At 45.0% G+C, this 57,500-nt stretch carries 59 protein-coding genes, 2 tRNA genes and 3 rRNA genes (2 of these 64 cut by a window edge); 60 read left to right on the forward strand and 4 right to left on the reverse strand.

The annotated features are described in order from the left end of the window. The 16 genes from LG330_RS00200 to rsmI all read left to right on the forward strand — a co-directional run. Positions 1 to 310 (forward strand): 23S ribosomal RNA (locus tag LG330_RS00200); it begins 2,617 nt to the left of the window's first position. 185 nt (positions 311 to 495) lie between these two features. Continuing rightward, a 5S ribosomal RNA gene (gene rrf / locus LG330_RS00205) occupies positions 496 to 611 on the forward strand. A 465-nt stretch (positions 612 to 1,076) separates the two neighbouring features. Continuing rightward, the gene (locus LG330_RS00210) at positions 1,077 to 1,823 is read left to right on the forward strand and encodes a DUF2087 domain-containing protein (protein ID WP_404406588.1); all 747 of its coding nucleotides are present in this window, start codon (positions 1,077 to 1,079) and stop codon (positions 1,821 to 1,823) included. Between the two features lie 37 nt (positions 1,824 to 1,860). Beyond that, entirely contained in the window at positions 1,861 to 2,022 is a 162-nt protein-coding gene (locus tag LG330_RS00215) for a hypothetical protein (RefSeq protein WP_404406590.1), read from the forward strand. A gap of 27 nt (positions 2,023 to 2,049) precedes the next feature. Then, the gene (locus LG330_RS00220; RefSeq protein WP_404406592.1) at positions 2,050 to 2,220 is read left to right on the forward strand and encodes a hypothetical protein; all 171 of its coding nucleotides are present in this window, start codon (positions 2,050 to 2,052) and stop codon (positions 2,218 to 2,220) included. Between the two features lie 120 nt (positions 2,221 to 2,340). Further along, on the forward strand, positions 2,341 to 2,490 hold the full coding sequence (locus tag LG330_RS00225; protein ID WP_162182126.1) for a sigma factor G inhibitor Gin: 150 nt from the start codon (positions 2,341 to 2,343) through the stop codon (positions 2,488 to 2,490). A gap of 109 nt (positions 2,491 to 2,599) precedes the next feature. Further along, a complete protein-coding gene (locus LG330_RS00230) occupies positions 2,600 to 4,003 on the forward strand; it encodes an aminotransferase class I/II-fold pyridoxal phosphate-dependent enzyme (protein WP_404406594.1) in 1,404 nt (467 codons plus the stop codon). After that, a complete protein-coding gene (gene tmk / locus LG330_RS00235; protein WP_404406596.1) occupies positions 3,996 to 4,628 on the forward strand; it encodes a dTMP kinase in 633 nt (210 codons plus the stop codon). Before LG330_RS00230 ends, tmk begins: the two co-directional genes overlap by 8 nt. An 84-nt stretch (positions 4,629 to 4,712) precedes the next feature. Continuing rightward, complete coding sequence (locus tag LG330_RS00240; RefSeq protein ID WP_039806128.1) at positions 4,713 to 5,042, forward strand: cyclic-di-AMP receptor; 330 nt, start codon at positions 4,713 to 4,715, stop codon at positions 5,040 to 5,042. Positions 5,043 to 5,059: 17 nt separating this feature from the next. Next, positions 5,060 to 5,500: a YaaR family protein gene (locus LG330_RS00245; protein ID WP_404406598.1), complete on the forward strand. Its 441-nt coding sequence runs from the start codon at positions 5,060 to 5,062 to the stop codon at positions 5,498 to 5,500. Positions 5,501 to 5,514: 14 nt separating this feature from the next. Beyond that, entirely contained in the window at positions 5,515 to 6,519 is a 1,005-nt protein-coding gene (holB, locus tag LG330_RS00250) for a DNA polymerase III subunit delta' (protein WP_404406600.1), read from the forward strand. Next, positions 6,512 to 7,339, forward strand: a complete 828-nt coding sequence (locus tag LG330_RS00255; RefSeq protein WP_404406602.1) for a stage 0 sporulation family protein — start codon at positions 6,512 to 6,514, stop codon at positions 7,337 to 7,339. The genes holB and LG330_RS00255 overlap by 8 nt, the downstream gene beginning before the upstream one ends. 13 nt (positions 7,340 to 7,352) lie before the next feature. Next, complete coding sequence (gene yabA, locus LG330_RS00260; protein WP_404406604.1) at positions 7,353 to 7,712, forward strand: DNA replication initiation control protein YabA; 360 nt, start codon at positions 7,353 to 7,355, stop codon at positions 7,710 to 7,712. Positions 7,713 to 8,031: 319 nt separating this feature from the next. Beyond that, positions 8,032 to 8,775, forward strand: coding sequence for a tRNA1(Val) (adenine(37)-N6)-methyltransferase (locus tag LG330_RS00265; protein ID WP_404406606.1), 744 nt, complete (start codon positions 8,032 to 8,034; stop codon positions 8,773 to 8,775). Beyond that, a complete protein-coding gene (locus LG330_RS00270; protein ID WP_404406608.1) occupies positions 8,759 to 9,058 on the forward strand; it encodes a GIY-YIG nuclease family protein in 300 nt (99 codons plus the stop codon). Before LG330_RS00265 ends, LG330_RS00270 begins: the two co-directional genes overlap by 17 nt. Beyond that, positions 9,024 to 9,905, forward strand: a complete 882-nt coding sequence (gene rsmI, locus LG330_RS00275; protein ID WP_404406610.1) for a 16S rRNA (cytidine(1402)-2'-O)-methyltransferase — start codon at positions 9,024 to 9,026, stop codon at positions 9,903 to 9,905. Before LG330_RS00270 ends, rsmI begins: the two co-directional genes overlap by 35 nt. 303 nt (positions 9,906 to 10,208) lie before the next feature. Here rsmI and LG330_RS00280 read toward each other — a convergent pair whose 3' ends face one another. Beyond that, entirely contained in the window at positions 10,209 to 10,490 is a 282-nt protein-coding gene (locus LG330_RS00280; RefSeq protein ID WP_039806138.1) for an AbrB/MazE/SpoVT family DNA-binding domain-containing protein, read from the reverse strand. 427 nt (positions 10,491 to 10,917) lie between these two features. Between LG330_RS00280 and metG the strand changes: the two genes are divergently transcribed. The 28 genes from metG (at position 10,918) to LG330_RS00420 (ending at position 37,965) form a co-directional block, all read left to right on the forward strand. Further along, positions 10,918 to 12,897 (forward strand): methionine--tRNA ligase, encoded by a 1,980-nt coding sequence (gene metG / locus LG330_RS00285; protein WP_404406612.1) that lies wholly within the window; start codon positions 10,918 to 10,920, stop codon positions 12,895 to 12,897. 612 nt (positions 12,898 to 13,509) lie between these two features. Beyond that, positions 13,510 to 14,277, forward strand: coding sequence for a TatD family hydrolase (locus LG330_RS00290; RefSeq protein ID WP_404406614.1), 768 nt, complete (start codon positions 13,510 to 13,512; stop codon positions 14,275 to 14,277). 216 nt (positions 14,278 to 14,493) lie between these two features. Further along, complete coding sequence (locus tag LG330_RS00295) at positions 14,494 to 15,777, forward strand: ubiquitin-like domain-containing protein (protein WP_404406616.1); 1,284 nt, start codon at positions 14,494 to 14,496, stop codon at positions 15,775 to 15,777. A 101-nt stretch (positions 15,778 to 15,878) separates the two neighbouring features. Beyond that, a complete protein-coding gene (gene rnmV / locus LG330_RS00300) occupies positions 15,879 to 16,439 on the forward strand; it encodes a ribonuclease M5 (protein ID WP_404406618.1) in 561 nt (186 codons plus the stop codon). Beyond that, on the forward strand, positions 16,432 to 17,310 hold the full coding sequence (gene rsmA / locus LG330_RS00305; protein WP_404406620.1) for a 16S rRNA (adenine(1518)-N(6)/adenine(1519)-N(6))-dimethyltransferase RsmA: 879 nt from the start codon (positions 16,432 to 16,434) through the stop codon (positions 17,308 to 17,310). Before rnmV ends, rsmA begins: the two co-directional genes overlap by 8 nt. Positions 17,311 to 17,409: 99 nt before the next feature. Beyond that, positions 17,410 to 18,270, forward strand: coding sequence for a sporulation peptidase YabG (yabG, locus tag LG330_RS00310; RefSeq protein ID WP_407936087.1), 861 nt, complete (start codon positions 17,410 to 17,412; stop codon positions 18,268 to 18,270). Positions 18,271 to 18,385: 115 nt separating this feature from the next. After that, a complete protein-coding gene (veg, locus tag LG330_RS00315) occupies positions 18,386 to 18,649 on the forward strand; it encodes a biofilm formation stimulator Veg (RefSeq protein ID WP_041120769.1) in 264 nt (87 codons plus the stop codon). A 443-nt stretch (positions 18,650 to 19,092) separates the two neighbouring features. Next, the gene (locus LG330_RS00320) at positions 19,093 to 19,278 is read left to right on the forward strand and encodes a small, acid-soluble spore protein, alpha/beta type (protein WP_404406625.1); all 186 of its coding nucleotides are present in this window, start codon (positions 19,093 to 19,095) and stop codon (positions 19,276 to 19,278) included. Positions 19,279 to 19,752: 474 nt separating this feature from the next. Further along, positions 19,753 to 20,619 (forward strand): 4-(cytidine 5'-diphospho)-2-C-methyl-D-erythritol kinase, encoded by an 867-nt coding sequence (gene ispE, locus LG330_RS00325; protein WP_404406627.1) that lies wholly within the window; start codon positions 19,753 to 19,755, stop codon positions 20,617 to 20,619. A 59-nt stretch (positions 20,620 to 20,678) separates the two neighbouring features. Then, entirely contained in the window at positions 20,679 to 21,521 is an 843-nt protein-coding gene (gene purR, locus LG330_RS00330; RefSeq protein ID WP_404406629.1) for a pur operon repressor, read from the forward strand. A gap of 203 nt (positions 21,522 to 21,724) precedes the next feature. Beyond that, complete coding sequence (locus LG330_RS00335) at positions 21,725 to 22,099, forward strand: RidA family protein (protein ID WP_404406631.1); 375 nt, start codon at positions 21,725 to 21,727, stop codon at positions 22,097 to 22,099. Between the two features lie 164 nt (positions 22,100 to 22,263). Beyond that, a complete protein-coding gene (gene spoVG / locus LG330_RS00340) occupies positions 22,264 to 22,557 on the forward strand; it encodes a septation regulator SpoVG (RefSeq protein ID WP_404406633.1) in 294 nt (97 codons plus the stop codon). 222 nt (positions 22,558 to 22,779) lie between these two features. Beyond that, positions 22,780 to 24,153 carry a bifunctional UDP-N-acetylglucosamine diphosphorylase/glucosamine-1-phosphate N-acetyltransferase GlmU gene (gene glmU, locus LG330_RS00345; RefSeq protein WP_404406635.1) on the forward strand — a complete coding sequence of 458 codons (1,374 nt, stop codon included), beginning with the start codon at positions 22,780 to 22,782 and terminating at the stop codon, positions 24,151 to 24,153. 12 nt (positions 24,154 to 24,165) lie between these two features. Next, entirely contained in the window at positions 24,166 to 25,125 is a 960-nt protein-coding gene (locus tag LG330_RS00350) for a ribose-phosphate diphosphokinase (RefSeq protein ID WP_404406637.1), read from the forward strand. Positions 25,126 to 25,620: 495 nt separating this feature from the next. Then, entirely contained in the window at positions 25,621 to 26,286 is a 666-nt protein-coding gene (locus tag LG330_RS00355) for a 50S ribosomal protein L25/general stress protein Ctc (protein WP_404406639.1), read from the forward strand. A gap of 130 nt (positions 26,287 to 26,416) precedes the next feature. Next, positions 26,417 to 26,980 (forward strand): aminoacyl-tRNA hydrolase, encoded by a 564-nt coding sequence (gene pth / locus LG330_RS00360; RefSeq protein WP_404406641.1) that lies wholly within the window; start codon positions 26,417 to 26,419, stop codon positions 26,978 to 26,980. 67 nt (positions 26,981 to 27,047) lie between these two features. After that, positions 27,048 to 27,275: an anti-sigma-F factor Fin family protein gene (locus LG330_RS00365; protein WP_041120779.1), complete on the forward strand. Its 228-nt coding sequence runs from the start codon at positions 27,048 to 27,050 to the stop codon at positions 27,273 to 27,275. Positions 27,276 to 27,332: 57 nt separating this feature from the next. After that, positions 27,333 to 30,878, forward strand: a complete 3,546-nt coding sequence (gene mfd / locus LG330_RS00370) for a transcription-repair coupling factor (RefSeq protein WP_404406644.1) — start codon at positions 27,333 to 27,335, stop codon at positions 30,876 to 30,878. A gap of 99 nt (positions 30,879 to 30,977) precedes the next feature. Continuing rightward, positions 30,978 to 31,514, forward strand: a complete 537-nt coding sequence (gene spoVT, locus LG330_RS00375; protein ID WP_404406646.1) for a stage V sporulation protein T — start codon at positions 30,978 to 30,980, stop codon at positions 31,512 to 31,514. Positions 31,515 to 31,881: 367 nt separating this feature from the next. Beyond that, the gene (locus LG330_RS00380) at positions 31,882 to 33,453 is read left to right on the forward strand and encodes an oligosaccharide flippase family protein (RefSeq protein WP_404406648.1); all 1,572 of its coding nucleotides are present in this window, start codon (positions 31,882 to 31,884) and stop codon (positions 33,451 to 33,453) included. After that, the gene (mazG, locus tag LG330_RS00385) at positions 33,450 to 34,907 is read left to right on the forward strand and encodes a nucleoside triphosphate pyrophosphohydrolase (RefSeq protein ID WP_404406650.1); all 1,458 of its coding nucleotides are present in this window, start codon (positions 33,450 to 33,452) and stop codon (positions 34,905 to 34,907) included. Before LG330_RS00380 ends, mazG begins: the two co-directional genes overlap by 4 nt. A gap of 14 nt (positions 34,908 to 34,921) precedes the next feature. After that, a complete protein-coding gene (locus LG330_RS00390; protein WP_404406652.1) occupies positions 34,922 to 35,182 on the forward strand; it encodes an RNA-binding S4 domain-containing protein in 261 nt (86 codons plus the stop codon). Positions 35,183 to 35,240: 58 nt separating this feature from the next. Beyond that, complete coding sequence (gene yabP / locus LG330_RS00395) at positions 35,241 to 35,522, forward strand: sporulation protein YabP (protein WP_404406654.1); 282 nt, start codon at positions 35,241 to 35,243, stop codon at positions 35,520 to 35,522. After that, complete coding sequence (yabQ, locus tag LG330_RS00400; protein WP_404406656.1) at positions 35,519 to 36,019, forward strand: spore cortex biosynthesis protein YabQ; 501 nt, start codon at positions 35,519 to 35,521, stop codon at positions 36,017 to 36,019. Before yabP ends, yabQ begins: the two co-directional genes overlap by 4 nt. 55 nt (positions 36,020 to 36,074) lie before the next feature. Continuing rightward, positions 36,075 to 36,476, forward strand: coding sequence for a septum formation initiator family protein (locus tag LG330_RS00405; RefSeq protein ID WP_404406658.1), 402 nt, complete (start codon positions 36,075 to 36,077; stop codon positions 36,474 to 36,476). A 121-nt stretch (positions 36,477 to 36,597) separates the two neighbouring features. Then, positions 36,598 to 37,041 (forward strand): S1 domain-containing RNA-binding protein, encoded by a 444-nt coding sequence (locus LG330_RS00410; protein WP_404406660.1) that lies wholly within the window; start codon positions 36,598 to 36,600, stop codon positions 37,039 to 37,041. A 221-nt stretch (positions 37,042 to 37,262) separates the two neighbouring features. Continuing rightward, a complete protein-coding gene (locus tag LG330_RS00415) occupies positions 37,263 to 37,712 on the forward strand; it encodes a DinB family protein (protein WP_404406662.1) in 450 nt (149 codons plus the stop codon). Positions 37,713 to 37,731: 19 nt separating this feature from the next. Then, positions 37,732 to 37,965 carry a hypothetical protein gene (locus LG330_RS00420; RefSeq protein WP_404406664.1) on the forward strand — a complete coding sequence of 78 codons (234 nt, stop codon included), beginning with the start codon at positions 37,732 to 37,734 and terminating at the stop codon, positions 37,963 to 37,965. 375 nt (positions 37,966 to 38,340) lie between these two features. Here LG330_RS00420 and LG330_RS00425 read toward each other — a convergent pair. Both LG330_RS00425 and LG330_RS00430 read right to left on the reverse strand, forming a co-directional pair. Beyond that, positions 38,341 to 38,412, reverse strand: a tRNA-Glu gene (locus tag LG330_RS00425). A 5-nt stretch (positions 38,413 to 38,417) separates the two neighbouring features. Then, positions 38,418 to 38,494 (reverse strand) — tRNA-Met (locus LG330_RS00430). 192 nt (positions 38,495 to 38,686) lie between these two features. Between LG330_RS00430 and spoIIE the strand changes: the two genes are divergently transcribed. From spoIIE to cysK, 8 genes are all read left to right on the forward strand, one after another. After that, entirely contained in the window at positions 38,687 to 41,095 is a 2,409-nt protein-coding gene (spoIIE, locus tag LG330_RS00435) for a stage II sporulation protein E (protein WP_404406666.1), read from the forward strand. A gap of 66 nt (positions 41,096 to 41,161) precedes the next feature. Further along, complete coding sequence (tilS, locus tag LG330_RS00440; RefSeq protein WP_404406668.1) at positions 41,162 to 42,526, forward strand: tRNA lysidine(34) synthetase TilS; 1,365 nt, start codon at positions 41,162 to 41,164, stop codon at positions 42,524 to 42,526. Between the two features lie 23 nt (positions 42,527 to 42,549). Further along, complete coding sequence (gene hpt, locus LG330_RS00445; protein ID WP_404406670.1) at positions 42,550 to 43,098, forward strand: hypoxanthine phosphoribosyltransferase; 549 nt, start codon at positions 42,550 to 42,552, stop codon at positions 43,096 to 43,098. Between the two features lie 109 nt (positions 43,099 to 43,207). After that, positions 43,208 to 45,229, forward strand: a complete 2,022-nt coding sequence (gene ftsH, locus LG330_RS00450) for an ATP-dependent zinc metalloprotease FtsH (protein WP_404406672.1) — start codon at positions 43,208 to 43,210, stop codon at positions 45,227 to 45,229. Positions 45,230 to 45,858: 629 nt separating this feature from the next. Further along, positions 45,859 to 46,626 (forward strand): type III pantothenate kinase, encoded by a 768-nt coding sequence (locus LG330_RS00455; protein ID WP_404406674.1) that lies wholly within the window; start codon positions 45,859 to 45,861, stop codon positions 46,624 to 46,626. Between the two features lie 15 nt (positions 46,627 to 46,641). Beyond that, positions 46,642 to 47,520 (forward strand): Hsp33 family molecular chaperone HslO, encoded by an 879-nt coding sequence (hslO, locus tag LG330_RS00460; RefSeq protein ID WP_404406676.1) that lies wholly within the window; start codon positions 46,642 to 46,644, stop codon positions 47,518 to 47,520. A gap of 3 nt (positions 47,521 to 47,523) precedes the next feature. Next, entirely contained in the window at positions 47,524 to 48,432 is a 909-nt protein-coding gene (locus LG330_RS00465) for a peptidyl-prolyl cis-trans isomerase (RefSeq protein WP_404406678.1), read from the forward strand. Between the two features lie 86 nt (positions 48,433 to 48,518). After that, complete coding sequence (gene cysK, locus LG330_RS00470; protein WP_404406680.1) at positions 48,519 to 49,442, forward strand: cysteine synthase A; 924 nt, start codon at positions 48,519 to 48,521, stop codon at positions 49,440 to 49,442. A 258-nt stretch (positions 49,443 to 49,700) separates the two neighbouring features. Here cysK and murB read toward each other — a convergent pair whose 3' ends face one another. After that, positions 49,701 to 50,561 (reverse strand): UDP-N-acetylmuramate dehydrogenase, encoded by an 861-nt coding sequence (gene murB / locus LG330_RS00475; RefSeq protein ID WP_404406682.1) that lies wholly within the window; start codon positions 50,559 to 50,561, stop codon positions 49,701 to 49,703. A gap of 308 nt (positions 50,562 to 50,869) precedes the next feature. Here murB and LG330_RS00480 point away from each other — a divergent pair, with 308 nt between their 5' ends. The 8 genes from LG330_RS00480 to LG330_RS00515 form a co-directional block, all read left to right on the forward strand. Next, on the forward strand, positions 50,870 to 52,276 hold the full coding sequence (locus LG330_RS00480) for an anthranilate synthase component I family protein (protein ID WP_404406684.1): 1,407 nt from the start codon (positions 50,870 to 50,872) through the stop codon (positions 52,274 to 52,276). Next, a complete protein-coding gene (pabA, locus tag LG330_RS00485; RefSeq protein WP_404406686.1) occupies positions 52,273 to 52,863 on the forward strand; it encodes an aminodeoxychorismate/anthranilate synthase component II in 591 nt (196 codons plus the stop codon). The genes LG330_RS00480 and pabA overlap by 4 nt, the downstream gene beginning before the upstream one ends. Next, on the forward strand, positions 52,860 to 53,702 hold the full coding sequence (pabC, locus tag LG330_RS00490) for an aminodeoxychorismate lyase (RefSeq protein WP_404406688.1): 843 nt from the start codon (positions 52,860 to 52,862) through the stop codon (positions 53,700 to 53,702). The genes pabA and pabC overlap by 4 nt, the downstream gene beginning before the upstream one ends. Before the next feature lie 10 nt (positions 53,703 to 53,712). Further along, on the forward strand, positions 53,713 to 54,525 hold the full coding sequence (gene folP / locus LG330_RS00495) for a dihydropteroate synthase (protein WP_404406690.1): 813 nt from the start codon (positions 53,713 to 53,715) through the stop codon (positions 54,523 to 54,525). Position 54,526: 1 nt separating this feature from the next. Continuing rightward, positions 54,527 to 54,889: a dihydroneopterin aldolase gene (gene folB / locus LG330_RS00500; RefSeq protein ID WP_404406692.1), complete on the forward strand. Its 363-nt coding sequence runs from the start codon at positions 54,527 to 54,529 to the stop codon at positions 54,887 to 54,889. Further along, a complete protein-coding gene (gene folK, locus LG330_RS00505; protein WP_404406694.1) occupies positions 54,890 to 55,411 on the forward strand; it encodes a 2-amino-4-hydroxy-6-hydroxymethyldihydropteridine diphosphokinase in 522 nt (173 codons plus the stop codon). Between the two features lie 172 nt (positions 55,412 to 55,583). Next, entirely contained in the window at positions 55,584 to 57,071 is a 1,488-nt protein-coding gene (gene lysS, locus LG330_RS00510) for a lysine--tRNA ligase (RefSeq protein WP_404406696.1), read from the forward strand. Between the two features lie 366 nt (positions 57,072 to 57,437). After that, positions 57,438 to 57,500, forward strand: a 16S ribosomal RNA gene (locus LG330_RS00515); it runs 1,490 nt beyond the window's last position.

Below are 57,500 nucleotides of genomic sequence, written 5' to 3' on the forward strand. Positions count from 1 at the left end.
GAACGTCGTGAGACAGTTCGGTCCCTATCCGTCGTGGGCGCAGGAAATTTGAGAGGAGCTGTCCTTAGTACGAGAGGACCGGGATGGACGCACCGCTGGTGTACCAGTTGTCATGCCAATGGCATCGCTGGGTAGCTATGTGCGGACGGGATAAGTGCTGAAAGCATCTAAGCATGAAGCCCCCCTCAAGATGAGATTTCCCACACGCAAGTGGTAAGATCCCTGAAAGATGATCAGGTAGATAGGTTCGAGGTGGAAGCATGGTGACATGTGCAGCTGACGAATACTAATCGATCGAGGACTTAACCAATATAAGAAAGTGGAAGCGACTGGTCAGCTTTGAGAGCTGGTGGAAGCCTGAATGGGTGAGACGTCAGTCTCAGACAGGCAGGGTGAAGCAGCCGAAAAGCTAGGAGCTGAAACTGGACTAGGTTGATTCTCGGAATCCCTTACTTTGATGAACGTATCCAGTTTTGAAGGCGCGAGCCTTTATAGTCTAGTGATGACAGCGAAGAGGTCACACCCGTTCCCATGCCGAACACGGAAGTTAAGCTCTTCAGCGCCGATGGTAGTTGGGGGTTTCCCCCTGTGAGAGTAGGACGTCGCTAGGCAAACTGAGTCTTCCCCTGAGTGGGAGGGCTTTTTTTTTTATGTTTAAGGACAGAATCCCAAGGGCATGAAGGGCAAAGTGACGGAGACCTAAAGGCATTGAGGGCTGAAAGACAGAATCCAAAGGCATCAAGGGCAAAAGTCTGGAATCCTAATGTCATCAAGCGGTTGTGAATCCTTCAACCTGAGAGTCATTCCTTCAATCAAAAAATTGATACCTTCAATACCCCATTTGATTCCCTCAATCCAGAAATTATTTCTTCACCAGCCTGAAGTCTATCCTGTATTCCTTCATTCCTTCACTTAATTTCAATACAAACTTCATCACTTCCTTAAAGTATGAACGTAATTCCATCATCTTTCGCTACTATACTCAGCAGCTCATAAAACAAACAAAATGAAATAATGTTTGATTTATTATAAACATTAATATAATATGTTTACTAATTGATAAACTTTTAAAGGAAGTGTTTGTTTTGAGTGAGTTATTTTGGGAGGCTTCTGTTGAGGAGCTGGCGCTTGGGGTGAAGCAGGATGAGGGTGCTTATTGCTGTTTGGTTTGTGGTGAGCGCTTTGAAGAGGGTGAGATTTTTAAGGTTGCCGATCGGTTATTTGAAGCTTACCGGGCTGCGGAGCTTCACGTCCAGGCGGAGCATGAGTCGATGTTTGTGTATTTGATGAATATGGATAAGAAGTATACGGGTTTATCGGATCATCAGAAAGAGTTATTGTCGTATTTTAAGCAGGGGGTGTCTGATAGGGAAGCGGCGAAGCAGATTGGCGGTAGTCCTTCAACAATCCGGAATCACCGGTTTAAGTTTAAGGAAAAGGAAAAGCAGGCGCGTGTGTTTTTGGCGCTGATGCAGCTGTTGAAAGAGGAGAAGGGACCTGAGAGTCTCGTTCAGATACATAGGGGGGCGACGATGGTGGATGAGCGTTATGCGATTACGGCTGAAGAGCAGGAGAAGGTATTGAAGACATATTTTAAAGAGGACGGGACATTAAGTCAGTTTCCAAGTAAGGAAAAAAAGAAGATTGTGGTACTCCAGTATTTATCGAAAAAGTTTAATACGGGGCAGCAATATACGGAACGGGAAGTAAATGAAGTAATTAAGAAGGTATATGCTGATTTTGTCACGATTCGCCGTTATTTTATTGAATATGGGTTCATGGATCGGAATCAGGACGGCTCAGCTTATTGGATAAAATCGTAAAAAGCGGGTATAGTGAAGGTACAGGAGGTGTCTGTTGATGCTATACGTTATTGGCATTGTGGCCGGATTGATTGGGTTCGGTTTACTTGTTGATCGGAAGAAAAGCTCGCGGAAATACCTTGAACAGTATCGTAGTGGCGGGGAAGAAGCGCCTCAGCAGTATCAAATGGATAACGACCGGAAGACGACTAGTTTTTGACTTTAAATAAGCAGGGAGGAGAAAAGAATGTGGTGGATGATCATTCTTTTGATTCTAACTGTTATTGTGTTGGTCGGTGTGATATCAGATCGAAACCGTAAAAGAAAAGGGCTGGTTGTGTATAGTGATGTGAGAGAGCCTGAGGAAGCGCCTTCTGAACCGAAGCTTGAGGATGAACGGCGGTCAACGAGGCTCTGAGAAGTTTGTTGAGGAATTTCCTTCACGTTTAGGGATAAAAAGAATAGGATAGAGAGATTACTTTTTATCCGCAGTGTCTATACTGAGTGGTATGACATGCTGCGAAGTGGAGGAAAGTACATGAGACATTGCCGTGCGTGTGGAAGACGATACAACCGGGCGATCCGCCTGTCTTCAAAATTTATTTGCGTTTGGTGTGAACAGTCACTGATACAGCTGAAGCCTGAGGATCATGGATATGACAGGTGGATTCATCTTTTAAAAGAATAAGTATTGTCTGAAAGCCTGCCTTAGATGCGGGCTTTTTTGTATGCAATCAGCACGGCTTTAAAATAAATCATGATACAATAAAGAAATGATTTTACTAAAGGAGAACGTTATGAATCAGAATGAGAGACCACTTGTTGAGGCACTGCAAAAGCATATGAACCAGAAGCCTGTGTCCTTTCATGTGCCGGGTCATAAGAATGGCATGATTGGTGAGGTTGCGGGTCATTTTGGCGGGTGGGATCAGACAGAGATTTCAGGGCTTGATGATCTGCATGCGCCGGAGGGACCGATTGCAAAATCACAGGATTTATTGGCTCAGCATGCCGAGGCTTTAAAAAGCTATTTCCTTGTCAATGGTTCGACAACTGGGAACCTTGCTATGGTGATGAGTATATGTGAACCGGGGAGTCATTTGCTGGTTGCAGGAAATGCGCATAAATCGGTGATTCACGCATGTCGTCTGGCGCGGGTGAAACCGGTGTTTTTAACGTCTGAGGTCCATCCGGATTCTATAACACCGTCAGGCATTTCGCTTGATTTTCTAAAAGAGGCTATCAATCAATTTCCAGATGCTAAAGCTGTTTTACTGACGTACCCATCTTATTACGGTCATACCGGGCAGATGGAAGCAGTCATTGGGTTTGCCAAAAAGTCAGGACTTACCGTACTTGTTGATGAAGCACACGGGGCTCATTTTTCACTGCCGGGCTTTCCTGTTTCGTCACTTCAAATGGGGGCTGATGTTGTCGTGCAGTCCGCTCATAAAACGCTGCCGGCGCTGACGATGGGTTCATTTTTACATATCGGAAAAGACTTCGAACATAATCACAGAATTGAACAGCTGCTCGGAATGCTTCAGTCCAGCAGTCCATCCTACCCGATTATGGCATCGCTTGATGACGCGCGGTATTATGCCGCAACCTATTCGAGTGAAGATACAGCCTTTTTTAAAAGCAAGCGTATTGAATTAGTGAGCCGGCTTCGAAATATACAGCGTCTGACGGTCATTGAGCCGGAAGATCCGCTGAAGCTGATTGTCAGAATGGATGGCTTGAGCGGATATGATTTACAGGTTGCATGTGAAGAATGCGGGATCTATGCAGAACTTGCAGACCCGCTGCAGGTATTATGGACGCTGCCGCTTTTGAAAAAAGGGAATCAGGTGCAGTGGGATCATGTAGTTAAGTCACTCAATGAGATTGCCAAAACAGCTGCGTGGACAGATATTCCCAAGCCTGCACATGTCAAAAAAGCGATTACGACATTAGTTGTACATGATGCAGATGGTCTTCCTTATTCAGTGCTGCCCATTGAAAAAGGTGCAGGAAGGATTGCTGCTGAGACGATTACACCGTATCCACCGGGAATACCACTTGTGATTACAGGTGAACGGCTGACCGCTGAAAAATGTCATGAGCTGAACCGTCTTATGAAAATGAATATGCGTTTTCAGGGCGGATCACATCTAATAGAAGGAAAAATGAAGGTTGTGCAGGAGGATCTAAATGAATAAAGGTTTATTTATTACGTTAGAAGGACCAGAAGGAGCAGGAAAAACGACGGCTTCTGTTGAAATAAAGAAAGAGCTTGAATCGCTTGGCTATGATGTCTTACTGACGCGTGAGCCTGGCGGAATTAAAATTGCAGAGAAGATCAGAGAAGTGATTCTTGATCCATCCCATATTGAAATGGATAGCCGCACAGAAGCACTTTTATATGCTGCAGCCCGCAGACAGCATTTAGTTGAAAAGGTTAAGCCTGCGCTTGATGCAGGAAAAGTCGTCCTGTGTGACCGTTTTATCGACAGCTCACTCGCCTACCAGGGCTATGCAAGAGGTCTTGGTATTGATGAGGTATGGAGTATTAATCAATTTGCAATCGGCTCCATGATGCCTGACTGCACCCTGTACTTTGATATTTCGCCTGAAGAGGGGCTCGAGCGGATCGGGCAGAACGAAGGCCGAGAAGTGAACCGTCTGGATCTTGAAGGAATGGTTTTTCATAAAAAAGTATATGAGGGCTATCAGATTCTGCGGGAGCGTTTCCCGGAAAGAATGAGGCGGATTGATGCATCAGCGTCTCTTGAAGATGTTACAGCGGAGGCTGTTTCAGTACTGTCAGCGCTGTTAAAAAAATGAACGTTTCCGGAATGATTTCGTAAAATAAACGTATTATTGGTATAATAAAGACAGAACCTATTTAAAAGGAAGAGGGTGGAATGGATGAAACTTGTTGTCGCAATTGTGCAGGATCAGGATTCGAACCGTTTATCCACGGCATTAATGAAAAATAATTTCCGTGCTACAAAGCTTGCGAGTACCGGAGGATTCTTGAAGTCCGGAAATACGACATTTATGGTCGGTACAGAGGATGCGCGTGTAGATAAAGTATTAGAGGTGATCAATGACAGCTGTCGTTCAAGAGAACAGATGGTAGCCCCTGTCTCACCAATGGGCGGGAATGCGGATTCTTACATTCCTTATCCTGTAGAAGTTGAAGTTGGAGGAGCCACGGTTTTTGTACTTCCAATTGAGCAGTTTCACCAATTTTAAGGTAGTGGAGTGGAGATATGAAGATCAACCGTGATTTACGTGTGGGCGTTAATCAGCCCGGTAACAATCAACAGAACCTCACACCCTCCCAATTAAAATTTGGAGAACTTGTCGCAAAGCAGGACCAGAAACTTCAGTCTGAACAGCTGACCAGATTAATGGGGGAAGTGAATGCAGCAGGCGACAGACTCGCAAGATCGAGAAACTTTAAAGATCTGGCGAAGTTTAAAATGCTGGTTAAACGTTTTGTAAAAGAAACAGTTGAATATGGAATGAATTTAAAGCAGTCTCACTCCTGGAATGAATTTGGTGAGGGACGTAAGCTTCGTCTGGTTGAAACAATTGATGAGAAGCTGACTGAACTGACTGAAAGTGTTCTGAAGGGAGAAAAAGAATCGGTTGATGTGCTGGATCAAATCGGTGAAATTAAGGGACTACTCATTAATATATACACGTAGAAATGGGAGATAGTATGGCCGATATGCACCAGGACCTGGCATCACAGCAGCCGGTCGCAATGAAAATGCTGCAAAACAGTCTGCAAAAAGACCGTGTCGCGCACGCCTATCTGTTCGAAGGCGGTCGCGGCACAGGTAAAAAAGCCATGGCATTATTTCTTGCTAAAGGACTTTTCTGCAGACAGCCACATGAAGGTGAACCCTGTCATGCCTGTGAACAGTGCCGGAGAATCGACCAGGGCAATCATCCTGACGTTCACGTGATTGAGCCGGACGGACAGTCGATTAAAAAGGAACAGGTAAGGTTATTGCAGGAAGAGTTCAGTAAAACCGGTATGGAATCAATGAAAAAAGCATATATCATTAGCGGTGCTGATAAGATGACGGTTCAGGCTGCGAACTCTTTACTAAAGTTTTTAGAAGAACCGCATCCATCCACAACAGCGATTTTATTGACTGAGCAGATTCACCAGATGCTCCCGACTATACTTTCCAGGTGTCAGCACGTATCATTTCGACCGTTGACACCTGTTTTGTTTAAAGAAAAGCTGATCGCAGAGGATGTCCACCCAACAATGGCCTCACTTGTATCAAAATTAACCAATCAGGTTGATGAGGCAATGGAGCTTAGTGATGATGAGTGGTTTGTACAAGCTAGAAAAATCATGTTAAAATTATATGAAGTGCTAAAAGATGATCCCTTTGAAGCCATGATCAGGGTTCAAAGTGACTATCTTCCGCATTTTAAAGAGAAATCGCAAATTGACCAATCACTCGATTTGTTTCTTCTTATATATAAAGATCTCCTTTATATCCAAACGGACAAGCTCGATCACCTGTCGTACCCGGACTGGCTGGATACGTTTCGTACAGATGCACTCCAGACGTCAGCAAATCAGCTTACTCACCAGCTGACAGTGATACTCGAAGCGAAAACACAGCTACAGAGAAATATGAATACACAGCTGTTAATGGAACAGCTGATGCTTAAATTGCAGGGGGGATCTGCACTTGTATGAAGTAGTAGGCGTCCGTTTTAATAAAGCGGGCAAAATATATTATTTCGACCCGAACCAGCTTTCACTAAACGTAGATGAATACGTGATTGTCGAAACGGTACGCGGTGTGGAATACGGTAAAGTTGTCACTGAAGTCAGGAAAGTGGACAAGAATGACGTTGTGCTTCCGCTGAAAAAAATCGTCCGGATTGCTGAACAGAAGGATCGCCTTTCTGTACAGGAAAACAAGGAAGAAGCTGCTCATGCCTACAAGGTATGTTCAGAAAAGATCAGTGAGCACGATTTAGATATGAAGCTTGTTGACGTTGAATATACATTTGACCGCAATAAAGTAATTTTTTATTTTACAGCGGACGGACGGGTCGATTTCAGAAATCTGGTCAAAGACCTGGCGTCTGTTTTCAGAACAAGGATTGAACTGAGACAGATCGGTGTTCGTGATGAAGCAAAAATGCTTGGTGGTATTGGGCCATGCGGGCGTATGCTTTGCTGTTCAACTTTTCTCGGTGATTTTGAGCCTGTGTCGATTAAAATGGCAAAGGATCAGAACCTTTCTCTTAACCCGGCGAAAATTTCAGGTCTGTGCGGACGCTTAATGTGCTGCCTGAAATACGAAAACGACGAGTACGAACAGGCAAAAGAAGAAATGCCTGACCTTGGTGCATTCGTTCAGACACCTGAAGGTAAAGGGAAAGTAGTCGGATTGAATATGCTTGAGCGCGTCCTTCAGATCGAAATGAAGGAGCAGGACCGTACGCTAGAGTATACGCTTGAAGAAATTATGAATCACGATATTGCGTCAATTCAAGCCACAGAGTAACGGGGTGGAGTTCGTGGATAAGAAGGAGTTCTTTGATTCAGTATCCAATATGGAACAGCAGATTGGTCAGTTATACCAGCAGCTTGGCGAACTGAAGCATCATCTGGCTGACATGATGGAAGAGAATCATTCGCTGCAGATCGAAAATGAACATCTGCGCAGAAGACTTGAACAGCTCGGGAATGACACAGCAGTTCCCGAAGGTAAGGCTGATGCCGGCAAAGCTGCGGGTCCAAGCACAGATGTTGGTGAAGGATACGATAACCTTGCCCGTCTTTATCATGAAGGCTTCCACATTTGTAACATTCACTTTGGAAGCCCGCGCAAGGATGAAGACTGCCTGTTCTGTCTTTCATTTTTAACGAAAAAATAAGAGCGCTGGCATTACGCCGCCTGTTACATAACAGGCGGGCGTCCTGCCGGGCTTTTTTTGTGTAGAATGTGTGGGGGGAGATGGATGAAAGGCTGATGAAGGCACTGTTTGGTTGATTGAGGTAGGTGAGTTTGCTATCGGGTGCTGTATGCGGCCGATCGGGGTAGGTGATCGCACTATCGAATGTCGTATCCTGCCGATTGAGGTATCTCACAATGCCACTGAGTGCTGTAATCCCATCAATTGACTGCAGTAACCTCACAGTCACGCACTTTTCCATCCTGCAAAACGCATTATCAATAGAAAAGAGGATCACAACATGCAATTAATTGGTGATGAGCGGCTGGATTACCTTCTGGCTGAAGAATTAAGAATTATCCAAAGTCCATCAGTCTTTTCCTTTTCGCTCGATGCTGTCCTGCTCGCGCGCTTTGTACAGGTTCCGATCAGAAAAGGAAGTCTGATTGATCTTTGTTCAGGAAATGGTGTAATCCCGCTTATTTTAAGTACAAGGACAAACGGCTCAATCACAGGTGTTGAAATCCAGGACAGACTTGCAGATATGGCAAACAGAAGCATTGAACATAATGAACTCACGCAGCAGATCCGGATGATTTGTGAGGACTTAAATACAGTTTCGCCAAAGCTCGGGTATGCAAAGCATGATGTCGTCACTTGCAACCCGCCTTATTTTACAACACCGGGTAAAGATGAGCTGAATGAAAATGAACATTTAACAATCGCACGACATGAAATTATGTGCACGCTTGAAGATACGATCCGTGTCAGCAGTGGGCTGTTAAAGCAGGGTGGAAAAGCGGCATTTGTTCATCGGCCCGGCAGACTGCTTGATCTGATTACATTAATGAGAAAGTATCGTCTCGAGCCGAAAAGAATCCAGTTTGTTTATCCAAAAGAGGGTAAGGAAGCCAATACGATTTTAGTAGAGGCAGCAAAAGACGGCAAACCTGATGTGAAAATTCTGCCGCCGCTCATCGTTTATAAAGAGAATAATGAATACACGGACGAAATGAAGGAGATTTTATATGGAAGCAGAGGCTAACCATTTCTTCTACGTACTGAAGTGTAAGGACGGTTCTTACTACGGCGGGTACACAATTGATCTCGAGCGGCGCCTGTCTCAGCACAACGGGGGCACCGCTTCTAAATATACAAGAACAAGGCGCCCTGTCGAAATGATTCACCATGAATCATTTTGTACAAAAAGAGAAGCTATGCAGGCTGAGTACTGGTTCAAAAAGAAATCCAGAACGCAGAAGGATCTGTATTTAAAAGAAAGGAGTGAAGAGCATGCACACACAAAAAAGTTTTCAGCATGCGAGTGAGGGCAGGCTCTATCTTGTGCCAACGCCGATCGGAAATTTAGAGGATATGACGTTCAGAGCAGTGAATATTTTAAAAGAGGCTGACCTGATCGCTGCAGAGGATACGCGTAATACAAAAAACCTGTGCCGTCATTTTGAGATTGAGACTAAGCTTGTCAGTTATCATGATCATAATAAAGAAGAAAGCGGCCGGAAATTGCTCGCAGACCTTCATGATGGGAAACAGATTGCCCTTGTGACAGATGCAGGAACACCCTGTATTTCAGATCCGGGTTATGAGCTTGTGAAGCAGTGTGTAGAAGAAGGGGTTAATGTCGTGCCATTACCGGGAGCAAATGCGGCCGTGACTGCACTGATTGCATCAGGCCTGAAGCCTCAGCCATTTTATTACTACGGCTTTTTACCGCGTCAGAAAAAAGAGAAGCGGGAAGAGCTGGCATTTCTATCGACAATCCCTGCGACATTTATCCTGTATGAATCTCCTCACAGACTGAAGGAAACTTTGAAGGAAATGCAGGATGCGCTGGGTGAAGAACGTCAGATGTCCGTTTCGCGTGAGCTGACGAAAAAGTTCGAGGAATTCGTGCGCGGAACGATAGGCGAATGTCTGGAATGGGCTGAAGAAACGGAGCTGCGCGGTGAGTTTTGTCTGGTCATTGAAGGTGCAGCGCGTGATGAGTGGCAGCAGGATGAGGAGATCTGGTGGTCTGAATTGTCACTGACTCAGCATGTCGAACATTATATTCAGCAAAAATCCTTGACGTCAAAAGCAGCCATTAAAGAGACTGCAAAAGACCGGGGGCTTCCGAAGCGGGATGTATATCAGGATTATCATGTAGATCATTAGACTTGAGATCACTGTGAAGGTGGTCTTTTTTATTTGAGTGGTGGAGCACGTATGGATGGGTGCGGATGAATTGGATCATCTATGAGGATATATGGTTCAGCTCTTCTGTTGATTTGGCTCATCCCGCCCATTTTTTGCATCAGCGCCGAAAGTATGACGCGTATTTGAGACATCGCCCGGGTTAATTGGCTCACCAATCCGATTATTCGGCTCACCTCTACAGGTAATTGAACGCCGCGCCCGCCACCTCTCGCACAATAAAAAAACTGCTCCACTAAGGGAGCAGTGAAAAATTCTTATGAATTAAGCACCTTGTAGGTTGCTTTGGATTTCCTTGATTAGCATTTCAGCGCCTTCACGGCTAAGGACAAGCTTTCCGCCTGCAAGCTTAAGGTTGTCGTCTGAAACTTCACCAGTGATCTGGCAAGTCATACTCGGCTTGTACTTTTTCAGGATGATTTTTTCGTCATCCACATAAATTTCCAATGCGTCTTTTTCTGCAATTCCAAGTGTACGGCGAAGTTCGATTGGAATCACCACTCGGCCTAATTCGTCTACTTTACGTACAATTCCAGTTGATTTCATGATTAAAAATCCCCTCTCAAAGGTATATTTGTTTTTTCTCTCTTATAATTCGTCAAGTTTCGACATTTTTCTCTCTATTTTTATATCATACCAACGTTTCCCAAATCAGTCAATACATATTTTCTCGCAAATGTGCCGATAATGAAATATTACAAAAGCCTTTCGTATCAGCGACTACAAGTGATTGAAAATATTACCTTCTACAATATTCACTATAACATGTAATAACTGTAAGTGTAAATAAAATTGTTTTGAATTCAAGCTATTTCGTGTTTCGACAAAAGTGACATACTAATTCGACAAAAGTGGGGAGTATTTACTGCGGAGCCTGTGGCGGTTGCATTCACTTCCTATTTCGGGTATATTTTTTTACATATGAAAACGCGTCAGAGCTGAGTTTCTGATGCTGATCGAAGGAGGATAAACAGTGAGTCAGCCGAATAATACGTTTTATATTACAACACCAATTTACTACCCGAGCGGCAAGCTGCATATCGGGCATGCATATACAACAGTAGCAGGAGACGCAATGGCACGTTATAAGCGTCTTTTAGGGTTTGATGTCATGTACCTGACTGGGACGGACGAGCATGGTCAGAAAATCCAGGAAAAAGCAAAAGAGCAGGGGATCTCTCCACAGGTTTATGTCGATGAGATCGTGGAAGGCATTCAGGATCTGTGGAAAAAGATGGACATCTCTTATGATGATTTCATCCGTACAACAGAAGAACGCCATAAAACTGTTGTCGAAAAGATTTTCAAACAGCTGCATGACCAGGGGGATATTTATCTTGGTGAATATGAAGGCTGGTATTCAATCCCGGATGAAACCTTCTATACTGAAACGCAGCTTGAAGATAAAGAGCTCGACAGTGAGGGAAATGTCATTGGCGGTAAGAGCCCGGATAGCGGCCACCCTGTTGAAAAGGTACGTGAAGAGTCTTATTTCTTCCGTATGAGTAAATACGCGGACCGCCTTGTAAAGTATTACGAAGAGAATCCCGCATTTATTCAGCCGGAATCGCGAAAAAATGAAATGCTGAATAACTTTATTAAGCCGGGCCTTGAAGATCTGGCTGTTTCAAGAACGACATTTGACTGGGGCGTAAAGGTTCCCGGGGATCCTAAGCACGTCGTGTATGTATGGATTGATGCACTGTCTAACTATATTACAGCACTCGGCTACGGTTCAGAAAATGATGAGCGTTTCCGTCAGTTCTGGCCGGCGGACGTTCACCTGATGAGTAAAGAGATTGTCCGCTTCCATACCATTTACTGGCCAATTATGCTGATGGCGCTTGATCTGCCGCTGCCTAAGCAGGTATTTGCCCACGGCTGGCTATTAATGAAGGACGGAAAAATGTCCAAGTCAAAAGGTAACGTCGTTGATCCTGTTACACTCATTGACCGCTATGGTCTGGATGCACTTCGTTATTATCTGCTTCGTGAAGTGCCATTTGGCTCTGACGGTATTTTCACACCTGAAGGATTCGTTGAGCGGGTGAATTTTGACCTTGCCAATGACCTTGGTAACCTGTTGAACCGTACAGTTGCGATGGTAAATAAATATTTTGACGGTGAAATTCCTGTCTATCAGGGCTCAGCGGGTCCTTTTGATAAGGAATTACTTCAGTCAAATGAAGAAACGGTTGAAAAATTCCAGGAATCAATGGAAAACATGGAATTCTCCGTTGCACTTGCGACTGTCTGGCAGCTGATCAGCCGTGCAAACAAGTATATAGATGAAACACAGCCATGGGTGCTTGCAAAAGATGAAGCGAAGAAGGAAGAGCTTGGTCATGTGATGAATCATTTAGCTGAAACATTACGTCGCGTAGCCGTCTTACTTCAGCCATTTATGACTGAAACGCCAAAGCGCATCCTGTCCCAGCTTCAGCTTGATGAGACACACCTGAAATGGGAAACACTCGAAAGCTTTGGCGCAATTCCTGCCGGCACAAAGGTTGTCGCTAAAGGGGAGCCGATCTTCCCGCGTCTTGATGTAACAGAGGAAGCAGCTTACATTAAGGAGAAAATGGCTGGTACGGCGCCTGCTCCTGCAGAAGAGCCGGTTGAGCTTGAAGAGGAAATTACATTCGATGATTTCATGAAAGTGGATCTTCGCGTTGCAACTGTAACAGCGTGTGAGCCTGTGAAGAAAACAGATAAGCTCTTAAAGCTGCAGCTGGATCTCGGCTTTGAAAAGCGTCAGGTTGTTTCAGGTATTGCAAAGTTCTACAAGCCTGAAGAGCTGATCGGTAAAAAGGTTGTCTGCGTAACAAACCTGAAGCCGGTTAAGCTTCGCGGGGAATTGTCTGAAGGCATGATCCTTGCAGGTGAGAAGGATGGAGTCCTATCACTTGCGCATGTAGCAGAAAACCTGGAAAATGGGGCACGTGTTAAATAATTGAATGAATGAAGAGAGGGATTCGTTCCTCTCTTCTTTTTGTTTTGTCTTAACAAAGTTGGCTGATGATTTCCGCTTCAGGGGGACGCTTTCCGTGGCCGGGCGGTGAGCCCGCAGGCTTCGCCATGCTCGGTCTCACACGTCCCTTCCTGCCACAGGAGTCGACCCCTTCCGCTTCAATCATCAGCTGTGCAGAAACAAGAATGGATTTTAATAAATCTAAGAGAGAATCAATTCTTCATAAGTTGAAGTATCTGGTTCTTATGTTTCTTATGTGTCTTAAATATTACATCTGTGTAACGAACTATAACAATAGAAGAAACCCGTCATCAATTTGTGTTTTATATGTCATTGGATTGTATTTACCAATAAATAGACGGTTATTGTTATAAATTATCCTGATATAAAAATTCAGATAATTAAAGTCTATCTTTAAGGGTTTTTAGGTAAAGGAATTACTTTTGATTCAATACTATTCAGTGAACAACGCATAACTGTTTGGTAATGTGTATTTTAATCGGGTTGTTAATTTGTTAATAGATTGTTACATGGCTGTGATGTATGACATATGGATTTTTAATACACTAAATTTGCTGTGAAGGAGAGGATACAATGTTATTCGATACACACGTTCACTTAAATGCAGATCAGTTTGAAGATGATCTTGATGAAGTGATACAGCGAGCAAAGGAAAATGACGTTGAATTCATGACGGTAGTCGGCTTTGACCGGAAGACAATAAAAAAGGCGATGGAGCTTGCTGAGACGCACGATTTCATCTATGCCGCAATTGGCTGGCACCCGGTAGATGCAATTGATATGACTGACGAGGACCTGGAGTGGATTGAAGAACTTGCTGCTCATCCGAAGGTCGTTGCAATTGGGGAAACGGGCCTTGATTATCACTGGGATAAATCCCCGCATGATGTTCAGAAAGACGTATTTAAAAAGCAGATTCATTTAGCTAAAAAAGTAAAGCTTCCAATCGTCATTCATAACCGTGAAGCGACACAGGATGTTGTAGATATCCTGAGAGAAGAACACGCTGAAGAAGTAGGCGGCATTATGCACTGTTACAGCGGAAGTGTTGAAATCGCAAAGCAGTGTATTGATCTGAACTTCATGATTTCTCTTGGCGGCCCCGTTACATTTAAAAATGCGAAGAAGCCGAAAGAAGTGGCTGAGGAGATCGATCTTGAATACCTGCTGATCGAAACGGACGCACCTTTCTTAGCACCGCACCCGAATCGCGGGAAGCGGAATGAGCCGGCATATGTGAAGCTGGTAGCAGAACAAATTGCTGAATTAAAAGGTATTTCCTACGAAGAAGTTGGAAAGCGTACGACAGAAAACGCAAAAAAAATTTATCAGCTAAAATAAATGATTTTAAGCTTTAGGTAAAATTGAGCACGTTTGTGCGACATCTTTTGCGTAATACCAACGTTCAGTTGTCGATAAAAAATCCTTTTCAGGCTGAAAAACGGTCTGCATAATTGGGACATATATCCCCTGCGCAGGGAAAATGTCTCAAATTCTGAGGTTGACAATCTGTTCGGATAGTCTTTATAATCACTCGGAGTAAAGGAGGAGTTTTTCATGCAATCAGAAAAAAACATGAAAAACCTGTTTCCAAAGTCTATGAGTAAGAGGAACTGGGTCTATTCTTTAGTAACTTTAACGGTATTTGTTTTAGTTGTTGGTTTCCTTTTTCAGGAAGGTATGAAGAAGACAGTAGCCCTTTCCTTAAATGGTGAAGAGCAATTGGTGCGCACAAACGCTGCCACTGTTGAAGATATATTTGCAGAGCTAGAAATGGATATTCACTCAGAGGACTATTTATACCCCTCAGGCGATACGGAGATCTACCATGATATGACCGTACGCTATAGAGCGGCGAAACAGGTGTCATTTGATTTAGGCGGAGAGACGCAGGAAATCATGACAAATGCCCAAACCGTAGGAGAGTTCCTGCGTAAAGAACAGTTAGAAGTAAGTGACGTAGACAAGCTGTCGCATGCACTGGATGAAAGTATTGAGGAAGATATGACACTTTCACTTGAAAAAGCTTTCGTATGGACACTTGTAAATGGGACTGACAAAGAAGAGGTTTGGTCGACTTCGATCACCGTCGCTGACTTTTTAAAACAGCATGAGATTAAGCTGGATCAAGATGATCGCGTAGAACCATCTGAAGACACTATGTTGACGGAGGGCGCTACTGTGAAGATCGTCCACGTTGATAAGGTCACCGATGTGGTGGAAGAGACGAAGGACTTCAGTGTGGAACAGAAAGATGACAATACATTAGCCGAGGGTTCTGAAAAGGTTGTTCAGGAAGGCGAAGAAGGTCTGATTGAAAAAACATACGAAGTTGTAAAAGAAAACGGGAAAGAAGTATCCCGTGATTTGAAAGAAGAAAAGACTGTAAAAGAAAGTAAAAATAAAGTTGTTGCCATTGGCACAAAGAAGCCTGTTGTTGCCAGCGTTCCACGTGAAACAACGAAAAAAGCAGCAGCTGTAACGCCGGCTGCATCATCAGCAGAAGCATCATCGCAGCCAGCCCAGACGGCATCATCATCTGAGCCGTCAGGCCGTGAAATGACAATGAGTTCAACAGCATACACAGCATCTTGTGCTGGCTGCTCAGGTATCACAGCTACAGGGATCAACCTGAAAGCAAATCCTGGTATGAAAGTCATTGCTGTAGATCCGTCTGTTATCCCACTTGGATCACGCGTATATGTTGAAGGCTATGGCTATGCTATCGCCGGAGATACAGGTGGCGCGATTAAAGGGAACAAGATTGATATCTTTATCGCTGACCGTGCTTCAGCACTTGCATGGGGTAATAGAACAGTAAAAGTAACGGTTATGCCGTAGCCAGCTATATGAAAAAACAGAGGGAACATTCTCTCTGTTTTTTGTGCGTTCAAAAGCAATTTCGGCTATAATGAAGCACAGAAACCATTTCGGAGGATGTAATGAAACTTAAAGAAATTATCGTTGTAGAAGGCAGAGACGATACGACAGCAATTAAGCGTGCAGTTGATGCTGACACAATCGAAACGAACGGTTCAGCTGTTTCACAAAAGACACTGGAGAAAATACGTCACGCCCAGGAAAAAAGAGGCGTTATCATTTTAACGGATCCGGATTACCCCGGGCAGCGTATCAGACAGATCGTGCAGGACGCTGTACCAGGATGCAAGCATGCTTTTATCGAAAAGCAGGATGCCCTGCGTAAAAAAGGACGCGGACTTGGCGTTGAGCATGCCTCACCTGATATTATCCGCCAGGCACTTAAGGATGCTCACCTCATGGCAGAGGAACCTGTCGAGCTGATTACAAAAGAGGATCTTGTAACAGCCGGACTCATTGGTGGACCAAAAGCAAAAGCCAGAAGAGAAAAACTTGGGGCTGAGCTTAAAATTGGTTATGTAAACGGTAAGCAGCTATACAACCGTCTGATGATGTTTGAAATCACAAAAGAAGACTTTGCTGAGGCGCTAAAGCGCATTTTACAGGAGGAAAATAATGAATAAAGATATTGCGACACCCGTCCGCACGAAGGAAATTATGCAAAAATACGGCTTCTCATTTAAAAAAAGTCTTGGACAGAACTTCCTGATCGACCCGAATATTCTCCAGAAAATCGTCGGTCATGCAGGGCTTACAAAAGAGCATGGCGCAATTGAAATCGGTCCCGGCATCGGCGCCCTCACTGAGCATCTGGCGCGCGCCTCAAAAAAGGTCGTCGCGTTTGAGATTGATCAGCGTCTGCTGCCGATTTTAGACGATACGCTATCGCCATACGATAATATCAAGATTCTTCACAAGGACGTGCTGAAAGCAGATGTGGAGCAGGTCATGATTGAAGAATTTGCCGATATTGAAGATGTAATGGTCGTTGCAAACCTTCCATACTACGTTACAACACCGATTATTCTAAAGTTGTTAATGGAAGACCTGCCGATTAAAGGACTTGTCGTCATGCTTCAAAAAGAAGTGGCAGATCGTATTGCCGCTAAGCCCGGAACAAAAAATTACGGGTCTCTTTCGATTGCGATTCAATACTACACAGAAGCTTCTACTGTCATGATTGTACCGAAAACCGTCTTTATTCCTCAGCCGAATGTAGATTCTGCTGTGATTAAATTAATAAAGCGCGACAAGCCGCCGGTTGAAGTAACAAATGAGGATTTCTTCTTCACTGTGACACGTTCTTCATTTGCACATCGCAGAAAAACGATTCTAAACAACATGACAAGCCAGCTGCCCGACGGTAAAGAAAAGAAAGAAGACATTCTTAAAGCGTTGGAACAGGCCGGTATTGAGCCTTCAAGACGTGGAGAGAGCCTTTCAATTCCTGAATTTGCAACGCTTGCGAATGCGTTGTATCCATATTTTTCATAAGGTTAAACTCCGGCTGCGTGCCGGGGTTTTTATTTTACGATATTCACCCCTCCAAATGCGGATGCATATAGTAACTGCATGGGCCGGATAGGAGGGTGAATGCCGGTGGATTGGATCAGTCAGCTGGTTGGACGGAAATCGTATCATTGTGACGTGGTTTTTGTAGTAGCTGCTGTTGAGGAGCGTGAGAAAGGTCAGTATGCCATCCTGTATGGAAGAGATATCAGACTCGTTGCGGATGCACCGGTTGAGGATCTCGAGCTGCTTGACGAGGAGCGCCTTGCAAAAGCAGACCGGCAAATGAAAGAAATGAAAGAGAACAGGGCGAAGTCGGCTGCAGAAAAAGAGAGAAAAACGGATGCTCTTTCATTTCATTTGCCTGGTCGCGTGCTGCACCTTGATGGTGATGAGCGTTATTTAAAGAAATGCCTAAAAATTTACAAAGATACCAACGTACCTCATATTGGCGTTCATTGTCCGGAAAAAGAAATGGCGGATCGCATTCAGGACCTCATTATCCGCTATCAGCCGCAAATTCTTGTGTTAACAGGGCACGACGCCTATTTGCCGGCACAGGGTAAAAAAAGTGACCTGAACGCTTACAGGCATTCATCTTCATTTGTAAATGCAGTAAGGAATGCCCGTAAAATCGTACCCTATCTTGATCAGCTGGTGATTTTTGCAGGTGCCTGTCAGTCTCACTTCGAATCCTTAATCTACGCAGGTGCCAACATTGCGAGCTCACCTCTGCGCGTCAATATTCATGCTCTTGACCCCGCCTACGCGGCAAGCATCATCAGTTATATGTCAATTCATTCAATGTTTACAGTCGAAGATATCCTTCCGCATACGCTCGCTGATGATAACGGAATCGGCGCAATTGAAACGCGCGGTGTCCTCAGAATCGGGATGCCTTACAAGAAAGAAATGTATGCAGAGACACAAAACGACAGCAGCTAAGCATTTTGACGGAATAAAAACATTGACATTCACTAAAGAGAATTGATAAAATGATTATTTTATTTGACCAAAACGTAATATTTTGGTATACTAATGTCAGTGAGGTGGAAGCGGAATGCCAAAAACGTTAGCTGATATTAAGAAAGCACTTGATGTGAATCTTGGAAAACGTCTATTGTTAAAAGCCAATGGTGGAAGACGCAAGACAATTGAGCGTTCAGGAGTTTTGACTGAAACATATCCTTCAATTTTTATTGTGGAGCTTGATCAGGACGAAAATGCTTTTGAACGGGTATCGTATAGCTACACCGATGTACTAACTGAAGCTGTTGAACTGACTTTTATTGAAGAAGGTTCAGAAGCTGCAAGCGTAAGTTAATGAAATCATAATGATTTTTTATGGGCGGTCTGCCCGGGTAACTGATTGTCAGTTGTCCGGGCAGACCGCCTTTTTGTTATTTCAAAAGAGCAATTGACGATTGATGGTACTTCATCCATAAGCTGCTTTTCATAATATAAGGTGCTTTGTGGCAGGTTAAGTGAGCATGACCAATTTAGAAAAGCGCAAGCGCCTTGAACAGAACCGACAAGCATAAGGCGACTTGAGAGAAATGGGTGACCTTTCGCATTTTCTCAAGGTGGCTTATGACTCGAGGGTCTAGGTGCTGAAGCTGGACATCACAGAAAAGCGTAAGCGCCTTGCACAGCTTCGACAAGCATAAGACGCGCTGAGAGAAACGGGTGACCTTTCCCGTTTTCTTAGGGTGGCTTATGACTCGAGGAGCTAGGCGCTGAAGCTGGACATCTAAGGGGGATGAAATCATGAGCAGAAGAAGAGGCGTAATGTCAGATCGGCTCAAGGAAGAAGTCGCCAAAGAACTCGGGATCTATGATACGGTACAGCAGGAAGGCTGGGGCGGCATTAAGTCCCGGGATGCTGGTAACATGGTAAAGCAGGCTATCAAAATGGCTGAGCGTCAGCTGGGAGACCAGTCTGAACCACGTTAACCGTAGTTGGTACATGCACATGAGGCCGTCCGGTGAGTGCCGGGCGGTTTTTTTGGTTGAGTTGGATGGATAAAGGTTATTTCGTTGGTATCTGGGGTTAGATTTGATGGTTTTGAGTAATTTGCCGGGCGTTATTTCGGCCTGGCGATTTGTTGCTTGAGCAGCAGGGTGGTAGAGGGACTTTATGTATCACCTTTTCGATTTTATCTATGACTTTTTGATTTATATCCATCACCTTTTTGAGTATTCGACTGTTAGGCTGTTTTGTGCAGATGTATCTGTCACCTTTCTAATTTTAACTATCATCTTTCAAGTAATTCCATCATCTTTTCACTTAATTCATCCCACGCTTCCGCAACAACCCCAATCCTGATGGTGCCACCGCATACGCCCCTAAACGCCTGCTTCCACTTTTCGTGGTTTATTGCTACAATAACTTCAATGACTTGAAGGAAGATTGAGGTGTGTGGATTTATGATGATGGTGAAAGCACCGGCGAAGATTAATCTTTCGCTGGATGTGCTCCATAAGAGGCCTGATGGGTTTCATGAGGTGGAGATGGTCATGACGACTGTGGATCTGGCTGATCGTATTGAGCTGGATGAGACGAAGGGGACGCGGATCCGGATTATCTCGCATGATCGTTTTGTACCGAGTGACCACAGGAATCTGGCGTATAAGGCAGCGGAAAAGCTGCAGAAGAAATACAACGTGAAAAAAGGTGTGGATATTACGATCCATAAGCAAATTCCGGTTGCAGCAGGGCTGGCTGGAGGCAGTAGTGACGCAGCTGCTGCTTTGAAGGGGTTAAACGAACTTTGGGAACTTGACCTTTCAAATGATGAGCTTGCTGAGGTTGGATCAGAGATCGGATCTGATGTGGCGTTTTGTATTTATGGCGGAACAGCGCTTGCGACGGGCAGAGGCGAGAAGATTCAGGAACTGCCGACCCCGCCAAAGTGCTGGGTGATTCTTGCAAAGCCATCGATCGGCGTATCGACAGCGGACATTTACCAGAACCTGAAGCTTGAAAAGGTCGATCATCCGAATACAGCTAAAATGGTACAGGCGATTGAAGAAGGAGATTATCAGGGTGTGTGTGATCACCTCGGTAATGCGCTTGAGTCTGTTACGCTTCAGCTATATCCGGAAGTGAAGCATATTAAAGAGCAGATGCAGCGTTTTGGGGCTGATGCAGTACTGATGAGCGGGAGCGGGCCGACTGTTTTCGGACTTGTGCAGTACGAATCAAAGGTCCACCGGGTTGTAAATGGCCTTCGCGGCTTTTGTGACCAGGTATTTGCGGTGAGAATGCTCGGCAGCCGGGCACCTCTTGCTTAAAAACGTACGATAATGATATAGTTACTATACATTATTCGGGTTTTGGGAGGTTTCACCGCATGAAAATTAAACGAAGTGAACGCCTGATTGATATGACACATTACTTATCGGAACATCCACGTGAACTGGTTTCGCTCACATTTTTTGCAGAGCGCTATTCCTCAGCTAAATCCTCGATTAGTGAAGATTTAGTGATTGTAAAAGAAACTTTTGAAAACAGAGGAATCGGCTCTTTGCAAACGGTACCGGGTGCAGCTGGCGGAGTGCGCTTTATCCCGGGCATTAAAAAGGAACAGGCAGAAGAAGCACTGCAGATTTTATCGGATCAGGTAAGTAAATCAGACCGGCTGCTGCCGGGTGGCTACTTATTTATGACGGATATTCTTGGAGATATTCATCTGATGAACTATGTTGGTAAGTTATTTGCAGGCGCATATGCCAATGAGCAGATTGATCTTGTCATGACAGTTGCGACAAAGGGAATCGGGATCGCGCACGCAGCAGCACGCTACCTTGGCGTGCCGGTGGTGGTAGCGAGACGGGACAGTAAAGTAACGGAAGGATCAACTGTCAGTATCAATTATGTGTCCGGCTCTTCTAAAAGAATTCAGACCATGGTGTTATCTAAAAGAAGTGTGAAGCAGGGTGCGAGAGTACTGATTGTCGATGATTTTATGAAAGCCGGCGGTACAGCGGCAGGGATGAAAAATCTACTTGAAGAATTTTCTGCCACTGTTGCAGGTACTGGAATTTTCATTGAATCGGAACAGGACTCTGAGGAACGCCTTGTAGAAGATTATATTTCACTGTTAAAATTGAGAAGTGTTGATGAAAAAGGCAAAACGATCCAGGTTGAAACAGGCAACTACTTTGACCGCGTATCTTCTTTCTTAAAACAGTAGCTGTATTAATGTCGATTAATTTTTTCACAGCTGATGATTGGAGCGTAAGGGGGCGACTCCTGCGGGAAAACGATCGTGAGAGACCCCGGAAGGCAGTGGTTTTCTGCCTGAGGTGGCTCAAGCGTTCGTCCGCGGAAAGCATCCCCCTGAAGTGGAAAGCATCAGCCAATGTGTAAGAGTTAAAATCATAAGGAGGCATTCACATGAAGTTTGTACAGACAGATCAGGCACCACAGGCAATTGGCCCTTATTCTCAAGGGATGGTAGTAAATAATATGTTTTACAGCTCAGGTCAGATTCCGCTGACACCTGAGGGTTCGCTTGTAGAAGGCAGTATTGAAGACCAGACACATCAGGTATTCAGTAACCTGAAGGCTGTACTTGAAGAAGCAGGTGCTTCATTCTCCACAGTAGTAAAAGTCATGGTTTTTCTGGATGACCTAAGTGATTTTAACGCAGTAAACGCGATTTACGCTGATTATTTCGGTGACCACCGTCCTGCACGCTCATGCGTAGAAGTATCTAAGCTGCCAAAAGGCGCAGGCATCGAAATTGAAGTCATTGCACTGGTTAAATAAGTAATCAAAAAGCTTTTTTCTGAGGGTGAGCAGCCTGATAGAAAAAAGCTTTTTTATTTTTTGGAAAATAATATGACTATTTCACTTTTCAGGTAGGGATATCGACCTTTCGTATAGAAGTAGTGGGGAGGCTTGTACTAGGGGGAGAAAGGTGGTGGAAATCAGTGGAAGTAACAGATGTGAGACTTAGGCGTGTGAGCTCGGATGGCAGGATGCGTGCGATCGCTTCCATTACGCTTGATGGAGTTTTTGTGGTGCATGATATCCGGGTCATTGACGGGAATAATGGATTATTTGTTGCAATGCCAAGTAAGCGGACGCCAGATGGTGAATTTAGAGATATAGCCCATCCGATCAATTCTGAGATGAGAGATATTATTCAGAGTTCGGTGCTGGCTGAATACCATCAGGACCATAGTGAACAATTAGAAATGACATATGAAGAAGCGGGTGCATAACAGCCCGGTACTTACCTGGATAAGGCTGAAGTAAAACAAGCCATAAAAAAGCGTACGATTTTGTCACATTGGCAGAATCGTACGCTTTTTATTTCTTAGGTCAATAGAAGGGGACGGTATTTCATATTGATAACAGATTCTTCTGAAATTACCGCTTTCCTTGAAATGAATGCGTTTTTGTAATATATTCAAAGTGGAAAAATGTTGACTGGAGGACCGGTAATGTCGAATCGATATGCGGTAATTTTAGCAGCGGGTCAAGGGACTCGTATGAAATCCAAATTATATAAAGTACTTCATCCTGTTTGTGGAAAGCCAATGGTTGAGCACGTGTTAGAACAGGTTAAGGAAGCAAATATGCAAGAAGTCATTACCGTTGTTGGTCATGGTGCTGAACTTGTTCAGTCCAAGCTTGAGGGTCGTTCGGAATTTGTTCTTCAGGCTGAGCAGCTGGGAACTGCCCACGCTGTTATGCAGGCGAAAGACCGTTTACAGGGAAAAGACGGTATCACTTTAGTCGTATGTGGTGACACGCCACTGATTACGACTGAAACGATGTCTTCGCTGATTCAGCATCATGAGGAACAACAGGCGAAGGCAACAATCCTGACAGCTCATGAAGACAATCCAGCGGGATATGGCCGTATCATCCGCGGGGAAGATGGTCTTGTAACAAAGATCGTTGAACACAAGGATGCAAACGAAGAAGAGCTTGCAGTGCAGGAAGTCAATACGGGTACGTACTGCTTCGATAACAAAGCGCTCTTTGAAACACTTGAAAAAGTAAATAATAACAATGCGCAGGGTGAATATTATCTGCCTGATGTGATTGAAATTCTGAAAAATGAAGGACAGGCAATTGCAGCATACCAGACGCCTTCATCAGATGAAACGCTTGGTGTAAATGACCGCGTGGCTTTATCAAAAGCAGAGCAGCTGATGCGCAAGCGAATCAATGAACAGCAGATGCGTAATGGGGTCACACTGATTGATCCTGCTTCTACTTATATTAGTGCTGATGCAGTGATTGGCAGTGATACGGTTGTTTATCCGGGGACTGTCATTGAAGGAAGCACTGTAATCGGCGTAGAATGTACAATTGGGCCAAACAGTGAAATCAAAGACAGCAAAATTGCAGACCGTACAGTGATTAAGCAGTCTGTCGTACATGACAGCGAGATCGGATCTGATGTAAACATCGGACCATTTGCGCACATTCGTCCGCAATCTGCAATTGCAGATGAAGTGAAGATCGGTAACTTTGTCGAAATCAAAAAAACACAGTTTGGTAAAGGCAGCAAAGCTTCTCATCTCAGCTATATTGGTGATGCAGAAGTCGGTTCAGGTGTGAACCTCGGCTGTGGATCGATCACTGTAAATTATGATGGACAAAAAAAGCATCTGACAAAGATTGAAGATGATGCGTTCATTGGCTGTAATTCAAATCTGATTGCACCTGTCACAATTGGAAAAGGTGCTTATGTTGCTGCGGGCTCTACGATCAACAAGGATGTACCGGGTGAAGCACTTTCAATCGCCCGTGCCCGTCAGGAAAATAAAGAAGGCTACGCTAAAAGAATCAACACTAAAAAATAACTGGAGGCTGTCATGTCTACTGAATATGCCAATTCTAAATTAAAAATCTTTTCACTGAATTCAAATCCCGGGTTAGCAGAGGATATTGCAGAGTCCATCGGTACAAAGCTTGGAAAGTGCTCAGTTACACGTTTCAGCGATGGCGAAATTCAAATTAATATCGAAGAAAGTATCCGTGGCTGTGATGTATTCGTTGTTCAATCGACTTCAAGTCCGGTTAATGAGAATCTGATGGAATTGTTAATCATGGTAGATGCACTGAAGCGTGCTTCTGCTAAAACGATTAACATCGTAATGCCTTACTATGGCTATGCGCGTCAGGACCGCAAAGCGCGTGCGCGTGAGCCGATCACTGCAAAGCTGATTGCAAACCTGCTTGAAACTGCAGGCGCTACACGCGTCATCACACTTGACCTGCATGCACCGCAGATTCAGGGCTTCTTTGATATCCTGATTGACCACCTGCGAGGCGTGCCGATTATCGCTGAATACTTTATGCAAAAGAACTTTAACCCTGATGAGCTGGTGATCGTTTCACCTGATCATGGTGGCGTAACACGTACACGTAAACTGGCAGAATATCTGAAGGCGCCAATCGCAATCATTGATAAGCGCCGTCCGAAGCCAAACGTATCAGAAGTCATGAACATCGTTGGTAACGTTGAAGGCAAGACTTGTATCCTGATCGATGACATCATCGATACAGCCGGTACAATTACACTTGCTGCAAACGCACTGATGGATGTAGGTGCAAAAGAAGTTTACGCAAGCTGTACACACCCTGTACTTTCAGGACCGGCAATGGAACGTATTAATTCCTCTGCCATCAAAGAATTGGTCGTTACAAACTCAATCGCACTGTCTGAAGAAAAACAGGGCGGTAAAATTGTAGAACTTTCAGTAGCAGGCCTGCTCGGCGAAGCCATCATCCGCGTATACGAGCAGCAATCTGTAAGTATGTTATTTGATTAAAAGAAACGTGCTAGCCCCTGCGAACCGGAGCTGGACAACATAGAAAAGCGTAAGCGCCTTGTTCAGCTCCGACAAGCATAAGACGCGCTGAGAGAAACGGGCGGTCTATCCCGTTTTCTCAGCGTGGCTTATGACTCGAAGAGCTAGGCGCTGAAGCTGGACAACATAGAAAAGCGTACTGGCCGCGTTAGACGAAATCCATACCGTAATCTGGACATACCACATTACACAAAAACAACAGACGTCCAGTACCGGGCGTCTGTTGTTTTTATATTCATTCAGTACCAAGAAGTCTGATTTAACACAGATTTCCAACAAAATTTCTAAACTTTTTGGGGTTTAAGCAGATGTTCGCGGGGTAATGTAATATATGGACATTTAAAATGAAAGCTTTGTGAAGGGTTTGTAGAATACGATCGGTTTTAAATGGATATTTACAGCCTGTTTCACAATGTTAAAAACCAAAATGAAATTAACTTTGGAAGGTGATTAGACATGAGTTCAGTACTAAAAGCAACGAAAAGAGACAGTTTTAAAAATTCGGATTTAACAGAGCTTCGCAATGTAGGGAAACTGCCTGCAGTTGTATACGGTTATAAAGTAGAAAATACAGCGATCTCAGTAGATGAGATTGATCTCGTTAAAACGATCCGTGAAGTAGGACGTAATGGAATTATTGAGCTTGATATCGAAGGCAACAAGCAAAATGTTGTACTAAGTGATTATCAGAGCGATTTCCTTAAAGATGAAATCATTCACGCAGACTTCCTTGCAGTCAACATGTCTGAGGAATTAACAGTAGATGTAGCAGTACACCTTGTTGGTGAAGCAGCTGGTGCAAAAGAAGGCGGCGTCGTACAGACTGTACTTCACGAGCTTTCAATCTCAGCGAAGCCAAATGACATTCCTGAATCATTCGAGGTAGATGTAACTGACCTTGAAATTGGTGAGTCATTCAGCGTTGAGGATCTACGCAGCAAATATGACGTAACAATCAACCATGAGGATGATGAAACAATTGTTTCTGTTCTTGCACCACGTACAGAGGAAGAAATTGAAGAGCTTGAAGAAGAAGCTGGTGCAGGTGAAGCCGGTGCTGAAAGCGGAGAAAGCACTGGAGATACAGAAGGCGAATCTGAAACAGTTGAAGAAAACGCATAAACCGATCAATCATTTATTGAGCGATGACAATCAGGCGCAACCTTTCTTGTGGAGGTTGCGCTTCTTATCGTTTAGAATAAGTAAGAGTATTGATATAAAAGATGTTTTAACGTATACAGAGGTGTAAATAATGAAATTAGTGATTGGTCTCGGAAATCCGGGGAAAACGTATGATAAAACAAAGCATAATATTGGTTTTGAAGTCATTGATGAACTCGCTCAGCGCTGGAACGCACCGCTTATGCAAAGTAAGTTTAATGGTGCATTCAGCAAAACAATTGTCAACGGTGAAAAAGTGATTTTACTGAAGCCGCTTACGTATATGAACCTGTCAGGGGAAAGTATCAGACCGCTAATGGACTATTTTCAGATTGACCCTCAGGATATTGTGGTCATTTATGATGACCTTGACCTTCCGATGGGGAAAATGCGTCTGCGTCAGAAAGGAAGCGCCGGTGGCCATAATGGGATTAAGAGTACGATTGCCCATTTAGGTTCACAGGAGTTCAACAGAATCCGGATCGGAATTGATCGTCCGCCACGCGGAATGAAGGTGCCGGATTACGTATTAAGCCGCTTTTCAAAAGAAGAATGGGCTGAAATGGAACTTGTCATTAAAAAAAGTGCGGACGCTTGCGAACGATTTTTAGAAAAGCCATTTTTAGAAGTGATGAATGAATTTAACGGTGCCTAGATGAATATCTTGTCGCGTTTCTGCTTATACTAGACTATCAGCAAAGACGTGAGGGGAGATGACAGGATTGGCTGTTCATTATCATTGCCGGCACTGCAGAAGTGAGATCGGCACAATCGATTCGCCGCTGATGGATGCAGAACGACTCGGTTTGCATACTCTTTCAGCAGAGGAGCGTCGAAACATGATATCCTATACAGAAGGACATGTTCATATCCAGACGATCTGTGAGGATTGCCAGGAGTCCCTTGAACGGAATCCGGATTTTCATGAACTGGATCAATTTATACAGTAAAAAGCTTTGGATGCTGATCCAAGGCATTTTTCTGTTTACATCCGGGAGGAGAACAACTTGAAAACGTTAGTAGACGGTTTATTACAAGACCAGCAAATCAGGTCTGTTATAGAAGATTTGGATCAGGAGCGCGGGGAGCAGCTGCTGTCAGGGCTCTCAGGATCCGCAAGAAGCACATTTATGGCAGCATTATATGAAAAATACAAGCGTCCAATGATGATTGTGACGCCTAATTTGCTGAGCGCTCAGAAATTATACGATGACCTTTCCCAGTCCATCGCCGAAGAAGCGCTTTATATGTATCCGGCCAATGAGCTGATTGCTGCTGAGATGAGTATTGCAAGCCCGGAGCTATTAGCTCAGCGGCTAGAAGCAATGAATCACCTCGCTGTAAATGGGCAGGGGGTTTATATTGTTCCAATGGCAGGTCTCAGAAAAATTGTGCCGCCGAAGGATCAGTGGGTTGATCACCAGTTCACCCTTACGATCGGAACGGATATCGATGTAGATCAGACGCTTCTTTCTCTGATCAAAATGGGTTATCATCGCGCGGATATGGTGAGCAGTCCGGGCGAGTTCAGTATGCGCGGCGGGATTCTTGATATTTATCCGCTGACTTCTGACCCTGTAAGAGTCGAACTCTTTGATACGGAAGTAGATTCAATCCGGACATTCTCAGCCGAGGACCAGCGTTCGATTGAAACGCTTCAGAATGTCGCGATCGGCCCTGCGAGTGAGCTGATTATGGAAGGCGAGACGCTTGGTAGAATCGCTGACGAACTGAGAGAGCGCCTGAAGACAAGTCTGAAAAAAGTGAAGAATAAAGCTGTTAAAGAAACGATGGCAGAGCAGACGGAATACGATATTCATTTACTTGAAAATGGCCGCAAGCCTGATCAACTATTTAAATATCAGTCTCTTGCCTATTCGAAGCCTGCAAGTCTTATTGATTACCTGCCTGAAGATGGCCTTGTGATGTTTGATGAGATCAGCCGTATTTTTGAAATGGATGAAACACTTGAGGCCGAAGAGGGAGACTGGATGGTATCACTCCTTGAAGAAGGAAAAATACTGCATGACATTCAGGTGTCACACAAGCTGTCCTCTCTGATGGCTGAAAAACACCAGAAAGTATATTTTTCTCTTTTTACAAGAAAAATTGCACATATGAATCCGAAAAAGGTTCATTCATTCTCCTGCAAGCCGATGCAGAGCTTCCACGGGCAGATGCACCTGCTAAAAGCAGAGATTGATAGATGGAAGAAAGGTAAATTCACAGTCGTGCTGCTTGCACCGGACGGACAGCGCCTTGATAAGTTTGAAAGAGTGCTGGCTGATTATGAGATTGATGCGGTGATTGTAAAAGAAGGAGAGCCACTCATCCCGAATACCGTACAGATTATCAGCGGCTCACTTCAGTCCGGCTTTGAATTGCCGATGAATAAGCTCGCTGTCATGACAGAAGAGGAATTATTCCGTCAGAAAACACGCAAGAAAAAGCGCCGTCAGAAGCTTTCAAACGCTGAGCGGATCAAGAGCTATTCTGAGCTGAAGGTCGGGGACTTTGTCGTTCACGTTAATCACGGGATCGGTAAATATCTCGGAATTGAAACGCTTGAGATCAATGGGCTTCATAAGGATTACTTAAATATTCACTATAAAGGGAATGATCAGCTGTACGTGCCGGTTGATCAGATTGACCTTGTGCAAAAATACGTCGGTTCTGAAGGTAAGGAGCCGAAGCTGTACAAGCTTGGCGGTTCTGAGTGGAAGCGCGTTAAGTCCAAAGTACAGTCGACAGTTGCAGATATTGCAGACGACTTAATCAAGCTTTATTCAGAACGCGAGACTGCAAAAGGCTACGGGTTCAGTGAAGATACTGCTGAACAGAGAGATTTTGAGGCGGCCTTTCCTTATTCTGAAACTGAGGATCAGCTGCGCTCGATTGAAGAAATCAAAAAGGATATGCAGCGTGACCGCCCAATGGACCGACTGCTGTGCGGTGATGTTGGTTACGGAAAGACAGAAGTCGCAATCCGCGCTGCCTTTAAAGCAGTAATGGATGGGAAACAGGTCGCAATCCTCGTACCGACAACCATCCTTGCCCAGCAGCACTATGAAACCATGATTGAACGCATGCAGGATTTCCCTATAAATGTTGGACTCATGAGCCGCTTCAGAACGAAGAAGCAGCAGGAAGAAACAATGAAGGGACTTGCATCAGGCACTGTTGATATTGTCGTCGGAACGCACCGATTGCTGTCAAAACAGATAAAATACCGTGATATCGGCCTGTTAATCATTGATGAAGAGCAGCGTTTTGGCGTAACACATAAAGAAAAGATCAAGCAGCTGAAAACGAATATTGATGTGCTGACACTGACAGCCACACCAATTCCACGTACGCTGCATATGTCGATGCTCGGTGTACGTGATCTCTCAGTCATTGAAACGCCGCCTGAGAACCGTTTCCCTGTACAGACTTACGTAATGGAATATAACGGTGCGCTGATCAGAGAAGCGATTGAACGTGAAATGGCCAGGAGCGGACAGGTTTATTTCCTTTACAACCGGGTTGAAGACATTACGAAGAAAGCGGATGAGATTGCTTCACTTGTACCGGATGCACGGGTAGCGGTCGCACATGGCCAGATGACAGAAACCGAGCTTGAATCTGTCATCTTCCAGTTCCTCGAAGGGGAGTATGACGTGCTTGTGACGACTACAATCATTGAGACAGGTGTCGACATTCCGAACGTGAACACACTGATCGTCTTTGACGCAGACCGCATGGGGCTATCGCAGCTTTATCAGCTGAGAGGACGCGTCGGCCGTTCAAACCGCGTGGCGTACGCTTACTTCACTTACCGGAAAGACAAAGTCCTGACTGAAGTAGCTGAGCAGCGTCTGCAATCTATTAAAGAGTTCACAGAGCTCGGTTCAGGCTTTAAAATCGCCATGCGTGACTTGAGTATCCGAGGAGCCGGAAACCTGTTAGGTGCCCAGCAGCACGGCTTCATTGACTCAGTCGGATTTGACCTGTACTCTCAGATGCTGAAAGATGCGATTGAAGAACGTAAAGAGCAGCTGCCTGGCGTCCAGTCAGAGGACAGCCGTGAAAAGCAGCAGGCAGTTGAAATTGATCTGGATATTAAACAGGATGCCTATATTCCTGAAAGCTATATTCCGGATGGCCATCAGAAAATTGAGATGTATAAGAAGTTCCGCGGTCTGAAAACGATTGATGAGGTCATTGAACTGAAAGATGAAATGATTGACCGCTTCGGTGATTATCCGGATGAGGTTCACAACCTGTTCCAGATCGCTGAAATCAAAGCATATGGTTATGAAGTCGGTCTTGAAACCATTAACCAGACAAAAGATGAAGTGAAAATTGAGCTGAGTGAAGGCGGAACGCAGAAAATAGACGGCGCCAAAGCCTTTGATATAACGAATGAATACAAGCGTAATGTAGGGCTTGGCTTTGAAAATAACAGACTGAAAATCACCTTTAAAATAAAAGGACAGAAGCCTGAATCATGGTTTTCAATGATCCATCACGTACTTTCGCGTCTGCCTGAAACACTGAAAGAATCTGCTTAATGTGACTTTCTTTTACAAAAACTTTTAATCCATCGTATAAATCTGCGGATATACCCGATACTATCGTTAAAAGCAGCTGTAAAAGAAGGAGAGAGTCCGATGAAAGCAACTGGTATAGTCAGACGGATAGATGACTTGGGGCGCGTTGTTATCCCAAAGGAGATCAGACGTACATTAAGGATCCGTGAAGGAGATCCGCTTGAAATCTTTGTGGATCGTGATGGTGAGATCATTCTGAAAAAATACTCACCGATCCACGAGCTTGGAAATTTTGCAAAAGAATATGCAGAATCCCTATATGACAGCCTGCATCATGCTGTATTAATCTGTGATCGCGATCACTTTATTGCAGTAGCGGGAGCTTCGAAAAAAGAGTTTTTAAACCGCAGAATCAGCTCTCATACTGAAGAGATGATGGATGCGAGGAAAACAATGATGAAAGAAGAAGCATTTTCGATGGAGCTTGTTGAGCATAATGAAGAGGATCTCGCTTCGCTTGCTGCCTCTCCGATTATTGCTTCAGGCGATCCAATCGGTGCAGTGCTTATCTTTTCAAAGGATCACGCGCTGACAGAGGTGGATCTGAAGGTATGTGAAACAGCTGCACGTTTTTTAGGGCGTCAGATGGAAACTTAACCATAGCCGGTTCGCCGGATATGGTTTTTTTTAGATGTGGCCAGGTGTGTGGGCGGTGCGGGTAATTGGTTCATGGGCGGGGATATTTGTAACAGCTCCGGTCGTAATTGGATTACCTTTCAGGTTAATTGGATCACAGCCAATTTCGAGCGGCGGATTTGGCTCAGCGCCTGGGGGAATTGAATCAACACACAGTTTAATTGAATCACCGACCCGGGGAATTGAACGTCCAACTATGGCACGCTGACGCAAGTCCCCCCTAAACCCGCCAAGTTCCCAGCAAATATGACCTGAAAAGACATTCCCGCTCCCCTTTGATATAATAAATATCAGTGAAAGTGATCGAAGTGAAAGAGAGGACAGCCGAATGTCGCAGGCTTCTCAGACAATGATGAAAGGCGCAGCAATTTTGACATTTGCTGCGCTGTTTTCGAAAATACTCAGCGCACTCTACAGGGTTCCGTTTCAAAACCTGACAGGGGACACGGGGTTTTATATTTATCAGCAGGTTTATCCATTTTATGGGCTGTTTATTGCCCTTTGTACATATGCTTTTCCAGTTATGGTCTCTAGCATTTTAATTGAGCATCAGAGAGAGCGTGAACGTGTGTTAAAGGTTCTCACATTATTTTTAGCAGGCGTTGGGCTTGTGTGGTTTGCTGTCTTATATACAGGGGCCGGGCTGATCGCAGCTTTTATGGGGGACTCAGAGCTCGAGCCTTTAATTAAGCTTTCTGCGTGGCCATTCTTACTGCTGCCGGTGTTATCAGCCGGCAAGGGATGGTTCCAGTCAGCTGGAAATATGGTACCTTCAGCTGTTGCCCAGGTGACCGAGCAGACGATCCGCGTGGTTGCGATTATCGGGGCTGCATTTGTCTTAACGAGTGCGGGTGCTTCACTGTATACGGTAGGGGAAGGTGCGGTGATTGGTTCAATCGCAGGCGTCGCAGCCGGTGCCGGGATGCTGATTTTCCTCATACGAAAGCAGCTCTTTCAAAAGAAAGAACGGCTGACTTTTAAAAAGGGAGACGTCAGCCTTTTAAGAGTACTTCTTGTCAGAGGGACAGCTATTGCAATGGTCAGTATGCTGCTTGTGCTTTATCAGCTGGTGGATGCACTCAATGTGTATGCACTGCTCACAGGCTATACCGGTGATGCTGATCAGGCGAAGGTGTTAAAAGGGATTTATGACAGAGGTCAGCCAATCGTACAGATGGGTGTGGTTGCAGCAACTTCACTCTCTTTAGCCATCGTGCCGGTCATTGCTTCAGATTATGAGCGGAAAAGGCTCAGTGATGTGAAGCAAAAAGCTTTCCTTGCAGTCAAAACCGGCATTGTGTTCGGTGCTGCTGCAACCGTTGGGTTAATCACGATTATGAAGCCGCTCAACCAGTTTTTATTTCAAAATGAAGATGGCTCAGGTGTACTGTCTATTTTTGCAGCATCGGTCTTTTTAACATCCGTCATTGTAACGATCAACGCCGTACTGCAGGGAACCGGGAGTTATCATACAGCCGCCTGGACTGCAGCAGGGAGCTTAGTGTTAAAATACGGTTTAAATATGCTGCTAGTCCCATTCTACGGTATAGCAGGAGCAGCGGCCGCGACCGTATTATCACTGATCGCAGTAGCGGCCGTACTGATTATAAAAGTGGGTAAAAAAATCGGTTTAAGGCTGTATGGGCCCTTTTATGTAAGCCTTGCATCCGGCCTGACCGTGATGGCAGCAGGTGTCACACTTCTACTGCTTATATGGACACCTGAAACAAGGCTTTCATCAGGACTTGTTTCAACCATTGCGGCGATCACTGGAGCATATTTGTTCTTCAGGATCAGCTGGTCAAGCCTTTTCACAACACAGGAGCACGGTCAGATTCCGCTTGGATATAAGATTGACCGCTTATTCAGAAAGACAACAAAAGGGGGCAGATCATCTTGAATCACATTACAGTTATCGGTCTTGGTGCAGGAGATCTAAATCAGCTGCCGCTTGGCATTTATAAAAAACTGACAGCAGCAGATAAGCTGTATGTCCGTACTGCAGAGCATCCTGTGCTGAATGAACTGTCAGCAGAAGGCGTCACCTATGAATCGTTTGACCAAATCTATGAATCACACGACCGTTTTGAAGACGTCTACGCTGAGATTACTGAAAAGCTTGTTCAGCTTGCTGAATCTGCGCCTGTACTCTACGCAGTGCCCGGGCACCCGCTCGTTGCAGAGCAGACGGTTCAAAATTTGCTTGCACTTGAAAAAGCAAACCGCATTACCTTAACTATAGAAGGCGGTCAAAGCTTCCTGGATCCACTATTTACAGCGGCAGGTTTTGATCCTGTTGACGGCTTTCAGCTCCTTGATGGTACTGCACTTGTCAGTGAATCCATCAATCCGGGACAGCACGTCATTATCGGTCAGGTATATGACAGCATGACAGCTTCTGATGTGAAGCTTGAATTGATGAAGAAGTATCCTGATGAACACGTGGTAAAAGTTGTGACCGCAGCGGGTTCGAAGGCTGAGGAAATCCGGGAAGTAAAGCTTTATGAGCTTGATCATGGGCTGGCACTTTCAAACCTGACAAGCGTCTATGTACCGCCACTTGAAAAAGAAGAAGATTTCTATGGTGAGTTCTCAAAGCTGAGAGAAATCATTTCAATTTTAAGAAGTCCGGTAGGCTGCCCGTGGGATCGTGAACAGACGCATGAATCACTGAAGCGTTATCTCATTGAAGAGACATATGAATTCCTTGAAGCTGTTGACCGCGGTGATATTGACGAAATGATTGACGAGCTTGGCGACGTCCTGCTTCAGGTCATGCTGCATGCACAGGTTGGGGAAGATGATGGCTACTTTAATATCAGAGACGTGATTCAGGGCGTTTCAGCTAAAATGGTTCGCCGTCACCCGCATGTGTTTGCAGATGCTGAAGCAGAGACAGCGGAAGACGTGACGGACGCTTGGCAGCAGATTAAGCATGAAGAAAAAGGCGGTGTCCCTTCAAGGCTGCTTGAAAATGCCGGAAGCGGACTACCTGCACTGATGCAGGCGTATGAAATTCAGAAGAAGGCTGCAAAAGCAGGCTTTGACTGGGACGACCAAACAGATGCATGGGATAAGTTTGAGGAAGAGTGGCAGGAGTTTCAGGAAGAAGTCGCAAATGGTGACAAGCCTGCAAGCCTGCGGGAATTCGGTGACGTGCTTTTTGCGCTCGTCAATGTTTCGAGGTTTCACGGTATTTATCCTGAAGAAGCCCTGACGATGGCCAATCAGAAATTTATCAGCCGTTTTCAATTTGTAGAAGACAGGGTAAATGAATCAGGAAAACCATTTAAAGCATTCAGCCTGGGAGAGCTTGATGAGTTCTGGAAAAAGGCGAAAAAACACGGACTGTAAAAGGAGTCGATCGTATGCGTTTAGATAAATTTTTAAAAGTGTCCCGTTTAATTAAACGGAGAACACTCGCTAAGGAAGTGGCTGATCAGGGCCGCATCCAGATCAACGGTCACACAGCAAAAGCAAGTGCCACAGTAAAAGAAGGCGACGAGCTTGTGATTCGTTTCGGACAGCGTGTCGTGACGCTGTCAGTAGACCGGCTGATGGAAACAACGAAAAAAGAAGAAGCCGGCACGATGTATACAATTAAAAAAGAAGAGCGTGTAAACGAATAATCAATCTCCACCCGGCATAAAATGAGCTAAGGTTTCAATTCTTATGCGGGGTGAAGACATGCCAATTGAACAAAAACATCAGGATCACGAAGTCCGTATGATCGGAAGACTCGAGCTGTCAGTGACCGGTGTCAAACAGCTCGAAAGCTTTGATCAGGACGAGTTTTTGATTGAAACAGTGGAAGGGATGCTCTCAATCAAAGGGAGCGGCATGAAGCTAGTGAATCTGGACCTTGATAAAGGCATCGTTTCTTTAAAAGGAAAGGTCGATGATATTTTATACCTGGACAGTACAGCCCGGGAACCCTCAAAGGGGCTGCTTGGAAAACTGTTTAAATGATTGTAGAAGAGCAGCTCCGGATTTTTCTCAGTATGATGGCTGCAGGGATGTTTGTCGGATTTTGCGTTACGTTTTACGAGCGTTTTATCACCAGGGGGAAAAAGGGCGTCTGGCGCTTCTTCCCTGATCTTCTGTTCTGGCTTGGACAGGCACTCATTGTTTTCCTCCTGCTATTTCAACTGAATGGGGCCGAACTGCGTTTTTATATGCTGGTGGCACTTTTGGGAGGCTTCATGCTTTACTGGAAGCTTGCAAGACGACTGATTCTCCGTATATTCAACTGGCTTTCCTGGCTGACAAGGACCATTCTTACGATCCTCTTTCTGCCTTTTAAATGGATATGGGCTATAATCATGCTGTTGTTAACCGTGATTTTGCGGCTGCTTGCATTCATAACTAGGCCTTTTCACCCTATTTCACAGTTTCTTCAAAAAAAATGGTCAATTCTTGCGAAAAAGATAAAATTATGGCTTAATCTGTTATATAATAGGGGATAAATATATGGAGCCTGCATGTACTAGTTGAAATAGCAGAAGGAGGTAAGCAGTTATTATGGGGAAGCCGCGCGTAAGATCGATTGAAAATCAATACACAGCAGCACATGAAAGAAAAGAACATAACAGAAAATCACACAAAAAAAGATTAGCCAGGCGCCTGACTGCTTTTTTCACCATGGCAGCCGTTGTCAGCGGCGTGCTCATTTCTTCAATGGTTACGCAGGCCAGCGTATTAGAAGACAAGCAGAATGAGAAATCACAGCTTGAGCAGAAAATTGTCGAACTCGATAAGCAGGAAGAAAATCTGCGAAATGAGATTGTAAAGCTCAATGATGATGAATACATAGCCAAACTTGCACGAAGAGACTATTTTCTTTCAGACAGTGGAGAAATCATTTTCACAATCCCTGAAGATCAGCCAACTGCCAAAAAAGAGCAGAACGATACGGAAGAGTAGTGCATATGATAAAATAAAAACAGCAGATTGAGTGTCACGATGTTGACACTCTTTTTTCTGTTTGGCTATAATGGGAAGTAAGGTCTATTTTTTATTTATTCTAAGGAGGATCATTTTTTTTATGTCAATCGAAGTAGGCAGCAAAGTAAAGGGTAAAGTGACTGGGATCACTAATTTTGGGGCATTTGTTGAATTGCCTGGCGGTTCAACAGGGCTAGTACACATCAGTGAAGTTGCGGATAATTATGTCAAGGACATCAATGACCATCTGACAGTTGGGGACGAAGTTGAAGTGAAGGTCCTGAACGTAGAAAGCGATGGCAAGATTGGCTTATCAATCCGTAAAGCGAAGGACCAGCCACAGCAAAGTCAAAGTCGCCCTCGACCAAATCGTGGAAACGATCAGCGCGGCGGTGGCCGTGGAGGAAATGCCGGTGGACCACCACGCGGAGAGAATTTTGAACAAAAGATGGCTCGTTTCCTCAAGGATAGTGAAGACCGTCTGACTTCTCTTAAGCGTCACACAGAATCAAAACGCGGTGGACGCGGAGCGAAAAAAGGTTAATAGCTGCCGAAAGTATTTTATAGAAGGCATCAATTACAGTGATCATACGATAGATAATCGGCGTGCATGCACGCCGGTTTTTTTGTGTTTGTTTTAGAAAATGAGAGGGTGCAGTAGCAATGATAAAGATGCCCTGGGCGCTTATGCTTTTCGAGTAAAAAAGAGGAATTGCTTATCTGACGTCGAAATTTATTCAGTAGGATCATTGAGGAAGAATAAAAATGACAGTTGATGAATGGCTTGATGAACACAACCAGCATTATTTTTCATGGCTTGAGGATTTAAGAGGAATGGACAGCACAGCGTTCTTCCAGCCGATTGCAGAAGGGAAATGGTCACCGGCAGCAATCGTGATGCATATGGCTGCCTGGGATCACTACACGCTTGATGACCGGATTCCACAAATCAGCGAAGGGGCTATACTTGATAAATTTCCTGATTTTCAAAAGTTCAATGAACAGTCGTGGAAAAAAGCAGACAGCGGACTCACTCAAAATGACATTATCGACGAAGCCAGAAATGAACGGGAACTTTTAATGGAGACAGTTCGTACAATGGATAAGGACAAGCTTCATGCGTCGTTTTCAATTGGTGATCATGCAATGACAACAGCAGGATATATTACAAGGTTTTCAGGACATGACCGTCATCATATGAAGCAGATAAACTAGTAAAGGAGTGTTCGGGCTGATGGATATTGTAGGGCTGGTCGCAATTGTAATGGTGTTTTCAATTCCGCTGACCGCGATTTTAACGAGTCACTTTCGCAGTCAGGCACGCTCAAAGTACGAGATCATCGATAAGCAGCTGGAGCTTGAGAAGTTAAAACATGAGAATTATATGCTTGAAACGGAAAAGCTGCGTCTTGAACTGGATTTACGACAGGGGATTAAGATGGAAGATGATTATAAGCGGTTGAGTTAGAGGGTTGCAGACAGTGCGGGGTGGGACTCCGTGCTGTTTTTGTTTTTGGACTGAGCTGATGGAAGGTGGATAGGAGGTGAGAATGGGAATTTGGGTCACATTCGAGATTTTTCTCGACACATTCTTGGATTCCCGGATCAGACACTGGGTTTTTCGAGTCACATTTTTTCAGACCGGAGATTTTCAATTCATATTACTCATATCCCGGGTCATACCCCTGAAATTTAGAGTCACATTCAAACTATTTCAGATCACATTCGCCGGCGCCAACACGATATGCTAACGGATTCTATACAAAAACAGAAAAAGGCGCCCGTTTCTCACTCCGCGACTTATGCCTTTCGGAGCTGAACGAGCGCCTTCCACTTTTCTAAATGACCCGTACGGGATTCGAACCCGTGTTACCGCCGTGAAAGGGCGGTGTCTTAACCACTTGACCAACGGGCCTCGTATGGTGGCGGCAGAGGGGATCGAACCCCCGACCTCACGGGTATGAACCGTACGCTCTAGCCAGCTGAGCTACGCCGCCATTAATGAAGCACAAGTTATATAATACATAGCGCGTCAATAAGTGTCAATATCTTTTTAAAAAATACTGAGGTCCGCTAAAGCAGGAATCCGTCGAACGTTTTTTGATGTGTGAAACGTTTTTTTGACAAACTCCTCTGTTCTGTTCTTTTTATAATAAGCGCAATAAGAAATGAAGGAGTGGACCTGCTAGATGGCAAATGTGCATGAAGCAAACTTCGAACTAACAAACGCTCTATCACTCAAGAGAACCCGTAAAAAGGAAGCCAGGAAAGTAAACGTGATGAAATGGCTGTATGAAAAAGGGATCTTTCATCTTTTAGCAGGGGTCATGCTCGGTCGCGCGGTGGTGATGCTGCAGTTTATGCCGTTTGCACTTCCGTTTTTTGCAGCGGTGATGATCATGCAACGTCAGAAAGCGCCGCACACATTTGCCGGGTTAACAGCAGGAGCGGCTGCGCTTGGTATGCTGCCGGCTTTATACACAGCAACCATTTTGCTGATGTACTATATTAGCTTTGGTCTATTAAGGAAGTACACTGGCAACCAGTTTGTTGCGGCAGGGCTTGCAGCTGGTGTGACGGGTGTGGTGAAAACCGGTTACGTCTGGGCGGTTCAGCCGCTTACCTGGATGGAAGGCTTCTATATTCTGGCTGAGGCAGCGATGACCGGTGTGCTGCTGTTAATCTTCCTGCAGAGCTTTCTTGTGCTGACAAAAGGGAGAAGGAGTGCTTATTCACATGAAGAGCTTGTCGCGCTTTCTGTACTTGCCGCTTCTGTTGCGCTTGGACTGACCGGGCTGATAGCAGGGGACCTTGTGATCAGTCATATTGCTGCGCGCTATGTGGTGCTTGCTGCCGCCTTAGCTGCAGGTGCACTTGTCGGTTCTACTGCAGGCGTTGTGATTGGGCTATTATTCTGTCTGGCTTCATTTGCATTTATCCCGGAAGTGGCGCTGCTAGCGGTTGCCGGTTTGCTTGGCGGTTTATTGAAGTCCGGGGGAAGGGTGGGCGTTGTGATCGGCTTGATGCTTGCGACCATGCTGACGGGTTTAATGATGGAGAATGCTTTGCGCCTGGAGTTTTCATTATATGAATCCGCCGTTGCTGCTTTACTGCTTTTTATCACGCCGGGGAGCTGGGTGCGTGCACTCGCACGTCATATTCCGGGGTCTGAGGAGTATGCAGAAGAACAACAGCTTTATGCGAAAAGTGTGCGTGATGTGACAGCTGAAAAGGTAGAGCATTTCTCAACCATGTTTAAAAAGCTGTCTGACAGCTTTTCTGATATAGAGCCTGCAGCGGAGAATCCAGGAGCAGCTGATGAAATGATTGGAAGCGTATCGAAATATACGTGTGATCAATGCTTCAGAAAAGAATTCTGCTGGTCTGAGCATTTTGAGCGTACATATGAGTGGATGAGTGTACTTGCTGAGCGGGGAGAACCCGAGCCCGGCTGGAAATCGCACTGCGTCAAATCTGCGCTGATGGAAAAGGAATTTGACAGGTATCATCAGGAAAAGGCTGTGAATCAGCTGATGCAGCAGCATATGAAAGAAGGAAACCGTTTTGTAGCAAGGCAGCTTTCCGGCCTTGCAGATGTGATGAGTGAGTTTGCAAGCGAACTGCAGCGTGAGACCCGTGAAAATGGTGAGCAGGAGGAAAAAATACTGCAGGAGCTTGAGTCATATGGGGTTCGTGCAGATCAAATAGATATTCATTGTCTTGAAGCAGGAAGGGTGGACATGGATGTGCTGCTTCCGTTTCAGGAAAAGCATGGTGAATGTGACAAGCTGATTGCGCCGATGCTGTCATCTATTTTGCAGGAAACGGTCATTGTGCATCAAAAAGGTGATCTGCCGCCTCCATACTACGGCACTACTGCAACGTTCAGGTCAGCTAAAGCTTTTCATGTCACCTCAGGCATTGCCCATGCAGCTTATGCAGGCGGACTGATCTCAGGGGACAGCTGTGCGGCAATTCCGATTCATGAGGGGAAGTTTGCCGCTGCGATTTGTGACGGAATGGGCAATGGTGAAAAGGCGCGTGAGGAGAGTGAAGAAACGATTGGCCTTTTAGAGGAAATGCTGAGGGCGGGAATTGAAGAAGAGCTTGCGATTAAATCAGTTAATTCCATATTAACGGCTAAAAGAACGAGTGAGATGTATTCGACGGTGGATCTGGTAATGATTGATCTGCAGCATGCAAGGGCAAGGTTTTTAAAAGTGGGTGCTGTGCCGAGCTATGTGAAGCGCGGAAAACAGATACAGATGATTGAAGCTGCAAACCTGCCGCTCGGGTTCTTTCATGAAATGGAGATGGATGTGCTGGAGCACCAGTTAAAGTCAGGGGATATGCTGTTTATGCTGAGTGATGGATTAATTGACGGGCTGCGTTCCATTGAGAATCCTGAACGCTGGATGAGGCGTCAAATCGCAGAGCTTGTCACAACGGACCCGCAGGAGGCGGCTGACTTACTTGTAGAAGCGGCTGTCCGTGCAGCGGGGGGATCAATCAATGATGACATGACCGTTGTGGCTGTGAAAATTGACCACCAGGTGCCAAAGTGGGCTGCCATTCCATTAAGGAGAAGTGCCGGTTAGTTATTTGCATGACCCGTCCGATCTTCCTGTATACTAAAAAGAAATAGAACAGGAAAGGGTATGGGAATGAATGACTTTCGTTTAACAGTGAAGGCATACTGCGACAAACACGGGATGGTGTCTAAAGGAGATAAAGTACTGATTGGGGTTTCAGGGGGACCTGATTCACTCGCGCTCCTTCATTTCTTCAGTGAAGTGAGATCTGACTTGAATGTGGAAGCTGTTCATGTGGATCATGGGCTAAGGGGGAGCTCAGGTTCAGATGCAGCTTATGTAGAGGCGTATTGCAGGCAGCGCCGGATACCTTTTCACCTTTTAAAAGCGGATGTGAAAGGCAGAATGAAAGAGACTGGTGAAGGCGTGCAGGAAGCAGCGAGAAAAGTACGCTATGACTATTTCAAAAAGCTGATGGAGGAAACGGGCGCTGATGTCATGATGGTCGGTCAGCACGCAGATGATCAGGTGGAAACGATTCTTTTCAGGCTTACGCGCGGAACATCCATACGCGGAGCTGCTGGAATTCTCCCTGTCAGACCTTTTGCGGCTGGAAAAATGGTGCGTCCATTTTTATCAGTGACGAAAGCTGAAATCGAACAATATTGTGAACAGCATCACTTAATCCCGAGAAGAGATCCGACAAATGAAAGTGATGCGTATACGAGAAATAGGCTGAGAAGACACGTGATTCCATTATTAAAAAAAGAAAATCCACTTTTGCATGAAGCCTTCGAACGCTTTTCTGAAGAGCTTAGTGAGGACAATGCCTGGCTTGAGCAGGAAGCTGGGAAAGCACTTGAAGAGGTCTGCGTGGAAAAATCACGTGAACGCTTCCACCTGTCTATAGAAAAATTTCGTACTTATGGTCTTCCTTTACAAAGAAGAATGATTCATCTAATATTGAATTATCTGTATGCAAAAGTACCCACATCATTATCTTCTGCGCATACGCGCGCGATACTGGAGCTGCTGAAACAAGCGCATCCTTCCGGGGATCTTCACCTGCCTGAATCATTGACTATAACCCGTTCTTATCATGACGGTTATTTTCATTTTCAGCGTGAAATACATGACGCTGCCTACACTTATTCAATTGATAAGGAGCAGCAGATTGATCTTCCTGATGGGCACTGCCTTGAGGTGCAGACTGGTGAAATCGTGCCGGATAAGCCGTACCATGATCTTTATTATGTATCTGAATCATTCATACCGCTGACGGTTAGAAGCCGTAGGGATGGAGATAAGATACGGCTGCCTGATGGCAAAGGATCAAAGAAGATAAAGGATGTCTTCATAGAAAAGAAAGTACCTCTGAAGCAGCGAAGTCAGCATCCAATTGTGACAGCTGCCGATGGAAGTGTACTTTGGATTCCGGGACTGCGTAAAGCACCGTCCGACGGAAAACCAGCTGCATATACGTTAATTTACTATTAAGATCTTCTAGGAGGACATTGTTCGTGTTAAATAAAGACATTGAGAAAGTATTGTATACCGAGGAACAGCTTCAGGAAAAAATTAAAGAGCTTGGCACTGAGCTCACAGCTGAATATCAGGATAAATATCCACTTGCTATTGGCGTTTTAAAAGGCGCATTGCCGTTTATGGCTGACCTGATCAAGCGCATGGATGTCTATCTTGAAATGGATTTCATGGATGTTTCAAGCTACGGTAATTCCACTGTTTCTTCAGGTGAAGTTAAGATTGTTAAGGACCTGAATACAAAAGTTGAAGGCCGTGACATTCTGATCCTTGAAGATATCATCGACAGCGGTCTGACGCTGAGCTATCTCGTTGATCTGTTCAAGTATCGTAAAGCAAAATCAATTAAAATTGTTACACTGCTTGATAAGCCGAGCGGTCGTAAAGCAGACATCAAAGCAGATTATGTTGGATTCATTGTACCGGATGAGTTTGTTGTAGGCTATGGACTTGACTATGCGGAACGTTATCGAAACCTCCCATACATCGGTGTATTGAAGCCTGAAATTTATACAGATTCTGAGTAAAAGAAAGTGTGAGCGAGCGCATACTGTGAGCAGGCTTATTGGTTGTCACACTTTATTTTACTATGATAGTATTAATATTAGTTTTCTTGACCGTGGGAGGAGGTAAGGGATGAACCGTATATTTCGAAATACGATATTTTATTTAATTATTTTCCTCGTCATTATTGGTATTATTGGCCTATTCAACAATGGGAACCAGCCAAATGAGGAACTCACATATGGTGAATTTTTAAATGCGCTTGATGGTGGTGAAGTAACGGAGATTGAAATTCAGCCGGACAGAAGTGTCTACAACGTACGTGGACAGCTTGAGGGCTATGAAGAAACCGAGTATTTCCTTACAAACATTCCATTTGAAAGTTCAGCACTTGAAACAATTGATGAGGTAGCAGCAGCGAATAATACAGAAGTGAATGTATTACAGGCCCCTGAAACAAGCGGCTGGGTCACATTCCTGACGACAATTATTCCATTTGTCATTATCTTCATCCTATTCTTCTTCTTGCTTAACCAGGCTCAGGGTGGCGGCGGAGGCCGTGTCATGAACTTCGGTAAAAGTAAGGCGAAGCTTTATACTGAAGAGAAGAAAAAAGTCCGCTTCAAGGACGTTGCAGGGGCTGACGAAGAGAAGCAGGAGCTTGTTGAAGTTGTTGACTTCCTGAAGGATCCCCGTAAATTTACTGATGTTGGTGCACGTATTCCAAAAGGTATTCTGCTTGTCGGGCCTCCGGGTACCGGTAAAACGTTGCTTGCACGTGCAGCAGCAGGTGAAGCAGGCGTACCATTCTTCTCGATTTCCGGTTCAGACTTCGTAGAGATGTTTGTCGGTGTCGGGGCATCACGTGTACGTGACCTTTTTGAAAATGCGAAGAAAAACGCACCATGTATCATCTTCATTGATGAGATTGATGCGGTTGGACGTCAGCGTGGCGCCGGTCTTGGTGGTGGACATGATGAGCGTGAGCAAACACTGAACCAGCTGCTTGTTGAAATGGATGGTTTCGGAGGAAATGAAGGAATCATCATGATCGCAGCAACAAACAGACCGGACATTCTGGATCCTGCATTACTGCGTCCAGGACGTTTTGATCGTCAAATTACAGTAGACCGTCCTGATGTAACAGGCCGTGAAGCTGTACTGCAGGTACATGCAAGAAATAAGCCGCTTGCAGACAATATTGATATGAAAGCGATCGCCCAGCGTACACCTGGTTTCTCAGGAGCAGACCTTGAAAACCTGCTGAACGAAGCCGCACTTGTCGCAGCGCGTCGTGATAAGAAGAAAATTGATATGAGCGATATCGATGAAGCAACAGACCGCGTTATTGCAGGTCCTGCGAAGAAAACACGTGTCATCTCTCAAAAAGAGAGAAAGATCGTTGCTTTCCATGAAGCAGGCCATACAATTATCGGTGTTGTACTCGATGAAGCTGATATGGTTCATAAAGTAACCATCGTCCCACGCGGCCAGGCTGGCGGCTATGCTGTCATGCTTCCAAAAGAGGATCGTTACTTCATGACAAAACCTGAATTGCTCGATAAAATCACTGGTCTCCTTGGCGGCCGTGTAGCAGAGGATATCATCTTTGGAGAAGTATCAACTGGTGCACACAATGACTTCCAGCGCGCGACAGGCATTGCCCGCCGCATGGTAACTGAATTCGGTATGAGTGATAAACTTGGACCGCTTCAGTTTGGTCAGGCACAGGGTCAGGTATTCCTTGGTCGTGATTTTAACAGTGAGCAGAATTATTCTGATCAGATCGCTTACGATATTGATACAGAAATTCAGCGCATTATCAAAGAGTGCTATGCACGAGCAAAAACGATTCTGACTGAGAACCGTGAAAAGCTTGAGCTGATCGCTGAAACACTTCTGGATATTGAAACACTTGATGCTGAACAGATCAGACACCTTGTGGATCACGGCACATTGCCGGAACGTGACTACGGTCATGATGACGACAGCGATCGTAAAGATATCACAGAAGAATCAAAAGAACTTGAATCAGATGAAACATCTGTAACGACAGACAGTGAGATCAACACTGAAGAAAAGTCTTCAGAAGATCTTCTGAAAGAATCTAAAGAAGGCACGCCTTCTGACGAGGATCGTCGTAATAAAGAATAATCATTTGCGCTAGCAGATGCTTGGATCCGCGGTTCCGCGTAAACGGGGCCGCGGATTTTTTGCCGGATGGGGTGAAGGCGGAACTGGATTTCGGGTTACATTCCCAGTGTTTCGGGTCATTTCCCGGGAAATTAAGGTCACATCCGTCGAAACTCGGGTCAGATTTACTTTGAGGGAAGTTTTCGGATCAGATAGGCGGATTTTCGGGTTGGATTTGAAAAATTTCGGGTCACATCTAAATAATTGCAGATCACATCCGGGTGAGCGCTCTGTGTTTAACTGTATCCGGCTTTGGAAGCTAACCAAGCGCACTACGCATTTCTGTGTCCAGCCCAGCTGCGGGCGCTAGCTCCTCGGATCATAAGCCACGCATCGGTAAACGGAGAAAACCACCCGTTTTCCGCTCCGCGTCTTATGTCTGTCGGAGCTGAACAAGCGCCCTCCGCATTTCAATTGTCCAGCTTCAGCAGGCAGGTCCTCGAGTCATAAGCCACCTTGAGAAAATGGGAAAGGTCACCCATTTCTCTCAAGCTGTCTTATGCTTGTCGGACCTAATCGCCTGCTTCCGCATTTCAATTATGTGATAATATGTTAAAAGTGTGTATTCTAATAAAGCGTGGTGAATAGAGATGTTGTTTGTATTAGATGTTGGGAATACTAATACAGTGTTAGGGGTTTATGAGGGAGAGGAGCTTCGCTATCATTGGCGGGTTGAGACGAATCGTCATAAAACGGAAGATGAGTATGGGATGCTTGTAAAAAATCTGTTTGAGCATGTCGGACTCTCTTTTTCAGATTTTGATGGTATTATTATTTCCTCTGTTGTACCGCCCGTGATGTTTCCGCTTGAACGTATGAGCCAGAAGTACTTCCATCTGAAGCCGCTTGTAGTCGGACCTGGAATGAAAACAGGTTTGAATATAAAATATGATAACCCTAAAGAAGTCGGGGCAGATAGAATTGTCAATGCAGTTGCCGGTATTAAGGAGCACGGCGGATCACTGATCATCGTTGATTTCGGTACCGCTACAACGTATTGCTATATTAATCAGCACCGTCAGTATATGGGCGGGGTGATTGCGCCTGGGATCGGCATTTCAACAGAAGCGCTGTATTCAAAAGCAGCCAAGCTTCCGAGAATTGAGATTGCGCGCCCTGAGACAGTTGTCGGAAAAAGTACTGTTTCTGCGATGCAGGCCGGCATTGTATATGGTTATGTCGGTCAGGTTGAAGGCATTGTGTCACGCATGAAAACAGAAGCGAATGAACCGGTTACTGTAATTGCTACAGGCGGTCTTGCTTCACTTATTGCTAAGGAATCAGATATTATAGATGTTGTTGATCCGTTTTTGACTTTAAAGGGACTTCAATTAATATACAAACGCAACGCTGAATGAAAGGAGATTTTTTAAATGAAAGATTATATGGTACGCGCACTTGCTTATAATGATCAGATACGTGCATATGCTGTAAATACAACTGCTGCTGTACAGGAAGCTCAGGACCGCCATTACACTTGGCCGACAGCTTCTGCTGCACTCGGCAGAGCAATGACTGCAGGCGTCATGATGGGCGCGATGCTGAAGGGTGATAACCAGTTAACTGTAAAGGTTGAAGGAAACGGTCCGCTAGGCATGATTTTAGTCGATAGTAATGCAAAAGGTGAGGTAAGAGGATACGTAACAAACCCTCAGACGCATAAGGAACTGAATGAACAGGGGAAGCTTGACGTTCGCGGTGTTGTAGGAACAGAAGGAACGCTGACGATCGTGAAAGACCTTGGCATGCGTGAGAATTTCACAGGACAGGTGCCGCTTGTCTCAGGTGAGCTTGGTGAGGATTTCACTTACTATTTCGCTTCATCAGAGCAGGTACCGTCATCAGTTGGTGTCGGGGTACTCGTTAACCCGGACAATTCAATTCTTGCTGCAGGCGGGTTTATTATTCAGCTGATGCCTGGTGCGGATGAGGAAACGATTGAAAGAATCGAAAAGCGCCTTAGTACGGTTCCGCCTGTATCGAAAATGATTCAGGACGGCCTTTCTCCGGAAGAAGTGCTTGAAACGGTGCTTGGAGAAGGTAACGTACGCGTGCTTGACTCAATGCCGGTTTCATTCGAATGTAACTGTTCAAAAGAACGCTTTGGTAACGCAATCGTCGGGCTCGGCAAAGAAGAAATCCATGCGATGATCGAGGAAGACGGTAAAGCAGAAGCGCAATGTCACTTCTGCCGCGAAAAGTATCATTACACGAAAGAAGAATTAGAAGCGTTTTTAGAAGAGGCGAACTAAGAGATGGCTGAGGTTCGTAAAAGACGACTGAAAGCTAAGCCTCTTTTATATATCATTGGTTTTCTGATGGTGACGAACCTGATCTTTTTAATTGGCTGGATCACAAAGGACGGAGCACCGCCTACTGCAGAAGCAGAGGTGGTCGCTCAGGTCGGTGATGATGAAGTCACGCGTCAGGAATGGCTGCATGCTATTGAAGTCCGCCACGGTAAGGAAGTACTTCAGCAGCTGATCAACCAGTCAGTCATGGAGCAATCAGCGGATAAGTATGATGTAGCTGTTTCGGAAGAAGAGTTGGATCAGGAATTATCGATGCTGCGTTCAGTGCTGAATGTCTATGATCAGGCCTCACTTCCAAATGAAGATGTACTGAAGCAGGAACTTAAAACAGAGTTAATTTTAGAAAAGCTGATCACGACAGAAGCAGAGCTGTCAGAAGACGATCTTCGTACATACTATGAGGAAAATGAATCACTGTATTCAGTTCCTGCGATGTACAGGCTTTCTCAAATCGTCGTTCCGACACAGGATGACGCTGAAAAGGCACTGGAAGAGCTGAATAACGGATCTTCATTTGAAGCTGTCGCAAGAGAACGTTCAATCGATCCTGTTACGGCGAGTCAGGGAGGTCAGCTAGGGTTTATACCGGAAAATACGGATACAGTGGATACGGCAATCTTAGATGCGGCAGAAAATGTGTCGCCTGGCGAATATTCGGATGCATTTCAGACTGTAGACGGGCTGACAATTGTCTTTGTGCATGAGCACGTGCCTGGTGTTAACTTCGAGTTTGAAGAGGTACGCGGGAAAATTGAGCGTCAGCTGGCGCTTGAAAGAATGAGCACGCCTGTAACAGCTGAGTCCTTCTGGGATGAATATTCAATCGACTGGTTCTACGGCCCGGTTAAATAATCAAAATAGTTGAAATTTTACACATAAATTGTTATATTTGCAGTATGTAAAACCGATCACATTACTAGGGATTAGGAGTGAGGAAGATGGTACGCATTGCAAATAATATTTCTGAATTGGTAGGTCAGACGCCGATTGTTAAATTAAATCGACTGACGGATGAAAACTCAGCTGAGGTCTATCTGAAGCTTGAGTATATGAACCCCGGCAGCAGTGTAAAGGATCGTATTGCGCTTTCGATGATTGAAGCTGCTGAGCGTGATGGCAACCTGAAAGAAGGCGACACGATTATTGAGCCGACGAGCGGAAACACAGGGATTGGCCTTGCGATGATCGCTGCAGCAAAAGGTTACCGCTCTGTTCTTGTCATGCCTGAGACGATGAGTATGGAGAGAAGAAACCTGCTGCGCGCGTATGGTGCGGAGCTTGTGCTGACACCAGGTCCGGACGGAATGAAGGGTGCCATTAAAAAAGCTGAAGAGCTTGCAGAGGAAAAAGGATACTTTATGCCTCAGCAGTTCAAAAATGAAGCAAACCCTGAAATTCACCGCCGTACTACTGGGAAAGAAATCGTTGAACAGATGGAACAGCTGGATGCTTTCGTATCCGGGATTGGTACCGGTGGAACAATTACCGGTGCAGGACAGGTGCTGAAAGATCACTATAAAGATGTGAAGATCTATGCGGTAGAGCCTGCAGATTCACCAATTTTATCAGGCGGAAACCCCGGCCCTCATAAAATTCAGGGGATTGGCGCAGGATTTATTCCTGACATTCTTGATACAAAAATTTATGATGAAGTCATTCAGGTAACGAATGACCAGTCATTCGAAACGGCAAGAAGAGCAGCGAGAGAAGAAGGTATTCTCGGCGGGATTTCATCCGGTGCAGCCATTTATGCGGCAATTGAAGTCGCTAAGAAAATGGGTAAAGGTAAAAAAGTGCTTGCTGTCATTCCAAGTAACGGCGAACGCTACCTGAGCACACCGCTTTATCAGTTTGAAGATTAATTTTTGGGCAGTCTCTTTGCGGGGACTGCTTTTTGTTTGGGTTTTTGTTCAGGAGATTACATGGAGTGTTCCGAAAATAATGATGTGTGTTCAGAACATTTTGCGGGTGGTTCATGAAAAAATCACGCCTCTTCATGAGATTTACGCGCCGGTCCATGAAACCGGGTGCAAAGAATGATTCCTTCGTTTCACTTCATCAGCCACAACCATAAAAAACCGGAACCCATCCCAAAAGGACAAGTTCCGGCTCCCGCTTATTTAAGTCCGGCCAATGACGCGGACTTCCTTCTCTAAATCAACACCAAATTTTTCTTTTACCGTTTTCTGCACGTGTTGGACAAGATTGAGATAATCTTTTGCTGTTGCATCGCCTTTATTGACGATGAATCCAGCGTGCTTTAGTGACACCTGCGCGCCGCCGATCTGAACACCTTGCAGGTTGGAATCCTGAATCAGCTTTCCTGCGAAGTGTCCTGGTGGGCGTTTGAATACGCTGCCGCATGAAGGGTATTCAAGAGGCTGCTTGGATTCACGCAGATACGTGAGCTCATCCATTTTCGCTTTGATCATATGCTGGTCGGCTTTTTCAAGGACGAACTCTGCTTCAAGAACGATCCAGTTCTCATCAGGGATCGCGCTTGTGCGGTAATCAAATGCCATTTTTTCAGCAGGCAGTTTTTCGACGCTGCCTTCAGGCGTAAGTACTGTGACATGCGTACACACATCCTTAATCTCCCCCCCGTAAGCGCCGGCGTTCATATAGACCGCACCACCGACACTTCCCGGAATGCCGCATGCAAACTCCAGTCCGCTTAATGAGTGATCGTGTGCAGCTCTGGATACTTCAATAATGGGTGCGCCCGCCTGAACGGTGATCTTCTCAACGTCAATGGTCATATTCGTCAGTGACGTTGTTAAAATGACTAATCCTTCGATGCCGCCGTCCTGGATCAATACATTGGATCCATTGCCGAGCACCATCCACGGAATATTATTTTTTTTCGCAAAGGTAACGGCTTTTGTCAATTCTTCAATTGACTCAGGAATCGCAAGGTAGTCTGCATTCCCGCCGATTTTTGTATACGTATAATCTTTCAAAGGTACATTCTTTTGAATCATATTGTGCCTCCTGTGTAATTCTGCTTTCTGTAAGTATAGTCACAGTTTGCAAGGGACGTTCGCAATTTACAATAAAACCGGCTGGTGATGTCAGCAGTCTGACGCTTCTATCACAGCTGAGTTGTGTACATAGTTACATACAAAAGCTCCTCCTGCAGAAAAGAGCCTGCTGAAAGGAGCCGCTTTAATGAATAAAGTATATGGAAATTCAGCGAAAACGTCAATTTTTTATCAGATGTCTCTGTACCACCTGATGAATTGTTTCGTGTATGATTGAGACAGAGTCTGCTTACTGGGAGTGAAACTTCTTGAGTTCATACACAATTACTTATCAAACGACAAAAACAACTTTAGATACATTTTATTATACAGCACAGAAAATGGCTGCGCATGAGGAACGTCACCTGTTTTTAGAAAGTGGCAGGGGTGGTCGCTACAGCATTGCAGGTATTAAGCCATTTGCCTGGGCGAGTGGGAAAGACGATCAGCTCTCTGTTTTTGAAAATGGGGAAGAAAAGACATTTGACGGGGACGTACTTAAAAGTCTGCTTGAGTGGATGTCTCCTTACCGCACGGAGCCGATTGCTGAGCTTCCTGATTTTCAGGGAGGAGCAATTGGTTATATCAGCTATGATTATGTACGTTCAATTGAAAAGCTGCCGGACGCAACAGAGGATGATCTCGGTCTGCCGGATGTATGCTTTTTAATTTTTGACGAGTGGATGGTTTTTGATCATAAGACAGGCACACTTTATTTTATGGTGCTTCACCATTACGCGGAGCCTGCGGATGAAAAGCTTGAAGCCTTAGTACATCAGTGGAAGTCAGCTGAAACGTCAACTGCTACTGAGCGTACAACACCGCGTACAACATCTGATGACATGACCGTTTCAATGGAAGAAGCATCATTTTGCGAAGCTGCTGAAGCGATCCGTCGGTATATTGCGCAGGGAGATGTGTTCCAGGTGAACCTTTCTGTCCGCCAGTCAAAGCCGCTTGCAGTAGAGGCTTCTGACGTTTATGAAGAGGTGCGTAAGCTGAACCCGTCACCATATATGTCCTACCTGCATTTCCCGGATCTGCAGATTGCTTCCGCTTCCCCTGAGCTTTTAGTGAAAAAAGCAGGAACTGAGCTGAGCACGAGACCAATTGCGGGGACGCGCTCACGCGGAAAGACGCCTGAAGAGGATCAGTCACTTGCAAATGAGTTAATTCATAATGAAAAAGAGCGCGCTGAGCATGTGATGCTTGTGGATCTTGAACGCAATGACCTTGGCCGGGTGAGTCAGTACGGTACGGTTGAAGTCAATGAATTCATGGTGATTGAAAAGTACTCACACGTGATGCATATCGTCTCAAACGTCCGTGGTACATTGGACGAGCAGTATGATGAAGCAGATGTCATCCGGGCAGTATTCCCGGGTGGTACGATCACAGGCGCACCGAAAGTCCGCACCATGGAAATTATTGAGGAGCTTGAACCGGTCAGAAGAGGGCTGTATACAGGGTCAATCGGCTGGATCGGTTTTAACGGAGATCTTGAATTAAATATCGTGATCCGCACAATGCTTGTAAAAGACGGTCAGGCACACGTCCAGGCCGGGGCCGGCGTAGTCATCGACTCTCATCCGAAAAGGGAATATAAAGAGTCGCTTAAAAAAGCACGCGCCCTCTGGCAGGCGAAGGATCAGGCGGAAGGAGTGACAACGCAGTGATTTTAATGATTGATAACTATGATTCATTTACGTATAACCTCGTTCAGTTTTTAGGTGAGCTTGGGGAGGAACTTGTAGTAAAACGAAATGATGAGATCACAATTGAAGAAATCAGGCAGCTGGACCCTGACTTTCTAATGATCTCGCCTGGACCGTGCAGTCCGGATGAAGCGGGAATCAGTCTTGAAGCGATCCGCGCATTTGCCGGTGAAATTCCGATTTTTGGCGTATGTCTTGGACACCAGGCAATTGCCCAGGTGTTTGGCGGAAATGTGGTACGTGCCACACGCCTGATGCACGGCAAAACGTCTGAGATGTATCATGATGAGAAAAGTGTCTATAAAGATTTACCGATGCCGTTCACTGCTACACGCTATCACTCGCTGATCGTTGAAAAGCATACACTGCCGGATGAATTGTTAATCACCTCCTGGACTGATCAGGGTGAAATCATGGGTATCCGCCACCAGACGCTCGCAGTCGAAGGGGTGCAGTTCCACCCGGAATCCATCATGACAGATCAGGGTAAAAAGCTGCTTCAAAACTTCCTGGATACCTACCGCGTCCGCGAGGCAGAAGGCGTATGAAGCTCTGGTTAAACGGAGAGATCATAGAGGAAGCAGATGCACGCATCTCACCTTTTGATCACGGCTTTTTATATGGAATGGGTGCATTTGAGACGTTTCGCACGTATGATGGTTTTCCGTTTTTAATCGCTGATCACTTAACAAGGATTCACTTTGCGATGGGTGAAATGGGAATCCAGTCAGGCTTAAATGCAACTGAGGTAAAGCAGATGGTCACGCAGCTGAGAGAAGCTAATGGCGGCGCAGATGGCTACTTCCGTTTGAATGTATCTGCCGGTGTAAGAGGGGTTGGACTCGACCCTTCCCCTTACACTGAACCGTTGGTGATGCTGCTTCAAAAACCACTCACACCACCTCCTGCAGAACGGCATGCGCAGTGGCTCAATCTTCGCCGGAATACACCTGAGACGAGTATCAGGCTGAAATCGCATCATTATTTTAATAACCTTGCTGCGAGAAAAGAAGTGGCAGATGCAAAAACTGAAGGCATTTTCCTTACTGAAGACGGCGTCATATCAGAGGGGCTGGCGTCTAATGTGTACTGGGTAAAGAACGGCACGCTTTATACGCCCGACCTTTCAACCGGTATGCTTGAAGGGATTACAAGGAAAATGGTGCTTGCACTGGCGAGGGCTGAAGGCATTCCTGTAAAAGAAGGGCGCTTCACACCAGAAGAAACACAAGGTGCCAGTGAATGGTTTTTATCGAATTCCATTCAGGAAATTGTTCCGATCACGCTGTTTGAAGGACAGCTTTTTCCTGAAGACGGACCCGTCTGCAGTCAATTGAAATCTGAGTATCAAAAAAAGACAAAGCTGCACATTGAGTCAGTTAGATGAGGTGAATAACATGAAGGCGGGAACGTATACGCTGGATTTTACGAAAAAAACATATGTAATGGGTATTTTGAATACAACGCCTGATTCATTTTCAGATGGGGGCAGGTTCAATACAGTGGATGCAGCCGTCGCGCATGCAAAGCAGATGGCTGAAGACGGTGCAGACATAATTGATATTGGCGGAGAATCAACAAGACCAGGTTATACGCCTGTATCAATTGAAGAAGAGATTGAGCGGGTTGTACCTGTGATCGAAGCGCTGCGTCGTGAAGTGGATCTGCCAATTTCGATTGATACATTTAAAGCAAAGACAGCTGAAGCGGCTGTAAAAGCAGGTGCACATATCATCAATGATATCTGGGGTGCAAAATATGACCCTGCAATCGTTGAAGTAGCTGCAAAATACAACGTGCCGATTATTTTAATGCATAACCGGGAAAAGCGAGACTATGAACATTTCATTACTGACTTCGTGCGCGACCTTGAAGAAAGCATTGCCATTGCTAAATCTGCCGGTGTACCGGATGAACAGATCATTTTAGATCCGGGCGTCGGTTTTGCCAAGTCGTTTGAGCAGAATATTGAAGCGACTAGAGAAGTAGATCGTATTGTTGCGATGGGCTACCCGGTACTGCTCGGTACTTCGCGAAAATCGATGATCGGCAATATCCTGGATCTGCCGGCAGAAGAGCGCACTGAAGGAACCGGCGCTACCGTATGCTACGGGGTGCAAAAGGGCTGCCACATCGTCCGTGTTCATGATGTGAAAGAAATTGTCCGCATGACCCGTGTAATGGATGTACTAATCGGAAAGGGTGAATGAATTGGATAAAATCAAGGTAAACGAAATGGAGTTTTACGGCTACCATGGTGTATTCACTGAGGAGACAAAGCTTGGCCAGCGCTTCCGTGTCAATGCAGTGCTTGAGCTTGACCTTTCAAAATCAGCTGAGTCAGACAATGTGGATGATTCCATTAATTACGCAGACGTCTACAATGTATGTAAAGAAATCGTAGAAGGGGAGCCGCTGAAGCTTGTGGAGGCAGTTGCTGACAGAATCGCAACGCGTATGCTGAAGGAATTTGATCTGCTCGACCGTATAACGATTGAAGTCGTAAAGCCGGATCCGCCAATTCCGGGTCACTATAACTCGGTTGCCATTGAACTCACCCGGAGCAGAAGCTGAATGCATACAGCTTACTTGTCCCTCGGCTCTAACATTGGTCAGTCGAAAGAAAATCTCCAAACGGCAGTAAAGCTGCTTGATGATGTTCCTTCTATAGAAGTGACGAGTGTATCCTCCATTTATGAAACAGATCCGGTTGGCTATACCGATCAGCAGGTGTTTCTTAATATTGCGGTAGTGGTGAACACAGAACTTACTGCAGAAAATCTGCTCAATGAAACGCAGCAGATCGAACAGTCCCTTGGCCGTGAGCGGAAAGTTCACTGGGGTCCGCGCATTATAGACCTTGACATTTTGCTGTACAATACAGACAATATACAATCAGAAAGGCTGACTGTTCCGCATCCTTATATGCACGAACGCAGCTTCGTTCTTGTTCCATTACATGAAATTGCCCCTGAAGCTGTCCATCCTTTAACGGGAAGTACAGTCAGTGAACTGCTGCAGCAAACCGGCAGTGAAGGCGTTCGTCTATGGAAAGAAACTGTCTATCAGCGCAAAGAGAACTTTTTAGCGCTCTGAGATAAAACTGCCGTTTAGATCAGGCAGTTTTTTTATGGAGAAGGTGTTCAATTAGGAAAAAAGCCTTTAGGGGTGTACGCACGTTTTATATTGTGTAAAATAGATTAGTATTCAAAAAGAATAGAGATAAGATTTGAATCATAGATAAATCATTGTAAAAGGAGTGATGAACATGAGTCATGAAGAATTGAATGACCAGTTCCGCGTCAGACGCGAAAAAATGGAAGCCATACGTGAACAGGGTAACGACCCGTTCGGTAAACGCTTCGACCGTACACACGCTTCAAAAGACATCAAATCAGAATTTGGTGAGCTCTCTAAAGAAGACCTCGATGAAACAACACACGAGGTAACAGTAGCAGGCCGCATTATGACCAAGCGTGGTAAAGGAAAAGCAGGCTTTGCTCATATCCAGGACCTTCAGGGACAGATCCAGCTTTATGTCCGTAAAGATGCCGTAGGAGAAGAAGCATACGAACTTTTCAATACTGCCGATCTTGGTGATATCGTAGGTGTCAACGGAACAATCTTCCGTACAAAAGTAGGCGAGCTTTCAATTAAAGCGACAAGCTTTGAGCTTTTATCAAAGTCACTTCGCCCGCTGCCTGAGAAATTCCATGGCTTAAAAGACGTTGAGCAGCGCTACCGTCAGCGTTACCTTGACCTGATCACAAGTGAAGACAGCAAGAATACATTTATCACGCGCAGTAAAATCATTCAGTCAATGAGACGTTACCTGGATAGCAACGGCTACCTCGAAGTTGAAACGCCAATGCTGCATTCAATTGCAGGTGGAGCGGCTGCACGTCCATTCATTACACACCATAATGCCCTGGATATGGAGCTATACATGCGTATCGCAATCGAGCTTCACCTGAAGCGCCTGATTGTCGGTGGACTTGAAAAGGTTTATGAAATCGGTCGCGTATTCCGTAACGAAGGTGTTTCAACGCGCCATAACCCTGAATTCACAATGATCGAACTGTATGAAGCATACGCAGATTACAACGACATTATGGATCTGACTGAAAACATGATTGCACATATCGCTAAGGAAGTACTGGGAACAACAGTGATTCCATACGGTGACTTTGAAGTAGATCTCACGCCTAAGTGGACACGTCTTCACATGGTAGATGCGATCAAGAACGAAACAGGCGTAGACTTCTGGAAGCAGATGTCTAATGAAGAAGCACATGCACTTGCAAAAGAACATGGCATAGATGTAAAAGATAATATGGAATACGGCCACATTGTAAATGAGTTCTTTGAGCAAAAGGTTGAAGAAACATTAATTCAGCCTACATTTATTTATGGTCATCCTTTAGAGATCTCACCTCTTGCTAAGAAAAACCCTGAAGATGAGCGGTTTACTGACCGCTTTGAACTGTTCATCGTTGGCCGTGAACATGCAAATGCCTTCACTGAGCTGAATGATCCGATTGATCAGCGTGAGCGATTTGAAGCACAGATGAAAGAAAAAGCAGAAGGCAACGATGAAGCACACGAGATGGATGACGACTTCATTGAAGCACTTGAATATGGTATGCCGCCAACAGGCGGGCTTGGAATCGGTATCGACCGCGTGGTTATGCTGCTGACAAATTCTCCTTCTATTAGAGACATACTGTTATTCCCGCTAATGCGTCACAGAGATTAACAATCAAAACCGCTGCCCGTCGCAGCGGTTTTTCTTATGAGGCAGTAACACTTGAGATTCGACAACTACAGCTTCTGATACAATCTTGAAATTAATTTTACCTTTTTAATAAAAAACTATTGTCACAAAGTAAAAGCCGTGATATATTATTATTCGTTGCCGCGATAACAAAAGGTAGCGACAAAAAATAAAGTGAAAAAAGTTGTTGACATCATACTTAAAAAGATGATAAGATAACTGAGTCGCCAAAAAACGACACACGCTTTAATAAGAAGTACTTGAACCTTGAAAACTAAACAACCAAACGTCAACGTTTTAAGATTTTAAGTCTTTTTCGAACAAAAAAGACATGAGCTTTTCAAACACTTTACGGAGAGTTTGATCCTGGCTCAGGACGAACGCTGGCGGCGTGCCTAATACATGCAAGTC

Source organism: Jeotgalibacillus malaysiensis, assembly GCF_044789845.1.
Classification (GTDB): Bacteria; Bacillota; Bacilli; order Bacillales; family Jeotgalibacillaceae; genus Jeotgalibacillus; species Jeotgalibacillus malaysiensis_A.

Coding starts and splice junctions, on each gene's coding strand:
- LG330_RS00355 (WP_404406639.1), top strand. CDS start 25,621: ATGAGTTCAGTACTAAAAGCAACGAAAAGAGACAGTTTTAAAAATTCG.
- LG330_RS00280 (WP_039806138.1), bottom strand. CDS start 10,490: ATGAAATCAACTGGAATTGTACGTAAAGTAGACGAATTAGGCCGAGTG.
- LG330_RS00230 (WP_404406594.1), top strand. CDS start 2,600: ATGAATCAGAATGAGAGACCACTTGTTGAGGCACTGCAAAAGCATATG.
- pabC (WP_404406688.1), top strand. CDS start 52,860: ATGAAGCTCTGGTTAAACGGAGAGATCATAGAGGAAGCAGATGCACGC.
- LG330_RS00290 (WP_404406614.1), top strand. CDS start 13,510: ATGTTATTCGATACACACGTTCACTTAAATGCAGATCAGTTTGAAGAT.
- yabG (WP_407936087.1), top strand. CDS start 17,410: ATGCCGGTGGATTGGATCAGTCAGCTGGTTGGACGGAAATCGTATCAT.
- pth (WP_404406641.1), top strand. CDS start 26,417: ATGAAATTAGTGATTGGTCTCGGAAATCCGGGGAAAACGTATGATAAA.
- LG330_RS00320 (WP_404406625.1), top strand. CDS start 19,093: ATGAGCAGAAGAAGAGGCGTAATGTCAGATCGGCTCAAGGAAGAAGTC.
- rsmA (WP_404406620.1), top strand. CDS start 16,432: ATGAATAAAGATATTGCGACACCCGTCCGCACGAAGGAAATTATGCAA.
- LG330_RS00390 (WP_404406652.1), top strand. CDS start 34,922: ATGCGTTTAGATAAATTTTTAAAAGTGTCCCGTTTAATTAAACGGAGA.
- ispE (WP_404406627.1), top strand. CDS start 19,753: ATGATGATGGTGAAAGCACCGGCGAAGATTAATCTTTCGCTGGATGTG.
- cysK (WP_404406680.1), top strand. CDS start 48,519: ATGGTACGCATTGCAAATAATATTTCTGAATTGGTAGGTCAGACGCCG.
- LG330_RS00380 (WP_404406648.1), top strand. CDS start 31,882: ATGTCGCAGGCTTCTCAGACAATGATGAAAGGCGCAGCAATTTTGACA.
- folP (WP_404406690.1), top strand. CDS start 53,713: ATGAAGGCGGGAACGTATACGCTGGATTTTACGAAAAAAACATATGTA.
- folK (WP_404406694.1), top strand. CDS start 54,890: ATGCATACAGCTTACTTGTCCCTCGGCTCTAACATTGGTCAGTCGAAA.
- glmU (WP_404406635.1), top strand. CDS start 22,780: ATGTCGAATCGATATGCGGTAATTTTAGCAGCGGGTCAAGGGACTCGT.
- holB (WP_404406600.1), top strand. CDS start 5,515: ATGGCCGATATGCACCAGGACCTGGCATCACAGCAGCCGGTCGCAATG.
- murB (WP_404406682.1), bottom strand. CDS start 50,561: ATGATTCAAAAGAATGTACCTTTGAAAGATTATACGTATACAAAAATC.
- LG330_RS00265 (WP_404406606.1), top strand. CDS start 8,032: ATGCAATTAATTGGTGATGAGCGGCTGGATTACCTTCTGGCTGAAGAA.
- rnmV (WP_404406618.1), top strand. CDS start 15,879: ATGAAACTTAAAGAAATTATCGTTGTAGAAGGCAGAGACGATACGACA.
- LG330_RS00420 (WP_404406664.1), top strand. CDS start 37,732: ATGGATATTGTAGGGCTGGTCGCAATTGTAATGGTGTTTTCAATTCCG.
- tilS (WP_404406668.1), top strand. CDS start 41,162: ATGAATGACTTTCGTTTAACAGTGAAGGCATACTGCGACAAACACGGG.
- rsmI (WP_404406610.1), top strand. CDS start 9,024: ATGCACACACAAAAAAGTTTTCAGCATGCGAGTGAGGGCAGGCTCTAT.
- tmk (WP_404406596.1), top strand. CDS start 3,996: ATGAATAAAGGTTTATTTATTACGTTAGAAGGACCAGAAGGAGCAGGA.
- ftsH (WP_404406672.1), top strand. CDS start 43,208: ATGAACCGTATATTTCGAAATACGATATTTTATTTAATTATTTTCCTC.
- LG330_RS00245 (WP_404406598.1), top strand. CDS start 5,060: ATGAAGATCAACCGTGATTTACGTGTGGGCGTTAATCAGCCCGGTAAC.
- LG330_RS00225 (WP_162182126.1), top strand. CDS start 2,341: ATGAGACATTGCCGTGCGTGTGGAAGACGATACAACCGGGCGATCCGC.
- LG330_RS00415 (WP_404406662.1), top strand. CDS start 37,263: ATGACAGTTGATGAATGGCTTGATGAACACAACCAGCATTATTTTTCA.
- LG330_RS00410 (WP_404406660.1), top strand. CDS start 36,598: ATGTCAATCGAAGTAGGCAGCAAAGTAAAGGGTAAAGTGACTGGGATC.
- LG330_RS00215 (WP_404406590.1), top strand. CDS start 1,861: ATGCTATACGTTATTGGCATTGTGGCCGGATTGATTGGGTTCGGTTTA.
- spoIIE (WP_404406666.1), top strand. CDS start 38,687: ATGGCAAATGTGCATGAAGCAAACTTCGAACTAACAAACGCTCTATCA.
- LG330_RS00335 (WP_404406631.1), top strand. CDS start 21,725: ATGAAGTTTGTACAGACAGATCAGGCACCACAGGCAATTGGCCCTTAT.
- lysS (WP_404406696.1), top strand. CDS start 55,584: ATGAGTCATGAAGAATTGAATGACCAGTTCCGCGTCAGACGCGAAAAA.
- LG330_RS00455 (WP_404406674.1), top strand. CDS start 45,859: ATGTTGTTTGTATTAGATGTTGGGAATACTAATACAGTGTTAGGGGTT.
- LG330_RS00465 (WP_404406678.1), top strand. CDS start 47,524: ATGGCTGAGGTTCGTAAAAGACGACTGAAAGCTAAGCCTCTTTTATAT.
- hslO (WP_404406676.1), top strand. CDS start 46,642: ATGAAAGATTATATGGTACGCGCACTTGCTTATAATGATCAGATACGT.
- veg (WP_041120769.1), top strand. CDS start 18,386: ATGCCAAAAACGTTAGCTGATATTAAGAAAGCACTTGATGTGAATCTT.
- yabQ (WP_404406656.1), top strand. CDS start 35,519: ATGATTGTAGAAGAGCAGCTCCGGATTTTTCTCAGTATGATGGCTGCA.
- LG330_RS00220 (WP_404406592.1), top strand. CDS start 2,050: ATGTGGTGGATGATCATTCTTTTGATTCTAACTGTTATTGTGTTGGTC.
- LG330_RS00270 (WP_404406608.1), top strand. CDS start 8,759: ATGGAAGCAGAGGCTAACCATTTCTTCTACGTACTGAAGTGTAAGGAC.
- LG330_RS00295 (WP_404406616.1), top strand. CDS start 14,494: ATGCAATCAGAAAAAAACATGAAAAACCTGTTTCCAAAGTCTATGAGT.
- LG330_RS00240 (WP_039806128.1), top strand. CDS start 4,713: ATGAAACTTGTTGTCGCAATTGTGCAGGATCAGGATTCGAACCGTTTA.
- purR (WP_404406629.1), top strand. CDS start 20,679: ATGAAAATTAAACGAAGTGAACGCCTGATTGATATGACACATTACTTA.
- LG330_RS00405 (WP_404406658.1), top strand. CDS start 36,075: ATGGGGAAGCCGCGCGTAAGATCGATTGAAAATCAATACACAGCAGCA.
- yabP (WP_404406654.1), top strand. CDS start 35,241: ATGCCAATTGAACAAAAACATCAGGATCACGAAGTCCGTATGATCGGA.
- spoVT (WP_404406646.1), top strand. CDS start 30,978: ATGAAAGCAACTGGTATAGTCAGACGGATAGATGACTTGGGGCGCGTT.
- LG330_RS00350 (WP_404406637.1), top strand. CDS start 24,166: ATGTCTACTGAATATGCCAATTCTAAATTAAAAATCTTTTCACTGAAT.